The sequence below is a fragment of the Tolypothrix tenuis PCC 7101 genome (assembly GCF_963874875.1).
GTDB classification, from domain to species: Bacteria; Cyanobacteriota; Cyanobacteriia; order Cyanobacteriales; family Nostocaceae; genus Aulosira; species Aulosira tenue.
Map to the genome: position 1 here is coordinate 6,647,020 of NZ_CAWNJS010000001.1, position 57,671 is coordinate 6,704,690.

Annotated in this window: 37 protein-coding genes and 2 pseudogenes (2 of these 39 only partly in view); 22 read left to right on the forward strand and 17 right to left on the reverse strand. The window is 42.6% G+C overall.

Features of this window, described 5'->3' with window-relative positions; genetic code table 11:
- The 4 genes and pseudogenes from AACU25_RS26235 to rpsT form a co-directional block, all read right to left on the reverse strand.
- Window positions 1-1,002 (reverse strand): annotated as a pseudogene (locus tag AACU25_RS26235) (DNA-directed RNA polymerase subunit beta''); it reaches 4,950 nt to the left of the window's first position.
- Between the two features lie 134 nt (window positions 1,003-1,136).
- The gene (rpoB, locus tag AACU25_RS26240; RefSeq protein WP_096580696.1) at window positions 1,137-4,436 is read right to left on the reverse strand and encodes a DNA-directed RNA polymerase subunit beta; all 3,300 of its coding nucleotides are present in this window, start codon (window positions 4,434-4,436) and stop codon (window positions 1,137-1,139) included.
- A gap of 804 nt (window positions 4,437-5,240) precedes the next feature.
- On the reverse strand, window positions 5,241-6,026 hold the full coding sequence (locus AACU25_RS26245; RefSeq protein WP_096580698.1) for a TatD family hydrolase: 786 nt from the start codon (window positions 6,024-6,026) through the stop codon (window positions 5,241-5,243).
- A gap of 70 nt (window positions 6,027-6,096) precedes the next feature.
- Window positions 6,097-6,393: a 30S ribosomal protein S20 gene (rpsT, locus tag AACU25_RS26250; RefSeq protein WP_045868365.1), complete on the reverse strand. Its 297-nt coding sequence runs from the start codon at window positions 6,391-6,393 to the stop codon at window positions 6,097-6,099.
- Between the two features lie 782 nt (window positions 6,394-7,175).
- Between rpsT and hisD the strand changes: the two genes are divergently transcribed.
- The 4 genes from hisD to AACU25_RS26270 all read left to right on the forward strand — a co-directional run bounded on the left by hisD (window position 7,176) and on the right by AACU25_RS26270 (window position 11,513).
- Window positions 7,176-8,477, forward strand: coding sequence for a histidinol dehydrogenase (hisD, locus tag AACU25_RS26255; RefSeq protein ID WP_096580700.1), 1,302 nt, complete (start codon window positions 7,176-7,178; stop codon window positions 8,475-8,477).
- A gap of 177 nt (window positions 8,478-8,654) precedes the next feature.
- Window positions 8,655-9,080: a universal stress protein gene (locus tag AACU25_RS26260; protein WP_096580702.1), complete on the forward strand. Its 426-nt coding sequence runs from the start codon at window positions 8,655-8,657 to the stop codon at window positions 9,078-9,080.
- Window positions 9,081-9,108: 28 nt separating this feature from the next.
- Window positions 9,109-9,705, forward strand: a complete 597-nt coding sequence (locus AACU25_RS26265) for a Uma2 family endonuclease (RefSeq protein WP_096580704.1) — start codon at window positions 9,109-9,111, stop codon at window positions 9,703-9,705.
- Window positions 9,706-10,178: 473 nt separating this feature from the next.
- On the forward strand, window positions 10,179-11,513 hold the full coding sequence (locus AACU25_RS26270; protein WP_096580708.1) for an HlyD family secretion protein: 1,335 nt from the start codon (window positions 10,179-10,181) through the stop codon (window positions 11,511-11,513).
- A 77-nt stretch (window positions 11,514-11,590) separates the two neighbouring features.
- Here the strand turns inward: AACU25_RS26270 and AACU25_RS26275 are convergent, their stop codons facing one another.
- Complete coding sequence (locus tag AACU25_RS26275) at window positions 11,591-11,977, reverse strand: hypothetical protein (RefSeq protein WP_096580710.1); 387 nt, start codon at window positions 11,975-11,977, stop codon at window positions 11,591-11,593.
- A 339-nt stretch (window positions 11,978-12,316) separates the two neighbouring features.
- Between AACU25_RS26275 and hslO the strand changes: the two genes are divergently transcribed.
- Together hslO and AACU25_RS26285 are read left to right on the forward strand one after the other, a co-directional pair.
- A complete protein-coding gene (gene hslO / locus AACU25_RS26280; RefSeq protein WP_096580712.1) occupies window positions 12,317-13,222 on the forward strand; it encodes an Hsp33 family molecular chaperone HslO in 906 nt (301 codons plus the stop codon).
- Window positions 13,223-13,375: 153 nt separating this feature from the next.
- Window positions 13,376-15,436, forward strand: coding sequence for a chromosome segregation ATPase (locus AACU25_RS26285; RefSeq protein WP_096580714.1), 2,061 nt, complete (start codon window positions 13,376-13,378; stop codon window positions 15,434-15,436).
- Between the two features lie 180 nt (window positions 15,437-15,616).
- On the opposite strand, the gene crtD is transcribed toward AACU25_RS26285, so the two are convergent.
- Window positions 15,617-17,128, reverse strand: a complete 1,512-nt coding sequence (crtD, locus tag AACU25_RS26290; protein WP_096580716.1) for a C-3',4' desaturase CrtD — start codon at window positions 17,126-17,128, stop codon at window positions 15,617-15,619.
- 187 nt (window positions 17,129-17,315) lie between these two features.
- On the opposite strand from crtD, the pseudogene AACU25_RS26295 reads away from it, so the two are divergent.
- From AACU25_RS26295 to AACU25_RS26305, 3 genes and pseudogenes are all read left to right on the forward strand, one after another.
- Window positions 17,316-17,815: pseudogene (locus AACU25_RS26295) on the forward strand (hypothetical protein).
- A gap of 66 nt (window positions 17,816-17,881) precedes the next feature.
- Window positions 17,882-18,247: a hypothetical protein gene (locus AACU25_RS26300; protein ID WP_190445780.1), complete on the forward strand. Its 366-nt coding sequence runs from the start codon at window positions 17,882-17,884 to the stop codon at window positions 18,245-18,247.
- A gap of 414 nt (window positions 18,248-18,661) precedes the next feature.
- Window positions 18,662-21,604, forward strand: a complete 2,943-nt coding sequence (locus AACU25_RS26305; protein WP_096580720.1) for a pentapeptide repeat-containing protein — start codon at window positions 18,662-18,664, stop codon at window positions 21,602-21,604.
- Here AACU25_RS26305 and AACU25_RS26310 read toward each other — a convergent pair.
- Window positions 21,601-22,023: a hypothetical protein gene (locus AACU25_RS26310; RefSeq protein WP_096580722.1), complete on the reverse strand. Its 423-nt coding sequence runs from the start codon at window positions 22,021-22,023 to the stop codon at window positions 21,601-21,603. The genes AACU25_RS26305 and AACU25_RS26310 overlap by 4 nt on opposite strands.
- Before the next feature lie 300 nt (window positions 22,024-22,323).
- On the opposite strand from AACU25_RS26310, the gene AACU25_RS26315 reads away from it, so the two are divergent.
- Entirely contained in the window at window positions 22,324-23,607 is a 1,284-nt protein-coding gene (locus tag AACU25_RS26315) for a M16 family metallopeptidase (protein ID WP_096580724.1), read from the forward strand.
- A 140-nt stretch (window positions 23,608-23,747) separates the two neighbouring features.
- Window positions 23,748-24,611, forward strand: a complete 864-nt coding sequence (locus AACU25_RS26320; RefSeq protein ID WP_096580726.1) for a fructosamine kinase family protein — start codon at window positions 23,748-23,750, stop codon at window positions 24,609-24,611.
- Window positions 24,612-24,648: 37 nt separating this feature from the next.
- Here AACU25_RS26320 and AACU25_RS26325 read toward each other — a convergent pair whose 3' ends face one another.
- The 3 genes from AACU25_RS26325 to AACU25_RS26335 all read right to left on the reverse strand — a co-directional run bounded on the left by AACU25_RS26325 (window position 24,649) and on the right by AACU25_RS26335 (window position 28,426).
- A complete protein-coding gene (locus AACU25_RS26325; protein ID WP_096580728.1) occupies window positions 24,649-24,999 on the reverse strand; it encodes a tRNA-binding protein in 351 nt (116 codons plus the stop codon).
- Between the two features lie 176 nt (window positions 25,000-25,175).
- Window positions 25,176-26,012: a twin-arginine translocase subunit TatC gene (tatC, locus tag AACU25_RS26330; RefSeq protein WP_096580730.1), complete on the reverse strand. Its 837-nt coding sequence runs from the start codon at window positions 26,010-26,012 to the stop codon at window positions 25,176-25,178.
- Between the two features lie 218 nt (window positions 26,013-26,230).
- Window positions 26,231-28,426, reverse strand: coding sequence for a lytic transglycosylase domain-containing protein (locus AACU25_RS26335; protein WP_096580734.1), 2,196 nt, complete (start codon window positions 28,424-28,426; stop codon window positions 26,231-26,233).
- An 891-nt stretch (window positions 28,427-29,317) separates the two neighbouring features.
- Here AACU25_RS26335 and AACU25_RS26340 point away from each other — a divergent pair.
- Together AACU25_RS26340 and AACU25_RS26345 are read left to right on the forward strand one after the other, a co-directional pair.
- Complete coding sequence (locus tag AACU25_RS26340; protein WP_096580738.1) at window positions 29,318-29,506, forward strand: hypothetical protein; 189 nt, start codon at window positions 29,318-29,320, stop codon at window positions 29,504-29,506.
- A 33-nt stretch (window positions 29,507-29,539) separates the two neighbouring features.
- Window positions 29,540-34,090, forward strand: a complete 4,551-nt coding sequence (locus AACU25_RS26345) for a PAS domain S-box protein (RefSeq protein ID WP_096580740.1) — start codon at window positions 29,540-29,542, stop codon at window positions 34,088-34,090.
- A gap of 155 nt (window positions 34,091-34,245) precedes the next feature.
- Here the strand turns inward: AACU25_RS26345 and AACU25_RS26350 are convergent, their stop codons facing one another.
- The 3 genes from AACU25_RS26350 to AACU25_RS26360 form a co-directional block, all read right to left on the reverse strand.
- Window positions 34,246-35,490, reverse strand: coding sequence for an FAD-dependent hydroxylase (locus AACU25_RS26350; protein WP_096580742.1), 1,245 nt, complete (start codon window positions 35,488-35,490; stop codon window positions 34,246-34,248).
- 356 nt (window positions 35,491-35,846) lie between these two features.
- Window positions 35,847-36,056, reverse strand: a complete 210-nt coding sequence (locus AACU25_RS26355) for a hypothetical protein (RefSeq protein WP_096580744.1) — start codon at window positions 36,054-36,056, stop codon at window positions 35,847-35,849.
- A 1,253-nt stretch (window positions 36,057-37,309) separates the two neighbouring features.
- Entirely contained in the window at window positions 37,310-38,068 is a 759-nt protein-coding gene (locus tag AACU25_RS26360) for a YebC/PmpR family DNA-binding transcriptional regulator (protein ID WP_096580748.1), read from the reverse strand.
- A 405-nt stretch (window positions 38,069-38,473) separates the two neighbouring features.
- On the opposite strand from AACU25_RS26360, the gene AACU25_RS26365 reads away from it, so the two are divergent.
- From AACU25_RS26365 to AACU25_RS26375, 3 genes are all read left to right on the forward strand, one after another.
- The gene (locus tag AACU25_RS26365; protein ID WP_321206708.1) at window positions 38,474-39,736 is read left to right on the forward strand and encodes an ABC transporter substrate-binding protein; all 1,263 of its coding nucleotides are present in this window, start codon (window positions 38,474-38,476) and stop codon (window positions 39,734-39,736) included.
- Between the two features lie 485 nt (window positions 39,737-40,221).
- Window positions 40,222-41,682 carry a S8 family serine peptidase gene (locus tag AACU25_RS26370; protein ID WP_096580752.1) on the forward strand — a complete coding sequence of 487 codons (1,461 nt, stop codon included), beginning with the start codon at window positions 40,222-40,224 and terminating at the stop codon, window positions 41,680-41,682.
- Between the two features lie 934 nt (window positions 41,683-42,616).
- The gene (locus AACU25_RS26375) at window positions 42,617-45,538 is read left to right on the forward strand and encodes a pre-peptidase C-terminal domain-containing protein (RefSeq protein ID WP_096580753.1); all 2,922 of its coding nucleotides are present in this window, start codon (window positions 42,617-42,619) and stop codon (window positions 45,536-45,538) included.
- Between the two features lie 537 nt (window positions 45,539-46,075).
- On the opposite strand, the gene AACU25_RS26380 is transcribed toward AACU25_RS26375, so the two are convergent.
- The 3 genes from AACU25_RS26380 to AACU25_RS26390 form a co-directional block, all read right to left on the reverse strand.
- Window positions 46,076-47,572 (reverse strand): beta-barrel domain-containing protein, encoded by a 1,497-nt coding sequence (locus AACU25_RS26380; protein ID WP_096580755.1) that lies wholly within the window; start codon window positions 47,570-47,572, stop codon window positions 46,076-46,078.
- 146 nt (window positions 47,573-47,718) lie between these two features.
- Window positions 47,719-48,594: an SDR family oxidoreductase gene (locus AACU25_RS26385; RefSeq protein WP_096580757.1), complete on the reverse strand. Its 876-nt coding sequence runs from the start codon at window positions 48,592-48,594 to the stop codon at window positions 47,719-47,721.
- A gap of 289 nt (window positions 48,595-48,883) precedes the next feature.
- Window positions 48,884-49,942 (reverse strand): M20/M25/M40 family metallo-hydrolase, encoded by a 1,059-nt coding sequence (locus tag AACU25_RS26390; protein ID WP_096580759.1) that lies wholly within the window; start codon window positions 49,940-49,942, stop codon window positions 48,884-48,886.
- Between the two features lie 190 nt (window positions 49,943-50,132).
- On the opposite strand from AACU25_RS26390, the gene AACU25_RS26395 reads away from it, so the two are divergent.
- Window positions 50,133-51,359, forward strand: coding sequence for an urease accessory protein UreH domain-containing protein (locus AACU25_RS26395; protein WP_096580761.1), 1,227 nt, complete (start codon window positions 50,133-50,135; stop codon window positions 51,357-51,359).
- Window positions 51,334-51,945: a hypothetical protein gene (locus tag AACU25_RS26400; RefSeq protein ID WP_190445781.1), complete on the forward strand. Its 612-nt coding sequence runs from the start codon at window positions 51,334-51,336 to the stop codon at window positions 51,943-51,945. Before AACU25_RS26395 ends, AACU25_RS26400 begins: the two co-directional genes overlap by 26 nt.
- A 229-nt stretch (window positions 51,946-52,174) precedes the next feature.
- On the opposite strand, the gene galE is transcribed toward AACU25_RS26400, so the two are convergent.
- A complete protein-coding gene (galE, locus tag AACU25_RS26405; protein WP_096580765.1) occupies window positions 52,175-53,173 on the reverse strand; it encodes a UDP-glucose 4-epimerase GalE in 999 nt (332 codons plus the stop codon).
- A gap of 309 nt (window positions 53,174-53,482) precedes the next feature.
- Between galE and fraI the strand changes: the two genes are divergently transcribed.
- The 4 genes from fraI to AACU25_RS26425 form a co-directional block, all read left to right on the forward strand.
- Complete coding sequence (fraI, locus tag AACU25_RS26410) at window positions 53,483-54,220, forward strand: septal nanopore formation protein FraI (RefSeq protein ID WP_096580767.1); 738 nt, start codon at window positions 53,483-53,485, stop codon at window positions 54,218-54,220.
- Window positions 54,221-54,508: 288 nt separating this feature from the next.
- Window positions 54,509-56,260 carry an ABC transporter ATP-binding protein gene (locus AACU25_RS26415; protein ID WP_096580769.1) on the forward strand — a complete coding sequence of 584 codons (1,752 nt, stop codon included), beginning with the start codon at window positions 54,509-54,511 and terminating at the stop codon, window positions 56,258-56,260.
- A 351-nt stretch (window positions 56,261-56,611) separates the two neighbouring features.
- The gene (locus tag AACU25_RS26420) at window positions 56,612-56,899 is read left to right on the forward strand and encodes a WGxxGxxG family protein (RefSeq protein WP_096580771.1); all 288 of its coding nucleotides are present in this window, start codon (window positions 56,612-56,614) and stop codon (window positions 56,897-56,899) included.
- 679 nt (window positions 56,900-57,578) lie between these two features.
- Window positions 57,579-57,671, forward strand: partial view of a pentapeptide repeat-containing protein gene (locus AACU25_RS26425; RefSeq protein ID WP_096580772.1) — the start only. It continues 657 nt past the right edge of the window; only the first 93 of its 750 coding nucleotides appear in the window; the start codon lies at window positions 57,579-57,581; the stop codon falls past the right edge of the window.

A 57,671-nucleotide genomic window follows, 5' to 3' on the forward strand; every position in this document is an offset into this window, starting at 1 on the left:
TAAAGATTTCAACGGACGATTATTGGCACCAACTACAGTGCGTCCTCTCCGACCGTTGTCAATCAAAGCGTCTACTGCCTCTTGCAACATCCGCTTTTCGTTCCGCACAATAATTTCTGGTGCCAAAATTTCTTGTAGGCGTGCCAGACGATTATTCCGGTTAATGACTCGGCGATACAAATCATTCAAATCGCTGGTGGCAAATCGACCACCATCGAGTTGCACCATTGGGCGTAAGTCTGGAGGAATCACAGGGATAACTGCCATTACCATCCACTCTGGTTTGGAACCCGTAGCGATGAAGTTGTCAATTACCCGCAGGCGTTTAATTAACTTGGCTCGCTTTTGTCCTTTAGCATTGCCAATTTCTTCCCGGAGGCTTTCGGCTTCTTGTTCTAAATTAATATCAGCGAGTAAGTGTAACAGGGCCTCAGCACCAATACCTACCTCTACACCCTGTAGCTGGGAATCTTCACTATAAATTTGGTCTTCAATTTCCAGCCACTGGTCTTCACTGAGTAGCTGTTTGTAGGTTAAGGTTTCGGCATTACCAGGGCTAAGAACAACATAAGAGTTGAAATAGACAATTTGTTCTACATCCCGCAAGGGCATATCTAGCAAAATGGAAATATAGCTAGGAATCCCTTTGAGGTACCAAACGTGAGCAACTGGGGCAGCGAGTTTAATATATCCCATGCGGTGCCGCCGCACCCGTGACTCGGTAACTTCTACACCACAGCGTTCGCAAACAATGCCTCTATGACGAACTCTTTTATATTTACCGCAATGGCATTCCCAATCTTTTGCTGGGCCAAAGATGCGTTCGCAAAATAAGCCGTCCATCTCTGGCTTGAGAGTACGGTAATTGATTGTTTCTGGCTTGGTAACTTCACCCACAACCTGACCGTTAGGCAAAGTGCGTTCGCCCCACTGCCGAATGCGTTCTGGTGATGCCAAGCCGATTTTTACGTAGTCAAACTGATTGGTTTGGGCGTTTCTCATACTTAAGTGCTGAGTTCTGAGTTATGAGTATATTTAGTTTTTTGTTGAAAACTGGGGATTAGACATGGGGCATTGGGCATTGGGCATTGAGATTAATTTCTCTGCCCTATTCCCTATGCCCTATTGCCTAATCTTTATTCGTCATCTTCCAGTGATTCACGGGATAGAGATTCATAGGTGGGTCGAGGTGGTGTGCGACGCGCTGATTGGTCGGCCATCAAATCAACTTCCACATCCAAGGAACTACCATCTGCTTGGGTTTCTACTTTGTGGACAGCAATATCTAAGCCCAAGGATTGCAGTTCTCGCATCAACACCTTAAAGGATTCTGGCGTACCTGGTCTGGGGATAGCCTTGCCTTTGACAATGGCGTTGAGGGCTTCATTTCTTCCCTGCATATCATCTGATTTCACCGTCAGCAATTCTTGCAAGGTGTAAGCAGCACCAAAGGCTTCCAATGCCCACACTTCCATTTCTCCGAAGCGCTGACCACCTTGTTGTGCTTTACCACCCAAGGGTTGCTGCGTAACCAGAGAGTAGGGGCCTGTAGACCGGGCGTGGATTTTATCATCCACCAAATGCACTAGCTTCAGCATATAAGCTACGCCCACGGTTACTGGTCGGTCAAAGGGTTCGCCAGTACGGCCATCGAAGACCATGATTTTGCCAGGATCATCGGGGTTGTATACCCAATTTCTACCTGTTTCATCCCGTGCTTCTTGCAATTTGCCATGCACAATTCGGCGAGATGATTCTTCCCCATACATTTCATCAAAGGGAGTAATCTTAAACCTGACACCTAAGTTTTGTCCTGCCCATCCCAATAGACATTCAAAGACCTGTCCGACATTCATCCGGCTGGGTACACCTAAGGGGTTGAGGACGATATCTACTGGTGAACCATCGGGTAAGTAAGGCATATCTTCTAAGGGCAAGATGCGGGAGATAATTCCCTTGTTGCCATGTCGTCCTGCCATTTTGTCGCCGACTTGGATTTTGCGTTTCTGGGCGACATACACCCGGACTACCATGTTGGCTCCTGGTGGTAGTTCGTCCCCTTGTTCACGGGTAAATAGACGCACGTCAACAACGCGTCCTTTTTCACCGTTGGGAACTCGCAGGGAGTTATCACGTACATCCCGGGCTTTTTCACCGAAAATTGCCCGCAAGAGTTTTTCTTCTGGGGGTTGGTCAGATTCACCTTTGGGTGTAACTTTTCCTACTAAGATATCCCCGGCTTCTACCCAAGCTCCAATGCGGATAATTCCTTGTTCATCTAGTTGGCGTAGGGCATCTTCCCCAACGTTAGGAATTTCTCGGGTAATTTCTTCTGGGCCCAGTTTGGTCTGTCTAGCCTCAATTTCATATTTCTCGATGTGAATTGAGGTGTAAACATCATCCTGAACTAATCTTTCGGAAATCAAAATCGCGTCTTCGTAGTTGTAGCCTTCCCAAGGCATATAAGCGACGACGATATTTTGACCCAGGGCTAGTTCTCCCCCTTCTGTGGAGGAGCCATCAGCTAATACCTGACCGGCAACAACACGCTCACCTATCCGCACTAGGGGTTTTTGGTTAAGGCAGGTGTCTTGGTTAGAACGCTGATACTTAGAAAGGGTGTACTTGATTTCTGAATTTGAGTTTTTGACGCGGACACGGATTGTTGTGGCATCCACATAAACCACATCACCATCAGTACGGGATACAATTACCATCCCGGAGTCCCGTGCGCCTTGGGCTTCTAAGCCTGTTCCCACTAACGGACGCTCTGGTTTCAGCAGGGGTACTGCTTGCCGTTGCATGTTAGAACCCATCAGTGCCCGGTTTGCGTCGTCATGCTCCAAGAAGGGAATCATGCTTGTAGCTACAGATACAATCTGTACGGGAGATACCGCTACGTAATCCACCTGCTCTGGGGTGGTAGTGGAGAATTCCTGACGATAGCGTACTGGCACTTGTGGGCCAATAATCATGCCATTGTCATCAACTGGGATGTCACCAGGAGCTACGCGTAAATCGTCTTCTTCGTCAGCAGTCATGTAAGCCGGCTGCAGATCAAACCTCACACGACCATTTTCCACCGGTCTAAAAGGAGTTTCCAAAAAGCCGTACTGGTTTACCCGCGCATGAGTTGCTAAGGAGCCAATCAAACCCGCGTTGGGTCCTTCTGGGGTTTCAATGGGGCAAATTCGTCCGTAGTGGCTGGGGTGGATATCTCGCACAGCAAACCCAGCTCTTTCTCTGGTTAAACCACCAGGGCCAAGAGCAGAGAGACGACGTTTGTGAGTCAGTTCTGCTAAGGGATTGGTTTGATCCATGAACTGACTTAATTGGCTGGAGCCAAAGAATTCTTTAATGGCGGCTACCAGTGGTTTGGGGTTGACTAGGGAGGCTGGGGTGAGAACTTCTGCGTCGGATACTGTCATCCGTTCCCGAATAATTCTCTCTAGGCGGTTTAAACCTACACGCACTTGGTTTTGCAGCAATTCACCCACACTTCGCACCCGGCGATTACCCAAGTGGTCAATGTCATCAATGCTACCGATGTCGTATTCCAGATTGATCAGGTAGTCTACTGCTGCCAAGATGTCGCCAGGGGTTAAGACGCGCATGGTGTCGGGAACCGACAGCCGTAATTTTTTGTTGAGCTTATAGCGTCCTACACGACCCAAATCGTAACGTTTGGGATCGAAGAATCGGGAGTCTAATAACTGTTGTCCACCCAGAACTGTGGGGGGTTCACCAGGACGCAATTTACGATATAACTCCATTAGGGCTTCTTCTTCCGAAAATTGCCCTTCTTTTTCAATGGTTTTTTGGAAATACTCAGGGTGTCGTAAAGCGTCAAAGATTTCGTTATCTGATAAACCTAAGGCTTTTAAGAGTACTTGGGCTGAGAGTTTGCGGGTTTTATCAATCCGTACCCACACCAAATCATTACGGTCTGTTTCAAATTTCAGCCAGGCCCCCCGGTTGGGAATTAAGCTAGCAGAATAGGTGCGGCGACCGTTTTTATCAATCTCTGATTTGTAATAAACTCCAGGCGATCGCACAATTTGGTTGACGATTACCCGCTCGGCACCGTTAATAATAAAAGTACCGCGATCGGTCATCAACGGCAGATCGCCAATAAAGACTTCTTGTTCTTTGATATCCCCGGTTTCTTTGTTGAGTAGCCTTGTGGGAACATACATTTGGACGGCGTATGTACTATCTCGCCGTTTGGCTTCTTCGACACTGTACTTTGGTTCTTTGAGTTTGTAGTTTTGACCTAAAAAGTGCAGTTCTAGTTTGCCAGTGTAATCTGTAATTGGACTAAAGGAGTTTAGTTCTTCTATTAGCCCTTCTTCTAAAAACCAACGGAAGCTGGAACGCTGGATTTCAATCAAGTCGGGCAACAGAAAGGCGGGTTCCATATATGTTTCGTTCGTCATGCCTCTACCTTTGTCAACCTGGTTAAACTTACCATTGGACACTGCTGTTTTACGGTTCCCACCGCTAGCCAGTGTCCGTAGCTGTTTGGGAACTTCTCCTTAACGCCACCTGCTAGAGCGCAGGTACGGGCAAACGCAGAAATTAAAGCTGGAAAGTGCTATCTTGACAAGAGGGAAAGTACTCCCTTAAAAGTGACCATTATAACTAATAACCAGCTACTAGGTTGATTGCTCAAAAGCAGATGGTTGAGATAGTCTGGAATTAAATTGGCTTTCGTCACTTCCCCTCCCACAAGCGCGTTAATTAGCCTCCGCAGCTTTGTTCTGTTGTGTCTTCAATACCCCTCTATATTTAGACTCACGGTGATATCCTAAAACTAAGGAACCGAGTGGCTGTTAACCAACTCTGGATTAGTATGTCTTTTTCTTGCTGGGTTATTCTCACAAGGCAATTACGTTTAACAGTTTTCTATAGGTGAAATACGGAAAAGGTATTTTTTGAAAGCGTCTAGCTCAACCTACTATATTTTCAGACTTGGCGATCGCGGCTCGTACATCCGCTTGTAGAGATAGGAGGATGATCGATCCCTGTAAATTAGCAGCTTAGTTACCCAAAGGGGAACTGCTCTGGGGGTGGCGATGGTCAAGTTGATAACAGGTTACTACCAATCCTAGAAGTATTAATTTCCTTCCTTTATCATTATGGCGCAAGCAAAATGTTTTGGAGGAAATAATTTTAGCATATTTCCGTCCTCCGAGGTGTTTATTTATTTTTACACAGCTAACTACACTTATAGGTACAGTCTATAGTACCAGACCAAATAAGTCACAGGCATTTTGGGTGGTTTGATGAGCTATCTCTTCTACTGTTTGCCCACGCAGTTGAGCTATGCTATCTGCTACATAACGGACGTAAGCAGGTTCATTCCTACCTGTACCTCGTTTGGGGACGGGAGCGAGAAAAGGACAGTCTGTTTCAATGAGCAAGCGATCGCTCGGTACCATTGTGGCGGTAGCTTGGATCTGCTTGGCGTTTTTGAAGGTAACTGTCCCGCTAAAGCTAATGTAAAACCCTAAGTCAATGAACCATTGAGCTTCTTCAGGTGTTCCACCCCAACAATGCATTACACCCCGTAATTTTTCTCCTTTTTGTTCTCGCCATTTTTGCAACACTTCTCTTACCTGTGCCGCGGCATCACGACAATGGATAATTATCGGTAAATTAAGTTCAGTGGCGATCGCTAATTGCGCTTCAAATACCATGCGCTGTTGCTCATAGTTATCTGCTTTACGCAAATCCAGCCCCATTTCCCCCATTGCTACTACTTTCGCGTCAGATTGAGCCAACGTTGAGATTTCATCGGCTGTCTGTTCAGTCCATTGTTTAGCATCTAAGGGATGTAAACCTACTGCAAAGCTGAGTTCGGGAAACTCATGTGCTATGGCTTGGATACTAGGGAATTCTGATGGTTCGACGCAGGAATGTATTAAATGCACTACACCTGCTTCTTGCCATCGCGATCGCACCGCTGCTAAATCTTGCTGAAAAACGTCAAAGTTAATGTGAACGTGGGTGTCAATTAGCTGCATTTTGGTTTAAGAGTCATTAGTCATTAGTCATTAGTCATTAGTACCAGACTAATGACTAAATGATTTGGGACTACTGTGCGGTTTGTGTAAGTGGTTTGAGTTTATGAGCCAATCTTGACTTTTTCCTGGCCCCATTGTTGGGATGAAGTACACCTCGCTTGACAGCTTTATCAATTTTGCTGTAAGCCTCAGCCAACCGCTCCTGTACTTGTTGATTTAATTCAGGAGTGGGATTAGCAGCATAAAGTTGTACTGCACTAAGGTACTTCTTCATCAGCGTCTTAACAGCTGATTTATATGCTTTATTACGCAAACGATTACGTTCTGCGATTTCGGCGCGCTTGAGAGCAGACTTTGTATTCGCCACAGTCAGTTCCAAAAAGACTATTAATATGTACACACACTACTAGATTTACTAATATAGCATCCAGATCGCCAATGTTAAGATTTCCGAAAAAATATCACTGTTGAGTTTTTTAGAAATATGGGGCATGGGGCATCGGGCATTGGATACTTTATTGAGTGGGAAATCCCTGCTCTATCTCATGGATTTGCAACTGTTGACGGGTACTGTCAATTTTGGCGCAGGTTTTAGATGTGCGTTCAACTCTGAGAAATGCGTTAAGATAAAATACTCCTATAAAGAATCATAGTTATCTTAGCTCCGTGGTGGATGCGTTAGGAGTCAGATTGCCGATGTACTATTTTTATATATCAGCGGCAAATAGCTATTACTAGTTGCAGTTCAAGGCGGAAATTTAGAGATTGAACACATTGTTTCGCAATCGCTGTTAGCTAGTAGAATTAAGAAAAGTCAGTAAAAATTATACTCAGTCCCTAACTAATTTCTCGATTCAGAGTGAGTTGATGTGCAAACACATGATATCTCTACTGGCGGGCAATTGAGTGATGGGATCAAAGGGTAGTGGAACTTGGCACGCCGACTCCCTGCTACAAGCCGCTAAAGCTTGTGGGAATGAGCAATGAATTCGCCTACTCAAGCAATACAGCAGTGATAACACTGGAAGTATCAAAAAAATCCAGGTTAAGCTAGAGAAGAGAATTAGCGTCAGCTTGGTACCTCTTGGGGGAAAAAGCAAAACTGATTCTCAGGCGGGAACATTCTAATTTTGGCATTGTCCTTACTCCATGCTGCGAATCATTACTCAGCAGGCAGACGTTATAGCAGAACTACAACGTATCTGCGATCGCACCCATGATGACCAGGTGCTTCACAAAGAGGCAACGGTGCGAGAAGTGTTACAAGCAGTGAAGCGCCAAGGCAACAAGGCTGTGTTACATTATACAGCCGAATTTGACAACCAAACTCTCAAGCCAGAGGAACTGCGCGTTACAGGTTCAGAACTAGATACAGCTTACCAACAAGTTTCTCAGGAGTTGCTGGCAGCGATTCGGCTGGCTTGCCAACAAATTGAAGCCTTTCACCGTAAGCGAGTACCAAAAAGTTGGGTAGAGTTTGGTGATGATGATGTAGTACTGGGCAAACGCTACAATCCTGTGGATTGTGCTGGTTTATATGTGCCTAGTGGTCGCTCTGGCTATCCTAGCACGGTACTAATGAATGCAATTCCGGCCAAGGTGGCTGGTGTACCGCGCTTAGTTATGGTAACTCCTCCAGGAGCAGGCAAAGCAATTAGCCCGGCTGTTTTAGTCGCAGCCCAAGAAGTAGGCATTCAAGAAATTTATCGCGTTGGGGGCGCACAAGCGATCGCGGCTTTAGCCTATGGTACAGAAACAATTCCTAAAGTTAATGTTATTGCTGGCCCAGGTAATATTTATGTGACACTGGCAAAAAAATTGGTCTATGGTACTGTTGGCATTGATTGTTTAGCTGGGCCAAGCGAAGTGCTAATTATTGCCGATGAAACCGCAAATCCCGTACATGTGGCTACTGATATGTTAGCACCAGCGGAACATGACCCGATGGCAGCAGCGATTTTGTTGACTACGGATGCGGCTTTGGCAAAAAACGTACAAGTTGCTGTGGAAAGACAATTGGTAGATCATCCCCGCAGAATAGATACAGAAAAAGCGATCGCTCATTATGGCTTAATTGTGATTGTAGAATCCCTCGATGCCGCAGCAGAACTGGCTAATGAGTTTGCCCCTGAACATTTAGAATTAGAAATTCAAGACCCTTGGGAATTACTACCAAAAATTCGCCATGCTGGGGCCATTTTCTTAGGAGACTCTACACCGGAAGCGATAGGGCATTATTTAGCTGGGCCAAATCATACTTTGCCTACTTCTGGTGCAGCTCGTTATGCTTCGGGGTTGGGTGTAGAAACTTTCATGAAACACTCCAATATTATTCAATACTCCCAATCTGCATTGCAGAAGGTGGCTGGTGCAATAGATATATTGGCAACAGCAGAGGGATTTCCATCTCACGCCGATTCAGTAAGAAGACGAATTCAGCGTGAAGAATGATTGAAAGTGCGGAATTTTTGCTTATACTTTTGGTAAAAGTCAATAGATGGCTGCAAACCAAGAGTTTGGCTAATCAGGTCATATACAAACTTGGCTTACAGCTAGTTGTTGGTATAGCTGCCAACAAACTTCAGTAAGTATGTGTTTAAGGGGTCTACTCTTGAGGAGACAAGGGCGGTGCTAAAAACTATTTTGGTAGCTCTGGATGGTTCGGAAATTGCAGAACGGGTAATTCAGACTTTAGATGAATTGGCGCTGTCAGAAGATAGCAAAGTGATTCTCTGCCATATTTTTCCCACACCAGAGTCGGAGATGGAGCTACCCGCCGATAAACCTCATTCAGATTCACCAACATTGTCTTTTTTTCATATTGAAAAGCAGCTGCAAGCTTACCAAGAGAGTTTGTCAGTTAAAAGTGCATTAGAACTTGTAAATGGCGATCCTGCGGAAGAGATTATTCGCCTGGCAAATATTTATAATGCTGATTTGATCGTTATTGGTAGTCGTGGTTTAACAGGAATAAAGCGAATTGTCTTGGGTTCTGTGAGTATTCAAGTTGTAGAAGAAGCTAGTTGTTCGGTGTTGGTGGTAAAGCCCAATTAGAATGAAGTAAAGGCAATACAATAATGCCATGACAACAACTCCTGCAGTCACTAAAAGACTAACTTTTAAGGAATATTTAGCTTATGACGATGGCACCGATACCCGCTATGAATTGGTCAATGGAGAACTAATTCCAATGAGTTTGGGAAGTGCGGAACATGGTGCAGTTGCAGAATTTTTAAATGTTTGTTTCCGCAGTGAAATTAACCGTTTAAAGTTAGATTGGACTTCTAAACAAATGGTTATTGGTATTCGTTCCCCACGTGCTGGGCGATGGGATACCTCCAGAATTCCAGATGTAGTGGTGATTCCCATGTCTCAGTGGCGTGAGTTAAGAAACCGCGAAGCAGTAATTGAACTCAATAAACCACCACCGTTGTTAGTTGTAGAAATCGTCAGTGAATCAACAAAGATTGTTGATTATCGAGCTAAACGAGTTGAGTATAACGTCCTCAATATTCCAGAGTATTGGATTGTTTCTCCTTTACTCAAGAAAGTAACTGTATTCATATTAATTGAAGACTTATACGAACCTGTAGAGTTCGTTGATGGTGATTACATAAAATCTCAAACTTTTCCAGAGTTGCAATTAACTGTAGAGCAAGTTTTAACTGCTGAAGGTTAAATTTAATACCAATTCAAATAATGTTTGCGACAGATAAATTCTTTGTAAGGGCACGGCATCCTCAATCTTTTGGCATATCAAATATCTTACTGGTGCCGTGCCCCTACCTATCTGTCGCGTTCTTTTTTCAAAATGGTATAAATTTTGGATTTTGGATTCTTTTTGGTGCAAGCACAGCCGTGGGTGGAACAAATCTTAAATGCCAATCTAAAATTTCCAAGCCGCATCCCTTGATGGGTGTAGTCAATTTAAAATCTAAAATCCGTCTTGAAAAGTTTGCTCAACGGGGGAAACCCCGCACGCAACTTTTGTCTTCTCTACGAGAGGCTGCGCCCGACGCGAAGCGATGCCGCAGGCTTTACGACACGCTACGCGAACGCAAAATCTAAAATTGGTTGACTCAGTGAAATTTTCATTGCTACTATTGGTTGCTTGTGCATGAATTGAGATACGGCCTACACTTCATTGTATTTATGCATAATGACCCCAGTCCAGACTTGTTTCGCCCTATCAGCAGCGATCAGTTTCTCCCAGCAATTAGTCTCTGGACAACTCTAGGGGGTTTATTTCTCGTTGGTACTGTAGGTATAGCCTTGGTTTTGGCTGCGGTAACTCACTACAACGTCACTGTTACAGCACCCGCTACAGTTCGCCCTGCAGGAGATGTACGTTTAGTGCAAGCAGGTAGCGAAGGAGTTGTGAAAAAGATTGTGGTGAAAGAAAATCAGGTAGTGAAATCAGGGGATGCGATCGCCTATATTGATTCTTCGCAACTAGAAACTAAAAAAAGCCAGCTTTTAGGTACAATTCACCAGAATAATTTACAGTTATCACAAATTGCTGCCCAAGTCAAGACGCTACAAACTCAAATCGCTGCAGAATCTAATTCTATGCAACGAGCGATCGCGGCGGCGGCAGCTGACTTGAGGCGCAATCAACGAGATTATCAAGACCAAAAAATCACCACTTTCACACAAGTGCAAGAAGCTGAAGCCGCGCTGGAATTAGCTAAGGAGGAAATGAAGCGATATCAACAACTAGGAAATACAGGTGCGATCGCTATTCTGCAAATTAAAGAGAAAGAACAGGCTTATAAAGCGGCATTAGCTAAACTTGAACGTGCTAAAGCTGGGCTTAACCCCAGTAATGCAACGGTGACCATCGCTAATGAACGTATAGCCCAAGAAAAAGCTAAAGGGGAATCGACACTGGCGACTTTGAAGAAAGAACAAGCAGAACTAATTCGCCGTCAAGTTGAAATCCAAAACCAGATAAATAGTGACCAAAAAGAATTAACACAGGTTTCTACAGAACTGCAAAAAACCGTCATTCGTACCTCAGAGGCGGGTACGATTTTGAAGCTAGAAATTAGAAATACTGGGCAGGTGGTACGTGCGGGAGATGCGATCGCGCAAATTTCCCCTAATCAAGCGCCTTTGGTTGTGAAAGCCCGTGTAGCGGCGGCTGATATTAGTAAAGTGCGCTTATGTAAAACTACTCAGGTAACGCAATGTACCCAGGGTAAAGTCATTATGCGGGTTTCTGCCTATCCTTACCCGGATTATGGCACGCTCAATGGTGCGGTTCGAGGCATTACGGCTGATGCAATTACACCCCAAACTAATAGCAATGTTGCAGCTGTACCTTACTATGAGGTAACAATCGAACCAGATAAACTGGAGCTAATTAAAGGTAATCAATCCTATACCATTCAACCAGGTATGGAAGTAACGGCCGATATTATTGCCCAGGAAGAGACGGTATTGACATTTATGTTAAGAAAAGCCAGGTTACTCACAGATTTGTAGGCTGTAGTAAGCAATTTCGGATTTAAATTATCAATAATAAAATACTTACTACAACCCCACCGAAGTTATCAAAAATTTTATGATTTTTGGCTTGCTAAAAATTGCCGCAAACTCAATAAACTGAAAGTTTGTCCCAAATTTAACGGTAACAATGAGACTCCTTCTAAGCGGGACTGCACCCAACCTTCTCCCCAATACCATTCATGAAAACCATCAATTCCGCCACTCAGTAACAAGCGTAGACAATTAGGTTTCACCACACTTACTTGATGATGAATTTGTATAGGCCCTGTCCAGGTAGTAAACTGAAACCCGGACTGTAGTTCTTCTGGCATTCCAGAAGCAAAGCGTTGCCCTAAAAGCCATTTTTGTAATTGCGCTGGACGCAGCAGACTGTCATGGATAGAATTTGCTGATGCTTCGATTTCTATCCGCAGTTGACTTTTTTGAAAAGTACCTAGCATTTTTTAGGATGACACTGAGCCAAAATTAATTACTATTTTAGTAGTATGACAAATATAGAATCAAAAATCAGAAAAGAATTAGGATTTCTGCATTTAAATATCAAGCTGGGCAATCAATTATTTATTTTTCTCTAGCAGTTAAATTTGATTTTTGAAACCTGCTGCAGATAGGCAGAGTTTATATATTGATGTACTGTCGGGAAATCACTACCTACAGAACTTAGTATGAGAAAGATGTTTAAGTTTAGTTTAGATATACTAAGTTATACTAAATAAGAATTTAGTGTCCCAGCCTCATAGCAGAGGCGTTTAGTAACATACTATTTGGTAAGGTTTTTCATGGCGGATCAATTAATTCGCGCCACGGCCGCCGACGGTGGGATTAGAGCCGTAGGTGTGATCACTACGCGCCTCACAGAAGAAGCAAGACAACGTCACAAGCTATCTTATGTGGCAACAGCAGCACTGGGGCGGACTATGGCAGCAGGTTTGTTAATGGCTTCTAGTATGAAGCGGCCAGGCTCTAGAGTAAACGTCCGGGTGAAAGGTGACGGCCCCTTGAGTGGCATTTTGGTAGATGCTGGGTTAGATGGCACAGTGCGTGGCTACGTAGGTAACCCATCTATAGAGTTACCACCTAACGCTAAGGGTAAATTAGATGTTGGTGGTGCAGTAGGTAAGGGTTTTCTCTATGTTGTCCGGGATATCGGTTATGGCTACCCTTACTCGAGTACAGTAGAACTGGTTTCTGGTGAAATTGGCGATGATGTCGCCCATTACCTGGTAAGTTCCGAACAAACACCTTCAGCACTGGTTTTAGGTGTATTTGTGGGCGCAAATGGCGTAACGGCGGCGGGTGGATTGTTGGTGCAAGTGCTACCCAAAGCTGCTAGAGATGAAGCTTTAGTGGCAACCTTGGAATCACGAGTAGCTGCTTTATCAGGATTTACACCATTATTGCAAGCAGGCAAGACCTTGCCAGAAATCTTCACAGATTTGCTGGGAGATATGGATCTGAAAATATTTCCCGAAAGCCAAATTCTACGCTTCCACTGTGGTTGCTCCTTTGACCGGATGTTAGGAGCATTAAAAATCTTGGGAGAAGCTGAACTACAAGATATGATCGTGAAAGATGATGGCGCTGAAGCCACTTGCGACTTTTGCGGCCGAGTCTACCAGGCCAGCAGCGATCAGTTGGCTCAGTTAATTGTCGATTTGCAGACGGAATCTTCGGTCTCTGGTTAGGGTGTAAAACCACACTGATTTTTCCAATTGTTGATGGTATCTGTGGCGAAAGATAATAAAAAATGTAGCTTTTTAATTATGAGAAAGTTACTATGGCAACAATGGAATTATCGATCTACAACAGATCGCTATTCAATTATTTTGGTGTGAGAGATGACAGAGCGGGATATTACAGACAGTTGGTCCCGAGGCAGAGCCAGAGATCAGGATGAAATGGCGAGATTATCCGAAACACAACAATTCGGAGAACCTCATTTATTTAATATTCCAGCTACTGGTTCTAACTCTAAGTCAGTGAAGCGGCAAACAGATAATCATTCCGAAGAATTACCTTTTAATAATCAGTCAGAGAAAACTATTTCACCCAATTATGTATTCAGTAAATTGCCCCGCTGGATGCAAAATTGGGTGGTGTGGTTAGTATTATTAACTTTGATTCCTGGGGGGATAGGATTCCTGGCAATGGCAATGCTGTTAAAGTTGCCAACAGCCCCTAACTGCCCCAAAATCTTCTGGCCTTTGGCTAGTGAGTCGGTACGGCTACACTGCGCGCAGTTAGCGGCTTCTAAACAAACAGTCACCGACTTACTGCAAGCGATCAATTTAGTGAAGCAATTGCCCAAAAACCACCCCTTGCGGGGAGAAGCCGATCGCTTTATTGAGAGGTGGTCTAAGGATATTTTGCAACTAGCCGATCAAAGTTTTCAAGCGGGAAAATTAGATGAAGCGATCGCCACTGCCACAAAAGTACCTAACGATTTGCCTGCTTATAGCACTGTAGAAGAGCAAGTAGAGAAATGGCAGTCGATTTGGTCAAAGGCAGAGGGCATTTATCAAGAAGCGGAAGGCGAACTGCGGCAAAGAAATTGGCAATCCGCTTTTATGCTGTCTGCTAAATTGCTGCGTGTCGATAATAAATACTGGGCAACTACTAAATACGACGAATTAAATCGCATTATTGCCACAGCTAGGGAAGATGGCGAAAAATTAGCAAAAGCCGATAGTTTAGCTAAAAGTGGGGTAGCCGATCAGATACTCGAAGCCATTAAGCTAGCGGAGTCAATTAGTCCCACTAGTTACATTTATCAAAAAGCGCAAGAGTTAATTCCCCAATACGGGCGCAAGATGCTGGATTTAGCTCAGGCTAAGTTAGATAAGCGGGATGCAGATACAGCGCTAGATATCGTCCGCCAAATTCCAGAAAATACGGGATTGCAAACGGAAGTTGAAGATTTTATCAGCTTGGCTGAAGCCCAAAGAAGTGCTTGGCTAGGAACCATTGATGGTTTACAGACAGCAATTTCCCAAGCGCAACAAATCGATGCTTCTCGGGCTGTGTATGATAAAGCACAACAATTAATTGCCCGCTGGCAGTTGGAAATTGAAGATGTCGCCCGTTTAGATAAGGCGCGGACATTAGCTAGCCAAGGCACAATCAGCGATTTAAGTGCAGCGATCGCCCAAGCTCAACTCATTCCCACCGGTAACCCCCGTGCTAGCGAAGCCAGACAAGCAGCCGGACGTTGGCAAGCTGAAGTAGAGACGATCCAAGATAGACCTTTCTTGGATCGTGCGGATCAGATTGCATTAATGGATGATGTCAACTCCTTGCAAGCTGCGATCGCAGAAGCTAGCCAAATCCGTAATGGTCGGGCATTATACTCGGAAGCACGCAGAAAAATCCGTAATTGGACAGCAAAAATTCAGCGAATTGAAGACCGACCTTATTTAGATCAAGCAAAAGACTTAGCGCAACGAGGCGATTTAAATGGGGCGATTAATGCCGCTCAATCCATAGCATCATCCGGACGCGCACTTTCTGGCGAAGCCCAAGAAGCCATAGACGATTGGCGAGTGCAAATCCGCGCCAAAGAAAATTGGCAAAAAGCGCGGGATGCAGCTTTACCAGGTACAGCAGAAGCCTTGGTAAACGCTATACAACTGGCACAACAGGTTCCCCGACGCAGTATCTTACGCTTGGATGCCAATGTTGCCATTGACCAATGGAGTCAGCAGTTGTTAGATATCGCCCGTTCTCAGGGACAATCTGATATGTATCAAGGCATTGAGACGGCGAAGTTAATTCCTAGAGGGACTTCTGCTTATAGTGCCGCACAAGAGCAAATCAAGACTTGGCGGAACTTTCTCAATCCTGAACCTGCGCCAGCAGTGCCGGAAATTTTGTCACCTTCTCCAACTACGACAGGTCAGTAGGGATTGGGGATTGGGGACTGGGGACAAATCAATTCAAAATTCAAAATTCAAAATTCAAAATTAAGGAATTTTAGGGATTGGGGACAAGGGGAAGAAGGAGAAGTCATGACTTTTGACCCTTAACCCTTAACCCTTAACCCTTAACCCTTGACCCTTGTCCCTTGACCCTTGACATTGGACTCAGCTATTTAATATTTGCCGCACGACAGTTAGCGCTGAGTAACTTACTCCGGCTGTTCCTTCCCCGGGGTGGGTGGAGTCACCGACTAACCAGAGATGCTTAATTGGTGTGCGATTGGCAAAACCAAAGGGGCCGAAGGTGGGGATACGTTGACCGATACCGCCCACGATACCGCGATCGCGTGCTGTGAAATGAGCAAAGGTGCGGGGTGTGGCGGCTTCTTGGTGAATGATGGTTTCTGGTTTGAGGTAGAAGAACTTTGCTAGGCGGGCGATCGCTTCTTCTGTATACTGCTGTTTGAGTTCTTCGTAATTCTCTGTCTGCCACCACCTACGTGTATCTACAAAGGATGAAGCAATAATTGTGGCTTTACCTTCCGGGGCGCGACCATCTCCGGGATGGCTAACGGAGACAAATAAAGAATTGTTTTCGCCAATTGGGCCATCAGCATTGTATAAAAATTGCAGGTGCGGCGGGCATTCAGGAGGAATGGCGCTAGCATCTACACCTAAATAGACGACAAACGCCCCTGATGATGGGGGTAATTTTTCGACTCGCTGCTTATAACCTGATGGTGCTGCGTCGCCTAAAAGCTGGACGAGGTTTTGCACAGTGACATTAGTAATTATATGGTCGGCTGTTTCTGTCCAGACTTCGCCGCTTTGCTGATTGCGAATAGTGACGGCGTTGGCTTGACCATTTTCTACGGTAATTTTTTCGACAGTGTGGCGCAGCAATAATTTACCGCCATCTCTTTCCAAGGATTCTACCAGGCGATCGCTTAGAACTTGCATACTACCCTGGAGGTGAAATAATCCTTGGGGGAGTTGGGAGACACTCAACGCCGTGGCTGCATAAAGTAAGGCTGTTTCTTCTGCATTGACTTGGGAATACAGCTTCAGTTGTAAATCTAAGAAAGTCCGTAAGCGTTGATCGTTACCTAATCCATATAGCCGTAAAGCATCGCCCACAGTAAATAAAGTGAAGGGCACAGTAATTAATGTACTGGGACGTACCGCCTGAGTTAGCTGCCACAAATCCCATAAACTGCGTGGTGGTAGAACTGGATCGCGTCCTTGAAATTCCCAGCTAGCTTGAAATAAAGTTGCTAACAATTGCCAGAATGGTTCGCTACCTGGAAATTGTCGTTGTCGCTCTTCTCGCCATTTTTCGAGATCGCGCCAAACGTTGATTGGTGTTGATTCCCCAGGAAGATAAACTGCACAAGCCGGATCGCAAGGTGTGGCTTGTGGTAAATCTATTCCCAATTCTGAGAAAATCCGGTGATGAATCCCCCCAGGTTCTAAACCAGCAACTTGGGTTGCGCCGACATCAAAAGTAAATCCTCGGCGTTTAAACGTAGAAGCACAACCCCCAGGTACAAGGGCTTGGTCTAAGATGAAAACGCTGTAACCTTTATGGGCTAATAATGCGCCAGCAGTTAGCCCACCTATTCCTGCACCGACGACAATGACACGAGATGCTTTTTTGTCAAGCGATAGACTGGGCATTGAGACTTTAGTTTATATTTCTTAATATTATTCTTAATTTTAACAAAAGTGGTTCTTTCGCCAAGCTATAACCCAAGGTTGTATCAGCTGCAATTTGCTAAGGAACAGTGATTGTGAGCTTAAATCAGCTAATTGCCTGTTTTACTTTGGGAATACTGAGAAGAGTTATCCCAGAGGAGTGATAAAAATGGCTGATAATCGTCTCAGTGCTAACTTTTCCCCTGCTGATCGGGAAGCGGTAATGCAGGCGATGTCTACGACAAGCCGCTTCGCGTCTACGCAACAATTCGCGAAAAGTTACCGTTTTTGGTAGATTTGACAACGGATGACCGACGCAAAATTTTAAAGATGGGTGATAAAAGTCGCGCCTTTGTTAGCAAAGCGTTGGAAGTTGCGACACAAAACCCAAATTTTTTACCTCGTTCCTTTGATGTAGAGGAGATGCGCCGGGATGTAGCGCTGTATGAGGCTTTGTATCCAGTACTTTTATCCCTGACGCAACTGCAAGAACTCGTGGATGATACCTGTATCACTGCGGGTAGTGAAGCATATACAGCAGCTTTAGCAGTTTACAATTACGCTAAAACTAGCAGTGATGTTGCTGGTTTAGATGCAGTCATCGATGAGATGGGACGTAGGTTTACTCGCAGTTCTAAGAAGAAGAAAAGCGCAACAACTATCAACTAAAACAAGGGCGAATCGGTGTAGGGTGCGTTATGGACTTTAGTCCTAACGCACCACCAGAGATTTACGGTGCGTTACGCTAACGCGATAACACACCCTACCAAACTTGAGGCTTTGAGGCTGAAGCTTGAGGTTCTAAGGCTGAAGCTTGAGGTTCTGAGGCTGACAGTTGAGGTTCTGAAGCTGAAGTTTGAGGTTCTGAGGCTGACAGTTGAGGTTCTGAGGCTGACGCTTGAGGCTTTGTGGCTGACAGTTGAGGTTTTGAGGCTGACAGCTAAGGTTCTGAGGCTGACGCTTGAGGCTTTGAGGCTGACGTTTGAGATTCTGAAGCTGACAGTTGAGGTTCTGAGGCTGAAACTTGAGGCTTTGAGGCTGACGTTTGAGGTTTTGAGGCTGACGTTTGAGGTTTTGAGGCTGAAACTTGAAGCTTTTTAGTATCAATAACACTATTTAAGAGTGAATTTGCGTACAATTACTAGCAAATATCGTCTAAATATCTCATACCGTTTCACTTTAATCATGATTTCTATACATAGGTGAGGGTTTAGCTGTGCTCATACGTGTCAACTTAACGTGAAACCCTCATCAGGACTTGATTTTGCTTCAAATCGCCTACCATCAAGATCCCCGTTACCCCACCCCAGTTTTGTCTAAAGCCAAAACTTCCCCTCCCCTTGGCAAGGGGAGGGGTTAGGGGGAGGGGTAAAAGGCTTGTGGGATAAGCGTTTGAACTTAAGTTGACACCAATGAGCAGTGCTAAACCCCTACGAAGAATCTATATGTATCAGGATTTTGGGGAATTGGTATGAGCTACCCATATCTATCAACACAATACAACATACAACAGCTATGAGCAGCAAACCTGGAATTCTCATCAAGCAGCCTGTTTCCGTCTTTAGCAAGCGTCTTAATGTTAACTTCGGGAGTGGTTTTACAGCGCTAACCAAAGCTGTAGTAAATGGGTTGACTGGTAATGTTAGCAACGTACCCGAAAATTTGGTAGAGATGGGTGCTGCTGTTGGCTTGGCTAAAGAACCGGGAGAAATAGCTTGGTTGTTAATTTTTCGTTCTTTAATTCAAGCAATGGCTAGTTTAGTAGATGATAATCAGGATTTACTCAAAAAAGTTGATAATGATGATATTGAGACTATAGTTAAACACCGTTTAGAAAATTGTCTCCAAAATTTAGAAGCCACAGAATTAACAATTGACAGCAACTTTTTTGCTCATCCTGAAGAACTAGCTATTGTTTTAGCCATCAAAGAACCTTTTCGCCAGTGGTTAACAGAATTTGTCTCTACACCAGCACAAGCAGAAGCAATTAGTAATCGTCTTCCTACAGAGTTTGTCTATTCACTCATTGAAGAATGGAAGAAAAATAGCGATAAATATACAGTTTTACAAACTGAACTAAATACCCCGTTTATTAAAGCAAGCGAAAGAGAACAAGCTTGGCAACGTTACTCTATATGGTTACAAAAACAAGTTAATGAACGGATGTTTTCTGAAGCTTTTAGTCTAGAACAAGTTTATGTTCCCCTCCGCACTTACTATGAACGCAAAGTTGAAATTAAATATGATGATGATTTTATCAGTGGACTAAGAGAAAGTTATAAACAAGATAAAAGAAATGAGAGAATTGTAGTTGATTTACAAGCAGAACTCCAAACTTGGTTAGACGAAGCTGATAAAAATGATGCTATCCGGGTAATTAGTGGTGGCCCAGGAAGCGGTAAATCTTCCTTTTGTAAAATTTTTGCAGCTATACAGGCAAAGATAGGTAAAATTTCAGTTTTATTTATTCCCTTACATCTGTTTGATCCAGAAGATGATTTAGTTAATGGCATTGGTAAGTTTATTAATGACTTGCGTGATATTCCTTTACCTCCCAATCCTTTGGTTAAAGACAATACAGTAGAAAAATTACTAATTATTTTTGACGGTTTAGATGAATTAGCTATGCAGGGCAAGATGGGTGAGGAAGTTGCCCAGAAGTTTATAAGTGAAGTACAAAGACAAGTCAATGCATTTAATCATGTTCAAACTCGCTTGCAGGTTTTAATTAGTGGGCGGGAATTGGTTATACAGAAGAATCAAAGCGATTTTCGTAAACCTAAGCAAATCCTTAATGTTCTTCCCTATTTTTTAGATGAAGAGGAAATAAAAGATAATAATTACATTGACAACCAAAATTTATTAAAACAAGACCAACGCCAAATTTGGTGGTGTAAATATAGTCAAGCAAGCGGCCGAGGATATGACAGCTTACCTGAAGAATTAGACGAGGGACATTTTAGAGAAATCACATCCCAGCCTTTGTTAAATTACTTGATCGCTTTGAGTTTGGTTCGTGGTGCAGTTAAATTTTTCGATAATAGTAACCTCAATGAAATTTATGCAGATTTGCTCACAGCAGTTTATCAGCGAATTTGGGCTAATGATAACCCAGTAATTAAGGGAGTGGCAGAAAAAGATTTTGTTCGCATTCTAGAAAGTATTGCGGTTGCTGCTTGGCATGGAGGAGATGTCAGGATAACAACAGTTACAGAAATTGAAAAGTATTGTGACCGCAACATTCTAGAACGAATATTAAATATATTTAAACAAGATAAAAAAGCTAGTTTAGCTCGTCTATTAACAGCCTTCTATTTTCGTCAACGTGGACTAAAAGGTCGTGATGATACTTTTGAGTTTACTCACAAAAGCTTTGGTGAATATTTAACAGCAAGGCGTATTGTTCAGGAAATAAAAATTATCAATAACCAGCTAAAAGCTAACGAAGAAGACTCAGATTATGGATGGAATAAGCTACAAGCTTTAGAACGCTGGGCCAAGTTATGCGGTTCAACAGCTATGGATGATTATATTTTTAAATTTATTATCAATGAAATTCAATTGCAGCAAGATAAATATCAGGTTGATATTGCTGAATGGCAACTGACAATATGTGACTTGATAAGTTATATGTTAAAAAATGGAATGCCGATGGAGAAGTTGCAGTTATCCACTTTTCAGGAAGCAAATTGGCAAGCACGTAATGCTGAGGAGGCATTGTTAGGTGTTTTGAATGCTTGTGCTAGAGCGACACGCAATGTTTCTCAGATTAAATGGCCTTCTCCTGAAGCTTTTGGTAATTGTGTTTCTCGCCTACGTGGGCAAAGAGTTGATAGTCATATTCATAGTGAGATTTTTTGCTTAAATTGCTTAAGCTTTTTAGATTTGCAAAATAGTATTCTACAGTACCAAGATTTGTACGAAGCGAATTTTAAAGAGGCGAATCTTAAAGAAGCGAATCTGGTAGGGGCAATTCTTGAAGGGGCGAATCTTGAACGGGCTTTTCTTAAAGGGGCGAATCTTAAAGAGGCGAATCTTTTACGGGCAAATTTTGTACGAGCGAATCTAGAAGGGGCAATTCTTGTGCGAGCGAATCTGGTAGGGGCAATTCTTAAAGGGGCTTTTCTTAAAGGGACAATTCTTATACAGGCGAATCTTGAACGGGCTTTTCTTAAAGGAGCGAATCTTTTACAGGCAAATCTGGAAGAGGCGATTCTTGAACGGGCAATTCTTGGAGAGGCGAATCTTGAACGAGCTTTTCTTGCACGGGCATTTCTTGGAGAGGCGAATCTTGGAGAAGCGAATCTTGAACGAGCAAATCTGGAAGGGGCGTTTCTTGAAGGGGCGAATCTTGAACGAGCAAATCTGGAAGGGGCGAATCTTGAACGGGCTTTTCTTAAAGGGGCAAATTTTGAAGGGGCAAATCTTCGCGGTACCATTCTAGAGGGCAAAATCTAAATCCACTCGATACCCTGTGCAGCTAAATATTTCCTCGCACCTTCTAAAGCCTCTTTCCTCAAAATAATCTTCACATCTGGCTTAGTGAGATACAAACGAAACCGCTGCACAAATAATTGATTAGCCGGCTCAATTCTCCTAATCACACCCCAAGGAATCAACAACGCCGGAAGCCCAAACCTAAACAAAGCAACAATACTCACATACAGCCCTTGGGGAGTAACACCAACATTTAAAGTTCCTTTGTAATACACCAAACCCACATGACCATGTTCAAACCGTGAGATATTTGCTGGTGGTGGTTCCTCAGTGCGGTAAAGTTTCGCCAAATCATTCCAGTCAACGCGGAACATAAAATTCAAAATCACCATGAAGAGAACATATAAAGCGATAAATGTAAGATTCCAGTGATGTGACATTTGTTCGGGAAGGATAAAGGATGAAGTATAAAATTAACCCACTAATAAAAAAAATGGATGATGAATAAGGAAAAATTTTATTTTTCGCCCATTAAAGGCGTAAATGTAACGAGAAGTACCCTTATGGGGAAGCAAGCTAGGCGGTAGCGTCTTGTAAAAAAGTTCAGTTTGTAGAGATTCTTACTTCAGACTTCATCCTTTATCCTTCTCCTGCGGAGACGCTACGCGAACTTCCTTCCTAGATAAGATAGAGAAGTAAGAAAGCTTTCTCTCTGTCCTCTTCACCACTCACTACTAGCAATGACCTCAACCCTGGTAAAATTTCCTCGTCTCAATGCTCCAACACTACACCAGCTACCCAACGGTTTAACAATAGTAGTGGAGCAAATGCCGATTGAAGCCGTTAACTTAAGTTTGTGGATTAAGGTAGGCTCGGCGGTAGAATCGGATACCATTAATGGCATGGCTCACTTCTTAGAGCACATGATTTTTAAAGGCACAGAACGCCTAGCTAGTGGCGAGTTTGAACGTCGCATTGAAGAACGGGGAGCCGTTACTAATGCTGCGACTAGCCAAGATTACACTCATTACTACATCACCACTGCGCCCAAAGATTTTGCCGAACTTGCGCCACTACAAATAGATGTAGTATTAAATCCCAGTATTGATGATGACGCTTTTGAACGGGAACGCTTGGTAGTGCTAGAAGAAATTCGGCGTTCGGAAGATAATCCCCAGAGGCGGACTTTTCGGCGGTCGATGGAAATGGCGTTTGAACGGTTACCTTATCGCCGTCCAGTATTGGGGCCAGAATCGGTAATTTCCCATCTACAACCTCAGCAAATGCGGAATTTCCACGGGAGTATGTATCAACCCCAGTCAATTACCGCTGTGGCTGTCGGAAATTTACCGACAGCAGAATTAATTGATATTGTTGCCCAAGGAATTGCTGAAGCTACTAGTAACAAAAATGCACCACTTCCTGCTTACCACACACCACATCTGCCCGAACCTGCGTTTACAGAAATAGTCCGTCAAGAATTTATTGATGAAAGTCTCCAGCAAGCCAGGCTAGTAATGGTATGGCGAGTTCCAGGGTTGCAATATATTGATGAAACTTACGCACTCGATGTTTTGGCGGGAGTTTTAGCCCACGGACGCACATCAAGGCTGGTACAGGATTTGCGAGAAGAACGGCATTTAGTGTCTTCGATTTCTGTAAGTAATATGAGTAATCAACTGCAAGGCACATTTTATATTTCCGCCAAGTGTGCAGTAGAAAACTTACAAGCAGTAGAAGAAGCGATCGCACAACATATTCGCATTTTACATACAGAACTAGTCAAAGAATCAGAAATTGCCCGTGTACGCCGACGTGTAGCCAACCGATTTATTTTTGGTAATGAAACACCAAGCGATCGCGCTGGCTTGTATGGTTATTATCAATCCATGCTAGGAAATTTAGAACCAGCCTTTAACTACCCCGCAAACATTCAAGCCCAAGAAGCCACCGACTTAATGCAAGCCGCCCAACAATACCTTTCTCCCGATGCTTATGGTGTAGTTGTCATCAAGCCAGCATAGGGCATAGGGGATGAGGGGAAAAGGGGAAAGGGAAAAGGGAGAAAAGGGGAAATAACAAACATCAATTACCCATTACCCATTACCCATTACCAAACCCCAAACCCCAAATACCAAACACCAAATAAAAAATGACAAACACAATGTGGACAGAAATTGATGCCCATATTAGCAGGGTGACTGGTGAAAAATTTCAGAGTCAGCAAAAGCGTTCTGTGAGTGGTGGGTGTATTAACCAAGGCTATGCTGTCTCTGATGATGAACGCACTTACTTTGTGAAGCTAAATCAAGCATCTCAAGTTGCCATGTTTGAAGCTGAGGCGCTGGGGTTGGAGGAAATGCTGAATACAGCTAGTATTCGCGTTCCCAAACCCTTGTGCTGGGGTACAGCTGGCAATTCTGGCTACATTGTGTTGGAGTGGCTGGAAATGGGCGGAGGTAATACCAATTCTTGGCAAGAAATGGGGCGGAAGCTAGCAGCAATGCATAAAGCAACTAGCAGTCAAGGTTTTGGTTGGAAAATCAACAATACTATTGGTTCTACGCCCCAAATCAATACTTGGACAGCAGATTGGGCAGAATTTTATGGGAAACATCGCTTGGGTTATCAATTTCAATTAGCTAGGCGACGAGGAGGGAGTTTTCCCAAACAAGAGAAGTTATTAGCCGCTATTGCAGAATTATTGGCAGATCATCAGGTGGAACCCGCCTTAGTACATGGCGATTTATGGGGAGGGAACGCTGGGTGTACAGTTTCGGGAGAACCAGTGATATTCGATCCAGCAACTTATTTTGGCGATCGCGAAGTTGATATTGCCATGACAGAATTATTTGGTGGTTTCCCATCTGCTTTTTATCAAGGTTATAACGAAGTCTTTCCTTTAGATGCAGGTTATGAGCAGAGAAAAACTCTTTATAATCTCTATCACATTATTAATCACTTCAATTTATTTGGCGGCGGTTATGCTTCCCAAGCGAATCGCATGATTGACCAAATTTTGGGTTAGAGTTGCATAATTTGTAAAAATGTAGGGGCGTAACAGCTTATAGAATTCTTTGACCTAAAGTTACATCTCTATCTGGCTGAATTAAAACGACTTCGCCATCATCGAGAACTACGCCTAATACCAAAACTTCAGACATAAAATCTGCGATTTGGCGAGGTGGAAAGTTAGTTACAGCTAATATTAATTTGTTGAGTAAATTCTCTGGTTGGTAAAGTTTAGTAATCTGGGCACTAGATTTTTTAATGCCCAAATCACCAAAGTCTATCCAAAGTTTATAAGCAGGTTTTCGTGCTGCAGGAAAATCTTCTACTTGAATAACTTTACCAACACGAATTTCAACTTTTTCAAAATCTTCATAGGTGATTTGTTTAGGTTTGTCATTTGTCATTGGTCATTTGTTGTTTGGGGTTTGGTAATGGGTAATTGGTAATGGGTAATTGGTGTTTGTGATTTCCCCTTTTCCCTTCATCCCCCACACTGCGGGAAGCCGCAAAGCGTCTACATCTCCCTCATCTGCCTCATCCCCAATGCCCCATGCCCTATGCCCTATGCGCCATTCCCCAATCACTTCCCTATCACCTTCACTAAACCAATCCCACCAAAATAAAGGCCTAGAACTGCACCAGCTAGCAAACTTTGGGTGAGGGGGTCAGTAGAAGGTGTGAGGACAGCGCCTAAAACTACCGCACCCATAATGACGTAACGCCAACCAGAAAACATTTGTTTAGAAGAAACAATTCCTAAAGCGCCAAGTAATAGTTGAATGACAGGAATTTGAAATGCTAAACCAGTACTAAATAATAGCAACAAGACAAATTCAAAATACTTTTCTATTGACCAAAGTTGTTCTACTACATCTGCACCGTAGCTGATGAAAAACTTTAAAGCAGCAGGAATAAGTAGAAAATAGGCAAATACTAACCCTGCCACAAATAGCACGCTGGAACCTAAAACTACAGGCCCTAATAAGCGGCGTTCGCGACGAGTTAAACCAGGTAAAACGAATTGGATAATTTGGTAAAGAATGAAAGGAGTAGAAAGTACTAAACCGCTATAGGCTGCGACTTTCAAAGAAACAAAGAAATATTCCCCAGGCGCAAGTTGAAGAAATTTTACTCCCTGTGCTGGGACTTCTAATAGCTGAACAATCGGCCTGACGTATAAGAAACAGCCAACAATACCTACTGCAACAGCAATAAGCGCGTAGAAAATCCGCTGGCGTAACTCCTCTAGGTGGTCGAAAAAGGACATCTCGACTTCACCAGGTAAATCATCAAGCGGATCAGCCTCAGAATCGCTATCTACTTCCACGTCAATTTCGGCTGGAGTAGCAGTAGATACATCTGGGTATTGTTCCTGTGAATCGGACTGAGTTTCTGTGTCTAAATTTTGTGGCGACATGGTTCAGCAATTAGGCAACATTTGCTAACTATTTTACTGGGGGTTGGGGCATGGGGCATTGGGCATTGGGAATGGGTAATTGGTAATTGGTAATTGGTAATTGGTAGGTAATAGATATTTCTTCACTGCTTCCTCATCCCCCTCATCTCCCTTTTCCCTTTTTTCCTTTTTACCTTTTCCCCAGTCCCCAGTCCCCAGTCCCCAATCCCCAATCCCCATCACTTGCTGGGCAATTTGGGGTGTTCACTGGAATATTGCGCGACTAGAGCGGAAATTTCTGGGTTGTATAGTCGTAAATAATTCCAGTAGTTACCTAATACTTGACGGACGTAATTTCGGGTTTCGTCGAAGGGGATTTTTTCGACAAATTCATCTGGATCTTGTGTGGGGAGGGTTTGCAGCCATTTGGCTACGTTACCAGGGCCAGCATTGTAACTAGCGATCGCTAACAAGGAGTTATTACTATATTGCTGATGGGTATGATCCAAATACCAAGTGCCCAACATGATATTGTCGTTGGGATCTTCTAGTTTTAAGGTTTTGCTATCAACTTTGATTTGTGGGGCGATCCATTGGGCGGTGGAGGGTAATACCTGCATTAAGCCCATAGCGTTGGCGACAGATTTGGCGTTGGCTTCAAAGCGTGACTCTTGGCGAATCAAAGCAGTTACTAGCAAGGGGTTGATTTGGCGTTCTTTTGACCACTTTTCAATCTCTTGGACATAGGGGAAGGGATAACGGGCTTGCCAGTAAGTGATCTGTTGGCTAAGAGTTTGATATTCGGCTTTTTCTTCGGGAATTTCGCGGTCTTCTAATTTAGAAATGGTGTCAATTCCTAATTTATTTTCGCCTCTGGCCAGTTGCATTAAGCCTTCGGTGAATTGTTCGGCTACTGTGGGTTGGTCTTTATTGACAAATTCGGTTTCCCATTGCAACCAAGCATCTCTATCTTGTCCTAGCAAATACAATTCTTTGAAGGTTTCAGAACCGGCTGGGGGGACGGGACGCTGGGGTGGGACAACTTCAGGCTGCATTTGCCGCAGGTTATTAAAGTTACCGACATTTAGCCCTAAGACTGCTGCCGATCGCCAAGCATAATAAGAGTAAGGAAACTGGCTAATGACGTATTCATAAGCAGTTTTCGCTTCTTGTTGTTTCCCTAACTGAGTTGCCCATTTACCAACCCAAAAACCTGCTCTGGGAGCCAAAATACTGGTAGGGTTTTGAGTAGGAATTGGTTCTGCCCATTGCCACGCACCGATATAATCTTTGGCGTTGGCTTTTTCTTGGGCAATTTTCCAGCGATATTCGGCGGCTTCATCGGAATTTGCGTATTTGCCAATCAGTAATTGCCAGGCTTGGGCTGCTGATTTATTATCTTTGAGGTTTTGATAGATTTTGGCTTTTTCTACTACTGCTTGACTGGCGACATTAGGAAATTTCGCGATCGCTTGGTCAAGATAAGGTAATGCATCTTTACGGGTTTTCGCCATTTCTGCTAACCGCAGTATGGCTGTGCCACTTTCTGGGGCTTCGGGAAATTGTTGTACTAATTGTTTATAAGTTGCGATCGCTTTATCTCTTTCTTTACCTGCTACTTGCAAGCCACGTCCAGCACGGTAAAGGCTACGGGGTGTTTTGGGTGCTTTGGCGTAAGCTTTTGCGGCTTTTTCAAATTGATTGTTTGTCCAGTAGGCTGTACCAATAATTTCCCAATCTTCAGGTTTAAGAGTTGACTCCTTAGCTAAATCATCCAACACTCCTACGGTTCCAGGTTGGTCAGCTGCGTATTGGGCTAACTTTAACTGCAATTGTGGCTGTTTGGGATTTTCGTCTAAGCGCTTGCGAATAATTTCCCAGGTTAAGGGATGGGTGGGAAATTGTGCGATCGCGATATCCTGTTGTTTTGGTTGAGCAATTAAATAGATGGCTTTAACTGCGGCTGCTGTTTTGGGATATTGTTTCAACACTTTCTGCCGCAAATCTGAAGCTTTGCCATCTTCACCCAGCAAATCTTGAGCTTGTGCCTGTTTCAGTAATATATAAGGGGCGAGAATAGGATATTCTTTTTCTAACCCTTGGAGTAAAACTAGGGCTTTTTTCCCTTGGGTTCTTTCAATGTAATCACTCGCCAATAAATAACGCGCCCGTTCTCGGTCTAGGGAACGCGAATTTTCGGCGATTTCTGCTAATTTTGCCGCCCGTTCTGGTAGAGATTTGGATACCAGGGGATAAACGGCTGATTTCGCTTTGCTAGTCTCCGATATTTGTTCAGTTTTATCGTTGCCGTACTTTAGCCATTGCCCTAGGGATTTTCCAAGCTGAGGTGCTGAAACCATTGCCCCGGCTAAGAAAGCGCAGAGTCCAGCACCGACAATTACAGGAATTGGATTTTTTTTAAGCTGCTTCAGCATGAATACCCGCTGAAATTTTCAGATGAAGTCTTTGAAACTTTAACATTAGTAGCGGTCAGTGTTGTCACTTTTCCATTTTTGCTTTTAATCTGATGCACAAAGCTGTAAAGCCTGTTAATGATAGGTTGATCCCGGATTGTCATGAGTTTTAGCCCATCAGCGATCCCATCAAATCTATCTTTCAGTATAGGATAGGCTAATTTAATCGAAAATTTCGCAATTAAATACACTTAATAAAAGTTAAGTTTTATTCTTTGTTCGCTCTCAATTTGCTGGTAGTGGGCGATTCTTTTTGCCTGGAGCCTATTTGATAAATTAAATCTCCAACTTTTGATTAATGTTGTATTCACCCTAGAGTAGACACAACAGACGCAATCATCAATTTCAGCCAATTTCATAGATAATAGCTACTGAACATATTTTGATTTAGAAAAATTCCCCTTGCTGGAAAGCAAATCTTGAGTAAAATTGCTAGGTTAATATTTAGAAATAAATTGTTATTTTTTTTAATAAAAATAATTTCAAATTTTGGTAAATTATTTGGTTTAACAATTTTTATAGTAATCAATTAATGCAGATTTAATCAATTTTATCTCAGTAATTTTAGGAATAATTATCTATAAAATACTGGTAAATTTATAGCTATACAATCTTTATTGGATTATTAAACAATAGTTAAGATTAAAGCTAAAGCGAATCTTAATAATTATCAAAACAATTGCCAAAAATGCTCATAGCTTTGACTCAGCAATAAGCCTCTAGTCTCTTCTGTCAACAGGAATATACATAAGTAAGAATGATATTAATCATTAAAATATTTCTTAGGTAAGAGACCAAGAACACAAGATTTGTTTTAATCTTCAATCTATATATAAACATAAAAAACATAAGATGCCTGTAATAAAACATCTGAATTTTTCAGATTTAGGTTGTGTTCTGCGGCAGCAAATTTATCTGTCCACAGAACAGTTAACTACCCAATTAAGAGGTGCTCTCGAAACAGGAAACTGTCGGCAGAAGAGATGGAAACAACCATTACAGTTGCCTTTGAAGCAGATTGAGGAGTTACTGCACTCCTAGTCCAGGTACTTTTAATAATTAGGAGCTGAGACTGTGACTTGGGAAGCAAAGGTAAATACCCCTGCCGCCAAAATTTTCTTGGCTGACAATGGTACAGAAATGCGCGATCGCTTGCAGCAGCTGTTAAGCCAACGGTATGAGGTGCAGGTAGGAGAGGGAATAGATACCTTAAGTACAATCCAACAACAACAGCCGCTTCCTGACTTAGTCATCGCGGATGTGATGTTAGCAGGAAGCAATGAATGGGAGTGGATGCGATCGCTACGTTCCCATCCCCAAACGCAAGATTTAACTGTCTTTTTGCTGTCAGCACAGGCTGAGGAAGAGATTTGTACAGATGCATTGGCGGCTGGTGCTGATGATTATCTCAGCCAACCATTTTCTGATTCTCAATTATTGGCCAGAATTGAAGTCAATTTGAAGATGCGTCAAGTGCGCCAGGCTACCTTACTGCGCCAACAAGAATTAATAGATGAGCTAGCAGCCACCAAACAGGAAGTTACCAACATTTTAGAAAGCATGACCGATGCTTTCTATGCCTTAGATAGTAATTGGTGTATTACCTACATTAACCGAGGCGGAGAGTCCGTCATAGGTAAGCCTCGGCAGGAATTATTGGGTAAAAATCTCTGGCAGTTGTGCCCAGTATTAGTTAATACAGAAGTTTACCAGCAATATCATCGATGTCTCGTCGCCAGAGAGCCGATTCACTTTGAATTTTATTATCAACCTTGTGACTGCTGGTACGATATCCATGTTTATCCCTCTGAGCAGGGAATAACGTCATATTTTCACAATATTAGCGATAAGCAAGTAGCGCTACGCGATCGCCAGCAAGCAGAATGGGCAAAGCAAAAAAGTGAAACTGTACTCAATGCCTTTTTAACTAGTTCCCCTACCGCTTTGGCTTTTTTGGATCGCGATTGGCGTTATGTTCATGCCAATGAAGCCTTAGCAGCGATGCATGGCATTTCTGTCAGCGAACATCTCGGACGCACATTATCAGAAGTGCTACCGGAGAAAGCATCCCAAATCATCCCGATTTTGGAACAGGTGATTCAGAGTCAAGAACCTGTACTAAATCAAGAAATTCGTCAGGAAAGCAATTTATCCGGCTGCTGGCAACACACTTTAGTGAATTACTACCCAGTTTGTTTAGCGGATGGCTATGTTTTGGGAGTTGGGATTACCGCTATTGATATCACTCGCATCAAGCAAGTTGAGCAAGCTTTGCGAGAAAGTGAAGTCAGTTTGAGACAGGCGAATGAGCGTTTTGAGTTAGCAGCTAAGGCTGTTAATTGTCTAATTTATGACTGGGATGTGCCAAATGATACTGTAGAGCGAACTGAGGGCTTAACCCGGATTTTGGGCTATCAGCTAGGAGATACTCAACCCACCGGTGAATGGTGGCGGGAACTAGTGCACCCAGAAGATTTAGCCTCTGTACAAACAGAAGCAGCAGCAGCTTGGGAAAATCATCAAGAACGCTTTGCTGTAGAGTATCGAGTTCGCAAGCAAGATAACGAATATATTAATGTACTCGATCAAGGAATCGTTGTAGAGTGGGGAGCTGATGGGCAACCAAAACGTGTAGTAGGTAGCACCACAGATATTAGTCTCCAGCAAACCGCATTACGCAAACGCCAGCAAGCTGAAGCTGCGCTCAAAATCCAAGAACGGAAATACCGTTACATTTTTGAAGCCGCAGGTGTAGCAATTTTTGAAGAAGATTTTTCCCTCATCAAAACAGCATTAGATACTTTGAAAGCCCAAGGTATTGAAGATTTTGCCACCTTCTTTGCTGAACACCCTGATTTTGTAGAACAGTTAATTGGCACAGTGAGAATTGTCAATGCCAATAACGCCGCCGTCAAAATGTTTGGCGCTGAAGACAAAAATCAACTGCTGGGTTTCTTGCACCGAATATTTGTCCCAGAAACAGTAGAAGTATTTGTCCAAGAACTTTTGGTATTAGTTGCTGGGCAAAACTATTTGGAATCAGAAACAATTCTCCAAACCCTGCAAGGAAAGCAATTAAATATTTTATTTACAATTACCTTTCCGCCACCAACTGCCGAATTTGACAGTGTTTTAGTGACGATGATGGATATCACTGCTCACAGACAAGCAGAAGCAGCGGTACGCGCTAGCGAAGAACGGCTGCGGAGTTTTTTTGAAGCGAATTTAGTGGGAATTATTTTTGGTGATGAAAACGGTAGTATCCGAGAAGCTAATGATGAGTTTTTAAGAATTATTGGTTATAGTCGCACCGATTTGCAAACTGGACAACTGCGGTGGGTTGATATTACACCACCAGAATACTTTGATTGTGATGAATTGGGAATTGCGGAAGCTCACGTTAAAGGAGCCTGTACTCCCTATGAAAAAGAATTTATTCGTAAAGATGGTTCCCGAGTGCCAGTGGTTGTAGGGTATTCCTTACTACGGGAATCACGTCAACAGTCAGTAGCATTTATTTTGGATATTAGTAGCCGTAAACAAACTGAAAGGGCACTACACCAAAGCGAAGCAAGATTTCAGGCGTTTATGGATAACAGTCCAGCTGCCGCTTGGATTACTGACAGCAAAGGCAGAATAGTTTACTTAAGCCCTACGTACAGTACTACATTCAAATTATTGACGAATGACGCAATTGGTAAAAGTATTTTCGACCTCTACCCGGTAGAAATTGCAGAAAAATTTCTGAAAAATATTCAAAAGGTATCCCAGACAAATCAAGTAGTAGAAGCAATTGAACTAGCCCCCATGCCAGATGATACGACTGGCGACTTTTTAGTATATAAATTTCCCATTGCCGATCCCTCTGGGCAACGTTTAGTGGGAGGAGTCGCAGTTGATATTACTGAACGCGAACGGGCGCTACGGGAACGCCAAAAAGCAGAACAAGCCCTACAAAAGCATAGCGATCGCTTAAAGCTACTCTCAGAAACAGCCAGCGATTTGCTCTCCACCGAACATCCTCTAGAGTTGATGAGCGATTTATTCGCCAAACTCTCAGCACAGATGGATTTACAGTTTTACTTCAGCTATTTAATTGATACCCAAGACAATCGGCAAAAACTGCGGTTGAAGTCTTGGAGTGGGATTGATGATGAAATAGCATCATCAATTGAATCGCTGGAATTTGGGGAAGCAGTTTGTGGATTAGCAGCCCACACGCGTCGGCAAATTATTGTTAACAATGTGCAGCATTCTACCCATCCTAATACTCAAATACTCTGCACATTGAAGATTACAGCTTATGCAGCCCAACCGTTAATTGCGCGCGGTAAGTTAATGGGTGTACTATCTTTTGGCAGCAGTACCCGCACTCAGTTTACCCCAGAAGAAATCGCACTCTTGCAAGCCACTTCCGACCAGATTGCGATCGCCCTGGAACGTGCCGAACTGATGGCTTCATTACAGCAGCAAACAGAGCAATTAATTCAAGCTAACCGTGTCAAGGACGAATTTTTAGCAGTCTTGTCACACGAACTACGTACACCACTCAACCCTATCTTGGGATGGTCGCAATTACTGCGGACTCAAAAGTATGATGAAGCAACTACAGTTCGTGCTTTAGAAACTATAGAGCGCAATGCCAAGCTGCAAACTGAACTGATAGAAGATTTACTAGATGTTTCCCGTATCCTCCAAGGCAAGCTGAGTTTGAATATTACTCAAGTTGATTTAGCAGCAACCATCAACGCCGCGATTGAAACTGTGCGACTAGCAGCCGAAGCCAAATGCATTCAGCTACAGGTGTCAGTGCAACCAAATATAGCTCCTGTGGTTGGTGATTCGGCTCGCTTACAACAAGTCGTCTGGAATTTAGTATCTAACGCAGTCAAGTTCACCCCAAAACACGGACAAATAGAAATAGCTGTAGAATACCAAGCTTCCCAAGTGCAATTACAGGTGCGAGATACAGGTAAAGGCATTAGCCCAGAATTTTTACCCTATGTGTTTGACTACTTCCGCCAAGCCGATGGCACCAGTACCCGGAAATTTGGCGGCTTAGGGTTAGGGTTAGCCATTGTCCGCCACTTAGTAGAGTTACATGGAGGGACAGTCAAAGCCGAAAGTGGTGGAGAAGGGCAAGGGGCTACATTTACCGTCACCCTGCCAATCATCCAGCTAAATTTAGCCAGCAATCACAGCGATCCAGCAATCAATTTCTCTCCTGATTTGGCTGGTGTCAAAGTTCTCGTGGTTGATGATGAAGTCGATACTCGAGAATTAATTAGCTTCATTCTGGAAGAATCGGGAGCAGAAGTCATGCAAGCGCGATCGGCTTTGGAAGCATTACAGGCGTTAACCCACTTCCAGCCCCATGTGTTATTAAGCGACATCGGAATGCCAGACATGGATGGTTATATGCTCATCCGGCAACTCAGATCCATGCCATCAGAACTAGGCAGACAAATTCCCGCGATCGCCCTGACTGCCTATGCAGGCGAAATTAACCAGCAACAAGCCCTTTCCGCCGGCTTTCAAACCCACATTACCAAGCCCATCAACCCGTCAGACTTGGCAGCCATAATTGCTCAAGCTGTAGGGCGGAATGACTGGAGGAGTTGTTGAGGGACTGGGGATTGGGGATTGGGGACTGGGGACTGGGGATTGGGGATTGGGATGAGGGAAAAGGGGGAAAGGGGAAAAGGAGATAAATACCATTACCAATTACCAATTACCAATTACCCATTACCATGCCCAATGCCCCATGCCCCATGCCCATTTCACCTTTTCGCCAATTCTGGAGTTCTTCCTTTTAACCCAATCATCAATTTGAGAACGTTGATTTTGAGGATTGGTACTCGGCGCATAATCCATAAACCTAGGCGACGTACTAATAATACGGGGAGGAAGTTGTTAGAAAACATCCGATCTAATAAATCGGTGAAACCTAAAATTGTCAGGTTTTCTCGTTGTCGCCAGCGTTCGTAGCGTTTGAGTACTTGAATTTTGCCAATATCTTCGCCAGAGGCGTTGGCTTTTTGGATGACTTGTGCTAAAGCTGCGACATCACGAACTCCGAGATTTAAACCTTGTCCGCCTACAGGATGGCAATTGTGGGCTGCGTCACCAACTAAAGCCAATCGGGGTAAGACATAGCGATCGCTTTGCATCAGTTGCACTGGAAAAATAAAGCGATCGCCTAATAGTTTCAATTTACCCATCTGATTGCCAAAGCGACGGCTAAGTTCTGCTAAAAATTGCTCGTCATCTAATTCACATAAGGCTTTGGCTTCGGCGTGGGGAGCTGTCCACACAATGCGGCAACGGTTTCCCGGTAAAGGTAAAATCGCAAATGGCCCGCTAGTCCAGAATTTCTCGTAAGCGGTATTATTGTGGGGTTTTTCTGGTTGAACAAAGGCGACGATACAAGATTGCCAATATTTCCAACCATGAGTTTTAATGTTCGCGGCTTGGCGAATCGGCGATCGCGATCCATCTGCGGCTACCACTAATTTACTGCGGACTGTGCGGACTTCTTCAGCTACTTTAATATCTATAGTTACTATGTCCTTTTGGTACTCTGTTCTTAGTACTTCTGCTGGACATATATAAGTTACATTCGCACAATCGCGCACAAATTCTTGCAACGGGTACAACAGTGCTTGGTGTTCTGCTACATAACCCAACTCTGGCTTGCCTAAATCTGCTGTTTCAAATTCCACTACTTCTGGGAAATCAGCATCAGATAGGCGTACACGCTGATATTTAGCGATTTGAGGCAACATCTTGTCCCAAATCCCAATTCCTTGGTAAATCAGCGCCGAAAGCATATGGATTGCATAGGCTTGTCCCTTAGCAACTGCGGCTGAGGCAACTTTCGCTTCCACCAGCAGTATACTCAAGCCAGAATCTTTTAAAGCAGAGGCTAGGGTTAATCCAATAATCCCGCCGCCGACAATTACCAAATCATAGTCGTATCCCCGTTTGTCTGTGGGTATTTGGGGAGGGGTGAGAGTTTGCGGCATTGTTAAGACAAGTTACAGCATCTTAACTATTATTCTTACGCGATCGCGTGGTCTAGAGCAAGTTATCCCATTTTAGATTTTGGATTTTAGATTTTAGATTTTGGATTAATACCATTTCTCTAAATCCCGGCTACAGATAATTCTCCCCCTGCTCCCTGCCCCCTTTAACTCTTCCCCTTCTTCATGAATCTGTTTAAACAAGAAAAAACCTCGCTAATGACGAACGCGGTAGCGAGGTTTAATATTCTGAATTTTGAGCGAAGATAAATAAAGAAAAAATTGCACACAAAGCAACTATAAATATTGGCACAATTATCCAATATTTCTGAAATAAACTCTTGAAAAAGAGTAATAATTTACTTTTTATTGGTCTTTAAGTTTGTATGTTTCTTTAGATGATGTCTTAGGTGTTTGTGTTTCAAAGATTTACCACTTTTAGTTTTAGAGCTTACTAGATGATGAGTGGTGTTTTGAGTAGCAGCTTCAGCTTGGAAACTTGGTGCAGCAATAGCTACGGGTGTAGCAATAACTAAAGCCAACAATACACCTTTAGCGAATTTATTCATGGTAGCTGGAGATTTCCTTGATTCAAATCTGAACAATTTAACTATCCCAAAGGTATATGACTTTGTCTTGTTATTCCTATGAATTTTTGATGTAATTTGTTTGATAAATAAAACTTATTTGCATTATACTTTTACCAGTTTCTCACAATTTGCTTATGGCGTAATTTCCTATGTTGTGTTGACTTTTACATAGACATAAAAAAATCTCATTAATTATGGTGAATTCTTGAAATAGACAACTCAGTAAGCTGTATCTTCATGTTTAATAACAGTTCACCACAACTCAGCAACATAAGAATTGCCTTCTGGTTGAGACTTCTGTAAATCTATCTGTCGCAATTATTTTTTAAATAGGTATCACAAAGTTGCAATCTGCTGTAATTGCTCAATCAAGAATACAAAAAAACCTGCTGCTAGAGGCACCAGGTCTAAATGGTATAGTGTGTAGTTACGGGAAAATCAAAAATTAATATATATCTGCTATCAAACTTCAAGATTAGCAGTAACTGTTTCTTGCTAAAGTCTGCTGCGTAGGAGCCTCAAATCACTTGCTCTTAAACAAGCTTGTGAGTAGCAGCTAAGGCTGAAGCGAGAAATTAAGTTCGAGCTAACGCCTATCTCAGAGATGTTAATCTCATTCAATAACAGACAATATTAGTATGACAAAATACTATGCCAATATCTTGTAATTTATATGAATTTTATATGTAGATTTCTATATTATTCTCTGAAGAAATTGTTTTTGTCGATAGCTATGTCACTACGTTTCCCGGAAATGGTATGTCTGGCTATGATTTTACTATGATTTTATTTATAGAAAAATTTTATACAATTCTACTTTCCTTTTTGCTCGACAATAAAAATTACAGTATTTGCAACTTTGAATGAGATTTGAGAAAAAGCTTGCAGGGTAAGGGTTAAATGTTTTTTCTGGGATTTCTCCTTTTTCCCCTTATCCTGGCACCAAGCATTGTGTGTTCTCGGTTCTCTTAGAGGTTGTTCATTACTCTGGTGACACTGTTCTAATAGCCATAGCAAATATTATCTACTAGATAATATTCTGAGCAAAAAAATGTTGACTAGGGCTGAAAGTGCGAAAACGGCTACAGGATGAAATAAATTTGGTGAGGATTCATATATATATGAACAATCAAAGCATCCCATAGCCTTATGTCAAAAGTTTGCAATTTCTATGAAATTTGTATGTCTATTTTTAGCAATGTGATTTAGACAACAAATTAATAAATATTTAACTAAACCATACTCAAAGCCATCAGGTTTTCTGCCATTTCAAAATTAGATGTGACATTTTGTACATCATCCAACCCTTCTAAAGTATCAATTAATTTCAGAAGCGATCGCGCCTGATCGGAATCTGTCACTTCTACAGTATTACTAGGAATCCAGCGCAATTCCGCATCAGTTACTTTAAAGCCTTTATCTTTGAGGGTTTTGTTGAGAGTCTCTAAATTTTCTACTTCACTAAAAACTTCCGCCATTTCATCTTCAGCCATTTCGTAAGACTCAGCCCCACCTTCTAAGGATGCTTCTAAAAGCTGTTCCTCATCAACTACGCCTTGGACTGTACAAACGCCTTTTTGGTCAAACATCCAGCTAACACAACCAGTTTCACCAAGATTGCCACCATTTTTACTAAAAGCCACACGTAAATCCGCAGCAGTACGATTACGATTATCTGTGAGGGCTTCAATCAAAATCGCTACACCACCAGGGCCGTACCCTTCATAGCGAATCGCCTCAAAATTAGAGTTATCACCGCCAAATGTCCCCGCACCCTTAGCGATCGCCCGTTCAATATTATCATTGGGAATACCAGCCGCCTTGGCCTTATCAATCGCAGTCCGCAGTTGAAAATTCCCTGCTGGATCTGGAATACCGCTTCTAACCGCCACAATAATCGCCCGTGACAGCTGAGTGAAGGTCTTTCCCCTTTTGGCATCCACAACCGCCTTCTGGCGCTTAATATTTGCCCATTTACTATGTCCTGCCATAACCTAAACTTACCTAGACTCTATCTCCAGATTAAGATATAGGTGGGCATTGGGCATTGGGCATTGGGCATTGGGCATTGGGCATTGGGGATGAGGGAGATGAGGGGGATGAGGAAGCAGGGGAGAAATTTCCATTACCCATTACCCATTACCCATTACCAATTACCAATTACCCATTACCCATTACTCATTACTCATTACTCATTACTCATTACTCATTCCCCATTCCCCATTCCCTAACTTAAGATGATTGTGCAATCTGAGAATAAGGTGTAAAAAGTTGAGGCGATCGCTTTTGATAATTGATGATTAATCAAGGCTATGTACAACTTTTTTTCGTCTCCTCACCATCCTCAGCGAAACAGTAAGAGATTTTCTCGCCACCTCAAACGCTGGTTGCTGTTGATGCTTGTAGGCGTATTAGTTGTCACGGGATGTCAAGTTATCCAAAGGCAAGTCGCAGATGCACAGGTGGTTCATATAACTTTATGGCAAGGGGTGAATCCACCGCCAAATAGGGATGTATTGCAAAAACTGGTAGATAAATTTAACCAAACTCACCCCAAAATTCAAGTAGAGTCGCTGTATGTGGGACAGCAGGATCAGCAAATGCCAAAAATTTTGGCAGCTGTAGTAGGTAATGCACCGCCTGATTTATTGTGGTACAACCCAACCATTGCTGGTCAATTAGTAGAACTTGATGCTTTAACTCCTTTGGATGAATTGCTAGAAAATTCCCCCATTAAAGACGAAATTGACCCCACATTATTTACATCAATGGAATATGAGGGCAAGATTTGGTCAGTTCCCTTTGCCACAAATAATGTTGGCGTTTTTTATCGTCCCAGTTTGTTCAAAGCTGCAGGAATTGAAAAATTACCCCGGACTTGGCAAGAGTTACGACAAGTAGCCAAGAAATTAACTCGCGATACCAATGGCGATGGGCAAATTGATAGTTATGGGATGCTGCTACCTTTGGGGAAAGGCGAATTTACTGTATTTACCTGGTTACCCTTTATGTGGAGTGGCGGTGGTGAATTAATTGGTGGGGAATCACAGCAAGCCGCAAGTGTAAATTTAAAAGATAATCAAGGTGCGATCGCAGCTTTGCAATTTTGGCACGATTTGATTGCCGATGGTGCCGCTATGCTATCCGAACCTGAACGAGGTTATGAAATTAACGCCTTAGTTAGCGGTAAGGTTGCTATGCAAGTTACAGGCCCCTGGAGTTTGGGAGAATTCCAACAAAGTGGTGTAGATTTTGGTGTCTTTCCTATTCCCATTCAACAAAATCCTGCCACTAGTATTGGTGGTGAAAATTTGTTCTTATTTAAAACCACACCAAAACAGCAACAAGCCGCCTTTAAGTTTGCTGAGTATGCTGTTAGTGAAGCATTTCAAACCGAACTAGCCTTGGGAACTGGCTATTTACCTGTAAATTTAAAATCCCGCAAAAGTGCTAAATATCAAACATTTACTGAAAAATTCCCGCAACTGAAGGTCTTTTTAGACCAAGCAAAATATGGGCGATCGCGTCCTATTTTTCCCAATTACACCAGGATTTCTGATAATTTAGGTAGGGCAATTGAATCTGTATTGTTGGGTAAAAATTCGCCAACCGAAGCCCTAAATATTACCCAGCAACGTTTAGATTTAATTTTTAAATGATACAAAACTGAGTGCAGTAATACAGATAAGATACATGGCTCTTATTTGATTGTTGAAATTATGCGCGTAATGCGTAGGATGCGTTAGCGATAGCGTAACGCATCTCTGGTCTAAATTTTCGTGCGTTCCTAGTAATTGATACCATTTTGAAACAAGAACGCCACAGATGGGTAGGGGCACGGCAACAGTAAGATATTGGATATACCAAAAGATTGTGGATGCCGTGCCCCTACAAAGAATTTATCTGTCGCCAACATTATTTAAATTGGTATGAGACTTTTTCATAACTCAAATCTTCTTCCTAGATAATTCCAAATTTTTTACAGTTTTTCATAACTTCTTTGTAATTAAAATATCTTTTTTTTCTTTATTTTCATAGTAATTATTGGCAATACCAATTGTTGTTATTTAAAGCCTCTTAATGACAGAGGTTTTAAAAGTTTTGGCTGTCAAAAAATTTTCTTATCTTTGAGGAAAAATTACTTATGCCCCTTGAGTATACTAATCAAAAATCATTAACTGATAACGGGCTAAATGTCACTCCTATCTCCTCAGTAGATACTTTTAATCCTCGAGATAACTACAGCTTAAACAACAGTAGCCGTAGTAGTTTTGACGCAACAATTAATAGTAACGATACTTTTAATACCCAAAGTTACGACTCTGCTACAGGCTATGGTCTGGTAAATGCGTCAGCAGCAGTTGCTAAAGCTATTGGTCAAAATACCTTTGCTGATGTTCCTAATGTTGGTGGCGAAAATTGGGGTGATGACTTTGTCAAAGCACCAGAAGCATGGGCGAGAGGATATACAGGTCAAGGCGTTGTAGTTGCTGTTCTAGATACTGGGGTTGACTACAACCATATAGATTTAAGAAATAATATTTGGACTAATACCAGAGAAATTGCTGGTAATGGCATAGATGATGATGGTGATGGCTACATTGATGATATTCACGGTTGGAACTTTATAGAAAGCACCAATGAAGTCATCGATAGAAATGGTCATGGTACTCATGTTTCTGGCACCATTGCTGGAGAAAATAATGGTGTTGGTGTGACTGGCGTTGCCTATAATGCCAAAATTATGCCTGTAAAAGTTCTTAATGATGCTGGTTCAGGTTCAGTCAGCTCGATCGCTAATGGTATTTACTATGCTGTCAATCAAGGAGCAAATGTAATTAATCTCAGCCTTGGAAGCAACTTTCCTAACAGCACTCTAGCATCAGCCATCGAATATGCGAGCAAAAAAGGCGTAGTTGTGGTGATGGCTGCTGGTAATAATGGTCTACCCGTCATATCTTACCCCGGCAGTTATGCTGATCAGTGGGGACTAGCGGTTGGAGCTGTAGATCAGAACAATAACATTGCTGACTTTTCTAACCGACCAGGAATCTCGCAACTCGCCTACGTCACAGCACCAGGAGTAAATATCTACTCATCATTACCTGGTGATCAGTATGGTTATTATAGTGGTACTTCAATGGCAACTCCCCACGTCGCTGGGGTAGTAGCTTTAATGCTGAGTGCTAATCCGCTGCTAACAGATGCTCAAGTACGTCAAATTATCACACAGACTGCTGGAAATAATGGCTCAGATCCAAACCTAGGTCTCAGTGCTGGTTCCTTGATTAGTCAGTTTATTGCAGATATAGCAGCTAATAGTACACAACTATCTACTTCTAGCTTTAATGTTAGCCCCCTCAATGATAATCATCTGGCTGATTTCAGCCTGGATCTTACCTCAGAGGCTGAAAGCAATTATAATTTTCAGGCTGCTAACTGGTCACAATTGCGATACTATGAGAGCGATTTCAATAGCAGCAGTTACAACAGCTTAAAAGATCAGCCAAAAAATGATGATGAACCAGCAACTGATATAGAAAAAATTCTGCGACAATTCCAAGAACAGGTGGATGAATTGCGGAAATGGTTCGTTAACATTTAGCCTAATGACGTAGCACCAACTTCAGCAAGCACTGCTGTCCAGATCCCTAACTTTTTGAAAAAGTCGGGGATCTAAATCTTGGCAAAGTGAGTGGTGTTGACCCCTACCCATCTCTCGCATTCTTGATTCAAATTAGTATAAGCACACCAGCCCTTCAAAGTGCAGTACTCAAAATCTTTACTATGCGATCGCTTACGTATCCATAAATGAAAGCCATCGACAGATAAATTTTCCCATTTTATTGGTTTTTGTATAAAAATTTACATTTAGAAATTTTATTTTGATAAATTTTATATTTAAGTATCAAAAATATTATATTTTTCAGCAATAATACGCAATAAAATCTTAATAATAATTTAAATTAATACATCAGCCTTTTTTGACGAATTTATCAGTGTTCTATTCATTGAAAGTGACGCGAAAGTCTATCCTCTTGTGGGTGGATATAGACTTTCGCGTCGCTTTGGGCATAGCGCATAGGGCATTGGTAAATTCTTAACTATGACAGCAGTTGCTTGAAACACCGCCCACGCAACTCTTCTTTGCAACGCACTGTCTCCCTACCCCCTTTTGGATGGAGTTTCTCATCAGCTTTATTGTTGCCTGAATATCTCATCCAATCTTGTCCATGAATGAATGTGATATTTACTGAATACTATTGTTAATTTAAGACATTAGGTATCAAGTATAAATATTGATTGCCGAATTTAAAAATAGAAATAGCGCCATATTTTGGCTGAATTATTATTGGCAAATAACGAAAATATACTGATAAATCATCATATTTTTATTGAAAAATGGGCAGGTATACCCAGGCTATTTCGCATTAATACAGCGCAGAATCAAATCAATTCTGTCTGTTTTTTTCCTTATGAAACCTTTAGCTAGCAAGGTCTTCAAGGGTGTAATTTAAGCCAATAATATAGGTATATTTATGCCTTCTGACAATGCAGGTAATACATTAAATACAGCTTTAGGTTTCAATCTTAATTCCGGCACCCAAAGCTTCACCGATTGGGTGGGAGTTGGAGATACTAACGACTACTATGGTTTGAATTTCACTAGTCGCAGTGCCTTAAGTGTTTGCCTCAATAATTTGAGTGCCGATGCGAATTTAGAACTACTCAACAGTAGTGGTGGATTGATTGCTAGCTCGGCCAATTCCAACAGTATATCTGAATCAATTAATAGTATTCTGGATGCTGGAAGTTATTACATTCGAGTTTACCAAGGTACTAATAATTCTGAGACTAATTACAGTCTTTCTGTATCAACTCAAAACCATCAAACAGACTTAGTGTGGCGTAACTCTGCTACAGGGCAAAACGCCTTGTGGTACATGAATAATGATACACTTCTCAACGGCGTGTTCTTTAATGGTGTTACCGATACTAGTTGGAAAATTGAGGGAAGTGGTGATTTCAATAATGATGGTCATTCAGATATCGTCTGGCGTAACTCTGCTAACGGGCAAAATGCCTTGTGGTATATGAATGGTGAACAACTCCTCAGCGGTGTGTTCTTTAATAGCGTTTCTGATACCAACTGGAAAATTGAGGGAACGGCTGATTTTAATAATGATGGTTACTCAGATATCGTCTGGCGCAATTCTGCTACAGGGCAAAATGCTTTGTGGTATGTAAAGGGCGATCAACTCCTCAGCGGTGTGTTCTTTAATAGCGTTTCTGATACCAACTGGAAAATTGCAGGAACGGGTGATTTCAATAAGGATGGCTACTCAGACATCGTGTGGCGCAATTCTGCTAACGGGCAAAATGCCTTGTGGTACATGAAAGGCGATCAACTCCTCAACGGTGTGTTCTTTAATAGCGTTGCTGATAGTAACTGGCAAATTCAGGGAACGTCTGATTTCAATAATGATGGTTACTCAGATATCGTCTGGCGCAACTCTGCTACAGGGCAAAATGCCTTGTGGTACATGAGTAGCGCTCAACTCCTCAACGGTGTGTTCTTTAATGGCGTTTCCGATGCTAACTGGCAAATTACTGGCGTTAGCACTAACTCGAGCGAACCAACTCCTATTGATGTTGCTGGAAATACCACTGCTAATGCTTTTAAGATGGGTACAGTGACTGGTAGTGGCAATTTCCGCGATCGCCTCAGTGCTGTTGACTTGAATGATTATTATGAGTTCAACTTATCAACTTATAGCGACTTTAACCTCTCACTGAACGAATTAACTGCAGATGCTAATGTGCAACTGCTGAACAGTAATGGAGCAGTGATTCAAACTAGTACCAATCCTGGCTCGACAGCAGAATCTATGAGTCTTAAATTAGGTGCGGGTAACTATTATATTCAAGTTTATCAATCGGGTAGTACTGCCACTAACTATAATTTGACTGTTTCTGCTACTCCCTCAACAGATCCAGGTAATTCTTTAGGTAATGCTGAAGTAGAAAACTCAGCCGTTTTCTCACGGAGTGAACAAGTCAGTGCTACAGATATTAATGATTTTTACCGTTTTAGTGTGAATCAGTCTGGTGTGTTTACAGCAAACTTGACTGGTTTAACTGGTGATGCTGATGTTCGCTTAATTAAAGATATTAATGGAAGTGGTGCGATTGATACTGCTCAACTCTACAACTCTACAACTGGAGTTTTAGATACTGGAGAGATTCTCGCTTGGCAATGGGAACGTGGTACTACTAGCGAATCTATTCGTCGGTTTTTGGATGCAGGTAATTATTATCTGCAAGTAATGAGCTATAACAATCAAACTGCTAACTATAATCTCAGCACGGACTTTACCCCTACTGCTAGCGATAATCTGAGTTTTTCTCTTAGTCCTTCCTTTGCTAGCAACATCAACGCCACTGCACAAGCTACGATTCAAAAGGCAATTAATTTCTGGAAAAATGCGATCGCTTATAGCAGTTTCAATTCTGCTCAAACTTTTGCATTAACAGTTGTTGAGGATACTTCCATCACTGGCAGTACTTTAGCTCAAGGTAATTATTTAACTACAGCAACAGATGCTAAAGGTCATATCATACCGACTTCTGGGCAATTAACACTCAGTAGTAGCTATCTCAATACCTTAAATACGGTTGCTAATTATACTCCAGATATCATTATTCACGAAATTGGTCACGCTTTAGGACTTGTGGGCTTACTCAACAGTTCCTCTGTTGATACAGCTACGGGAACTTATAAAGCTAATACCTATGCAGGCTGGGCTTATGGGGAATTAAGAGGAACATTTAGCCAAACAGCTATTCCCATGACAACGGGTATCGGCGAAGGTTCCGACTATATCCATTGGAAAGAGGAAGTCTTTGGTAGCGAAACCATGACTCATATCACTAAAGGCGCAGCCTCGTCCTTTAGCCAATTGTCTCTGGCGGCGCTGCGAGATATTGGTTGGAATGTTAACTTTGGTGCAGCCCAACCTTATAGTTTGCCTTTAGGTGGAACTCAAAGTTCCCTGGCTAACGTGGTTTATAACTATAACAATGGCAATGTCGTAGCCGCAGGGACTAGTTTTACAGGCGGATATTATTCCCATGTCGTCAATAGCGAATTTACTGACCGACTCCACCACATTCAACTAGGTGGTACAGGTACGATATCAGTAACTCTCAATAACTTGACTGCGAATGCAGATATGAGCTTAATTTACGATGCCAATAATAATGGCTTGATTGATACAGGAGAAGTCATCGCCACTTCTGCGAATACTGGTACTACATCAGAATCGTTTAATCTCTCTAATCTAGCTGCAGGTAATTACTATATCGATGTTTATGCCAGCAACTATCTAGATTCTCTGGGTAACAAGCTGTTAGTGGATAGTAGTTACAAGTTGAATTTTAACAAGGTGGCATCAGCATAGAGCTGCAAGACATTTGGTTAAGGGGAAAAGGGGAAAGGGGAACGGTTTGATTGCCCTTTTCCCTTTCCCCTTTTTACCAAATACAAGGAATATCAAAACTTATACCGTTTTGAAACAAGAACGCGACAGATGGGTGGGGGCACGGCACCTGTAAAATATTTGATATACCAAAAGATTGTGGATGCCGTGCCCCTACAAAAAATTTATCTGTCGCAAATATTATTTGAATTGGTATTAATACAAGGAATATCAAAACTTATACCGTTTTGAAACAAGAACGCGACAGATGGGTGGGGGCACGGCACCTGGAAGATATTTGATATACCAAAAGATTGTGGATGCCGTGCCCCTACAAAAAATTTATCTGTTACAAACATTATTGGAATTGGTATTAGCCAAAAGCTATTGAATTCTCATCCCAATACTACAAGGGATAGCGGTTTGAACTCAAAATTAGTTAAGGGAAAAAGGTTAAAGGTTTTTTTCCCTTTTCCCATTCCCCTTTTTACCCTTAACCGAAAATTATTGATTCTCATCCTATCTTACAGAAAAAGCCTCGCTAAAGCGTCGGGTTACTGGTTCCATAATGAATGTTAAAACCGACTTTTTACGAGTGACAATTTCACCATTAGCAGCCATCCCTGGAGTAAATGCAACTTCTTGACCCCGGACGGTAATTGAGTGTTTATTAAGCTTAATTCTGGTGGGGAATACTAAACCTAATTTTTCATCAGTAACTGCATTGGGGCTAACTTGCACAACTTCACCTTCAATCACACCAAATTCTTGAAAGGGAAAAGTTGCCATTTTTACCTTTGCCTTCATCCCCTCGCGGATAAATCCGATATCGCGGTTGAGGACTTTGACTTCTAGGAGCATTTCTTCCCCTTCTGGCAAAATCGAAAGTAACTCTTCACCAACTTGTACTGGCCCTTTTGTGGCTTTAATTTTGTAAATTGTGCCAGCAAAGGGGGCTTTAATTGTTTCATCGTCTTCTTGCTTTTTAGCTTGTTCTAATTGCCCAGCAACATTGGTAAGTTCTTCTTTGCGCTTGTTAATTTGGGAGAGAATTTCACTTTGGCGTTCTGAAGCTAAACGCTGTGCTTGATTGCGTGCAGCTTGATAAGCTTCTTCGGCTTGGCGAATTTCTTGGGCTTGGGCGGCGATATCTTTTTCTAAGGATGTAACTCTATCTTGCGCCTCGATAATTTTATTTTGAGCGTTAGTTACTTCATCTTTAGCCCTAGTAATTTCTGTAGTAGCCCGATTTAATCTTTCTTGCGCCTCTAGGTAATCAACTCTGGGTACAGCACCAGGAGTCATCAAAGTGCGTAGGCTTTGTTCTCGTTTTTGAGCGATCGCCAAATTATTTTCTGTTTTCAAACTGATAGTTTTTGCGTTAATCAAGTTAGTTTTGGCGTTAGCTAAACTAGTTTTGGCATTGACGAGGTTTTCTTGTAACCGATTGAGTCGCACTTTAGCCTGAGCCATAATTGCTTGCTGGCGATTGGCTTCCGCTTCCGCAGTTGCTTGACGCGCTTGGAAGTTTACCAACCGCGAGTTTAACAACTCATCTTGGATTTTTGTCCCAGTACTTTTAACTCCCACACGTTCAGCATCCAAACGCTGTAAGTCTTCTTGAATCAACTGAGTAGATTTAGCTAGGCGATTCACATCGCTTTGTTGTAAATCTGGATCGCGTTGAATTAAAACTTGATCCTTATTAACGCGATCGCCTTCTCTAACTTTAATTTTAATAATGGTGCCACCACCTAAAGAGGTGAGAGGCCGGACTTGTGTAGATGCAATTAATTCCCCTGAGGCGATCGCTACTTCATCAATTTCCGAGAAATGTGCCCATGCGATCGCGCCAAATACAATGAGGCTCACCGTTCCCGCCAACAATCTAGTGTATAACGGTGGCAATTCCTGTACTGCCTTACCCAATTCATAAGACAATTGTTCATCTGGTTTTGCAAATCGCTCTTTTGTCTGACGCGCTTGAGTAGCACTCGCAACTAGGGAATATTTCATAGAAGTTTTGTTATTTGTCATTGTCATTGGGAATGGGGCAAGGGGCATTGGGCATGGGGTAAATTGGTAATTGGTAATGGGATTTGTCGTTTATTGTTTCTCCCTCATCCCCAGTCCCCAGTCCCCAATCCCCAATCCCTTATTCCTCAAACAGCTAAATAGCGCCGCACAAAATTTTCTAAAGTCTCCAATTTAAAGTTAAAAATCTTTTCTAAATTGGTTATCTCCTCTTTTGTGCAGAAAAATTCATTGGCGAGTAAAGTCCGATAGGTTCCCAAAGCTTGTTGTGTTTGGGGATTAAATAAACCCAAAGCGCTGCGTAATCCATCAATAGCAAATAGGGGTGCATTAATTACTATTGGCTGTTTGTTGAAGATGCGACCAAAAATTTGCGGAATATCGCCACGGGTTAAAATCTCAGGCCCTCCTACTGCTAAAGTTTGGTTACGAGCGCCTTCAACTGTCAAAGAATCGACCGCTATTTTAGCTAAATCATCTGTACTGACAATCGAAGTCCGATTTTTGGGATCGCCAATTAGCAGATACAACCCTGTTTCACGAAACCGTTCTGCTAATGGTAGCAAGTTTGATGCTAATCCGGACGGACGTAAAATAGTGTAGTTCACGCCACTAGCTTCTAGATATTTCTCTACAGCGCGTTTAGCTTTGAACACAGGCGCATCTTCATAGCCTCTGTCAGCACCCAGTACGGAAATCAAAACAAAATGCTTTACTCCACTAGCTTTTGCTTGGTCAATTAGCTCAATATTGGCGCGGTAGTCTAAGGATAATGCATCACTACCGGAACCGTGAGTGCTGATAATATAATCAACACCTTTACAAGCTTGTTGAATATCCTTATCTTGCCGTAAATCACCAATGAAGATTTCGGCTCCTCGGTGTTCTAATTCGCTGTAACGGGAACTCAGACGCACAAATGCTCGCACTGATTTCTCTTGTTGGCGTAATAGTCGCACGACTCTGCGACCAATTCCCCCGGTGGCTCCAGTGACTAGAATCATAGAATGACCTTATATCAATATTTGCAGTTTTGATAGTTGTCGGAAAGCTTGGTAGGCGCTCGATCAATGCTGGAACATGAAATCAGCTATTCCACATGGCAATTGCATCAATTATTTGGGTAAAATGCCCATCTTCATAAGATTTTGACGGCATAGATATATGCAAATTAGATGTGTTTTAGCCCATGAGCATATTTATTTAGTTAATCATCATGCTCAAGATATCCTCACACTCACTATAGGAATAAGTCGCACTTTATCTATCTTAATAAATGTAGGTTGCAAAAATTTAAGATGCTTGAGTCGCTAAATTCTGTTCGCTCTCTAACAATGTATTAGTCGCATTCAGGACAATTTGCGCTGCACCTGTGAAAAACGATCGCTCGATATTCGCTGGTGTATCAGTAGGCTCATGGTAATGGGGAGTCCGCAGATTAGCTGTATCGGTTACCAATACAGCACCAATTCCTTGATACCAAAACGGCGCATGATCGCTGCGTAGGGTGTCTGGTGCAACCAAGCCTTTAAGAGGAATAGGCAATTTCAGCACTGCTGGGAGATTGGTATCTGCTTTATTTACAGCAGTTGGGGAGATTGTTTGCGAGTTTTGAAAGGCATTCAATAAAGGTAAATGTTCTGTATCACCAATTACTGCTAAAAAGTCGCCTTTATCGCTGGGTGGTGTAACTGGTAAACCTGTAGGATATTGCTGACATCCGGCAGTGTAGCAAGCATAACCCACCATATCCATAACGATGACACCGCGGAGGTTTTGCAACCGTTCTACTTTGCTCACAAAAGCTTTACTACCTAAAAGTCCGCCTTCTTCGCGATCAAAAAAAGCTAGTTGCAATGTTCTGGGTGTGGGACGTGAACCAAGAATTCTGGCAACTTCTAGTATTACAGCTACGCCACTAGCATTGTCATCAGCCCCAGGAGAGACAGCAACTGTATCATAATGCGCTCCCACTAAAATTGCGCCCGCGGCTTTTTTAGTTCCTGGGCGTTCAGCAAAAATATTTATCCCCTCAGAGAATTTTTCTAACTTAGGTGTCCAGCCTAATTTTCGTAGTTCAGTTGTAATATAAGTGCGAGTGCGCGATCGCGCTGCGATCGTGTGGCGTGGAAAATTCAAATTTTGAATATGGCGCAATAGCTTGTCAGCAGACACTTGCAAATCATTAGCTACTGGCAAATACTCCTGTGTCGGAGTCTTTTCGGCTGAGATGCGCTCAACAATTACCGATGATGAAGGTCTATCAAATAACTGATTTTTCGCAGTACCTTTGCTACTTACAATTACAACTACCACCAAAAGCAACAGCGCCAGCCAAATCCATTTTTTCATGTGGGTTGATCCTTGCTTCTCAGACTCTTAAGGTAGCGCAAACAGCAAGTTTGACAGCTCGTCTTTTGACAGAGTCAACCATTTCCCCTAAATTTCCGCATTAGGTAGTGCTGAGTTCTGAGTTGGAGAGACGCGATTAATCGCGTCTGTACAAGATTACTTCTTCCTCTTACCCAATCCCCAATCCCCAATGCTAGACTTATCACTCATCACAATCCTGGGTTTTTTGGGCAGTTTCGGACATTGTTTTGGGATGTGTGGCCCCTTAACAATGGCATTCTCTTTATCACATCAGCAAGAAAATTCTGATTGGCGACAGCAGTTAAAATTTCATCTTTTGCTCAATCTAGGGCGAATGTTGAGTTATACCCTAGTAGGCGCGGGGATTGGGGCGCTGGGTTCGGTGTTACTAGAGAGGGGACAGGTAGCTGGTGTTGGTAGCGATTTACGTCGCTGGATGGCAATTATCACTGGTTTGATGCTGATTTGGTTTGGTTTAGGGCAAATAAAGCCAGATTTGCTGCCAAAAATTCCAGTTTTACATCCTTTATTACAAGGAGGCTTACATAATTATCTGAGTAAAGGAATGTTCAACCTTTCCTTACAAAGCAAATGGTGGACACCTGCACTTTTAGGCATGACTTGGGGTTTAATGCCTTGTGGTTTTCTCTATGCTGCCCAAATCAAAGCTGCCGAAACTGGTAACTTATGGATAGGTGCAGCAACTATGCTGGCTTTTGGCTTGGGAACCCTACCGATGATGTTAGGCGCAGGGATTTCTGCGTCGTTGGTAAGTCAAGACAAGCGTAGTCAATTATTTCGCCTTGGCGGTTGGGTAACTCTGGCAATTGGAGCAATTACTTTGGTGCGAACCGGCGACACAATGGCCGATTACACCGGACACGCCGCATTATTTTGCTTGATTTTAGCCTTAATTGCTCGTCCCATTAGTGGAATTTGGGCATCACCCCTACGTTACCGTCGTGCTTTAGGAGTAGGAGCATTTGTGCTGTCTGTGGTTCACACTTTCCACATGATGGAACATTTACTGCAATGGAATTTTGCGGCTTTTTGGTTCTTGCAAGCAGATTTTCAGTGGAGCATAATTGCTGGTGCGGTAGCTTTGGTATTGATGACTCCAGCCGCCTTGACAAGTTTTGATTGGTTGCAAAAATCTTTAGGTAAGCGTTGGCGGCAAATTCATCTATTAAGCGTGCCAGCTTTGCTGTTAAGCGTAATTCATGCAGTTATAATTGGTTCCCATTATCTGGGTTCCTCACAATCAACTGGGGGAAATAAACTAGCAGTAGCTACAGTTGGGTTTATTACCCTTTGTGTGTTGCTGCTGCGTTCACGTTGTTTTTGGTCAAGGTTAACCTTAGCAAAATTTTATGTTCCCCCAACTAAGTCACGCTAAATCTTCTATTCCTTTAATTTTCTTATTACTGCTATCCCTAACTCCCCTTAACGCCGCTTCTGCTCATTCAGTGAAAATTTCCGCAGATATTGGTGGCACTCTACATATTGAACCGAATGATAATCCCCAAGCGGGACAACCCGCAAAAGCTTGGTTTGCACTAACTCGTAAAGGTGGAAAAGCGATCGCACTTAAAGATTGTGATTGTCGGTTGGCTGTTTATGCTGAACCCCATACACCACAAGAGCCACCTCTGTTAGAACCTCCTTTAAAACCTGTATCTGCAGAACGTTACAAAGATACGCCAGGTGCAGAAATTACCTTTCCCAAGCCAGGGGCTTATCAGCTGGCACTTACTGGTAAACCGACTTCTGGGGAAAGCTTCAAACCTTTTGAGTTAAAGTTTCAAGTTACCGTGGCATCAGGTTCGCAAAATATACCACAAACTCCCCAGAATGTCAATCAAACTATCAATAATCAAGCCGTAGAAACTCAATCTCCACCCTTACCCTTGTGGGCGATCGCCGCCGCTGTGTTTGCCACATTAGGTATTGTCCTGGCTGTCATGCAGAAGCGGCGGAGGTGATTGGGGGACTGGGAAAAGGCAGGGGGCAGGGGGCAGGGAGACAAGGGGCAAATTCCCATTACCCATTACCCATTACCCATTACCCATTACCCATTACCCATTACCCATTACCCATTACCCATTACCCATTACCCATTACCCATTACCCATTACCCATTACCCATTACCCATTACCCATCCATGCCCCATGCCCCATGCCCCATGCCCCATGCCCCATACCCCATGCCCATTATTTATGCCTCTTTTGATGCCATTGCCAGGCGTGGAGGACGATATCTTTGATGGCTGGATACTGGGGTTGCCAGCCGAGGATTTTGCGGGCTTTTTCGCTACTGCCGATTAAGGATGGTGGATCTCCGGGACGGCGATCGCATTCTTTGACTGGGATTGTTAATCCTGTTACATCTTCGGCTGCGGAAATTACTTCCTTTACTGAGAAGCCTAGACCATTACCTAAATTGAATACTTCGCTGTCACTGCCTTTTAATAAATATTCCAATCCTAAAACATGAGCGTCTGCTAAGTCGCTCACGTGAATGTAGTCTCTAATACAAGTACCATCGGGTGTGGGATAATCTGTACCGAAAATAGAAATCGATTCCCGCTTACCTAAAGCTGTCAGCAATACCAAGGGTATCAAATGGGTTTCGGGGTTGTGGTCTTCTCCTAGTAGTCCGGTAGGATCGGCACCAGCAGCGTTAAAGTAGCGGAAACGCACCGATTTTAAACCATAGGCAGTATCAAAGTCAGAGAGAATCCGCTCTACCATTAACTTGGTAGCGCCATAGGGATTAATTGGATTTTGGGGATGATTTTCGGGAATGGGTACAACTTCTGGCACTCCATAGGTTGCACAAGTAGAAGAAAATACAAATTTCTTAACAGAAGCCGCTAGCATTGCTTCTAGCAACACTAGGGTGCCTAAAACGTTGTTGCGATAGTATTTTGCTGGGTCTGTAACTGATTCTCCCACGTAGGCATAGGCAGAAAAATGCATCACTGCCGTAATATTGTGGGTTTGAAATAATTTATCAAGTAAAGGGCGATCGGCAGTATCACCAGCTACCAGCTCTACTTGCAACACCTGCTCTACTAAGTCACGATGTCCATACACGAGGTTATCAAGTATTACCACTTCATAACCTGCTCGCTTCAGGGCAAGCACGGTATGGGAACCGATATATCCTGCTCCTCCTGTCACTAAAATAGTGGGCTTTTCCGGTGACATAGTTTATCCTTTTGAGTTACAGTTACTCAACTAATCTAATGTACTGGTGCCTCATTACTCATTGGGAAAATTTTAAATAATAGACGCAGTGTCAAAAAATTGCACTAAAATCACTACGACGGTAGTCTTTGGGTGTGAGGTGTGAGGTATTTTAAGTCAGGTAACAGTGCGTTTACAATTTGACGAGAAAATAAATCCGCTGCCCGAAACCTTGAGGCTGTCTCTTAAGGGAATGCTATTTGCTATATGTCGGGAACCCCGTCTACCGCAATGGCTCACTGCATCGGAAAATTTGAGAGTTAATCTACTATGTTTCTACTGTTAAGCCGAGTACTACTTTGGCTATTAATTGGCACTGTTGTATACTCTTTGTTCCAAAGATTCTATCCTGCTGGGAATTTTGTGGGACGATTAGTCATAGTCATCCTGTTGATTGTTGTAGCCCTGGCGTTTCTGAACCCTAACGAACCAGCTGTAGCATCTTTGTGGCGGATGGTATCATTTCCATTAAAACCTCTAGGTGCATCGGTCTTGATGTTGATTTTCGCGGCACAGAGAATCAAGGGGGGTGGAATCGATAAACCAGGAGGATACTTACTAGGTTGGGCGCTGACAATTTTACTGTTAGCAAGTACACCAGCTATTGCTTACTTTTTAGTCAGGACACCTGTTGCAACGGTGGGTAATCCTCAGTTAGCAGCGCTCGAAAGAGTTGAGTATATGAGGTTAGCATCTGCGGCTTCCCAACTAACTCCTGATTCGCAAACTCTGGTAGCTTTAGGCCCAGCAAATACCATCAATAATGTCTCTGATGTTGCAGCGAATGGTATTCTACCTCCAGTTGATATGAGTCAGTCAACCATAGCTTTAAATCAATTCGGTGTAAAAGTCCCGCCTTATCTGTTGCAGAATCCTCAGGACATCAGAAACCGTGGTTTACGCATTGAAGACTTTGTACCAAGTGCCGAAACACTGCAAGTAACAACCCAAGTCTGGGAAAGTTATCTTAACCAGATTTATATTTTCTTGCGTGGTCGTCAAGGATAAGCCGAAAAGATCATTAATCGCAAGGCCAAAGCACTATGTCCTGGTGACTGGCCTTATTTAAATTGTTATTTCTGTCAGAATAGGAGGAGGGTGAGTAGTGTTGCTTGCAAGAGTCAAAAGGAGCCAGTCACTTGGGGATCTTACCTCTTTTGAGTGAAATAGCACTGAAGAGTCAAAAGTCAAAGGTGAATTTTAGTTGGTTATTCATCGTATTTAATTTCTCCTCTGCTCCTCTGCTTCTGCATCTCCCTTTCTGCTCCCCACTTCCCTGCTCTGTGCTAGTTCTGAATGTTACAATCTCGACGACTTGCTAAACTCAGTGCTTACCTGCGTCCCCATTGGCGGGAGGCAATTTTAGGCATCATAGCTTTGCTGACTGTCAATGGATTAGGTGTTTATATACCTTGGTTGATTCGCGGTTGCGTTGACAGACTTTCAACAAATTTCGACTGGTATGAAATTCTCAATTACGTAGTCGTCATTTTCTTGCTCAGTTCAGCAATGTGGTTAATTCGGATGTCTTCCCGCATTTGGCTGTTCGGAGTAGGAAGAGAGGTAGAATTTGATTTAAAACAACGTATTTTTGAACATTTACTCAAGTTAGAACCTTCTTACTTCGCCACACATACTATCGGTGATTTAATTAGTAGGGCTACTAGTGATGTAGAAAATATCAAGCGGCTGTTGGGTTTTGCCGTCCTGAGTTTAGCAAATACATTTTTTGCGTATGTTCTAACGCTGCCTGTAATGTTGGCAATTAGCGTCGATTTGACATTAGCCTCGCTGGCAGTATACCCCTTAATGTTCTTTTTGGTGCATTTGTTTAGCGATCGCCTACGTAAACAACAAACTGTAGTTCAAGAACAACTATCTGACATTAGTGAACTCATTCAAGAAGATATTAGTGGCATTGCCTTAATTAAAATTTACGCCCAAGAAGAAAACGAACGTCGCGCCTTCGCCGAGAAAAATCAGCAGCTATTGACGGCTAACTTGGAACTCGCAAAAAGCCGCAATACACTGTTTCCCTTGATTGGGGGTTTAGCCAATATCAGTTCGCTGGTAATTCTCTGGTTGGGAGCATCCCGCATTGCGGCGGGAAACCTAGCTGTTGGGGATTTTTTGGCGCTACTAATTTATGTAGAGCGTTTAGTTTTTCCCACCGCTTTGTTAGGGTTTACCATTACCGCCTATCAACGAGGTGAGGTGAGTATTGATCGCTTAGAATCAATTCTCAGCGTTACGCCCAAAATTCAAGATGCAGATGATGTCGTTCATCTACCAAAAACCCAAGTTAAAGGGAAACTGAGAGCAAAAAATTTCACTTATACATATCCAGGCGCTACCACCCCAGCTTTAGATAATATCAACTTCACTATTAATCCTGGGGAAACTGTGGCAATTGTTGGTGCTATTGGTTCTGGGAAATCAACCTTAGCAAACGCCTTACCACGCTTATTAGAAATTGAGCCAGGACAGTTATTTTTAGATGGAACGGACATTACAAAAATAGCCTTAGCCGATTTAAGAGCTGCGATCGCCTATGTCCCCCAAGATAGTTTTCTGTTCAGCACCACCATTAGAAATAACATCCGCTACGGCGACCCACTTAGCGAGCAAGAAAATGTAGAATATGTAGCTAAGATGGCGCAGATTGACTCAGAAATTAACAATTTCACCCAACAGTATGACACTATAGTCGGTGAACGAGGGATTACTCTTTCTGGTGGGCAAAGACAACGTACTGCTTTATCTAGGGCTATGTTAGTTGATGCCCCAGTGTTAATTTTGGATGATGCCCTTTCTAGCGTCGATAATCAAACAGCTACCCAAATCCTCAAAAATCTTTCGACTGGTACAGTCAAGAAAACCGTTGTTTTTATCACTCATCAACTATCGGCTGCGGCTGCTGCTGACCGAATTTTTGTGATGGATAAAGGGAAAATTGTTCAAATAGGCACTCACTTAACTCTTGTGCAAAAAGAAGGCCTTTACAGGACTTTGTGGAGTCAACATCAAATAGAAGAATTACTGCGTTAGGTGTTAGGTGTTTGGTGACGCTGTGCGTAGCTTGCTATATCAATACTTGTCGGTTAAGGGGAAAAAGGGGAATGGTTCAAGGGAAAGAAACAACCTTTAACCCTTAACCTTTAACCTTTTCCCCAAAACCAATTTTGGCTTGACAACGCTTAACCGAGTAGTATCGGCATTTATATATGTTGATTATTCTCGTGGCTGAAAAAATCTTCCCCTTGGATTTGGCTAGCAAAACTGCTAGCTAAATATGCGACTTCTAGACGATAACCATCTCCAGCTAACGAATGATTCTACTTTCTTGAGAACTTAATAAGCTGTAACTATTACTTACAGTAATTAAGTGGGGAATTAATCATGCAACGCTTTAATGTTTCTAAGATTTTAGGAAGTACAGTTCTAGCCTTAAGTTTAGCTACATTACCATCAGTTCTACCCGCTTCTGCTCAAACAACTACCAACCCTGATGGTACTACTACTACGACTACAGACCGCCCTCTGACAGATGGTAATTATGCGGATGGCGACTGGGGTTTACTAGGTTTGCTCGGTTTGTTTGGTTTATTTGGACGCAAGAGTCGCAGACATGATGACAGCGCTTACAGCAACCGTGATGTAGTTTCTTCTTCACGTTCTAACTATTAATCTCAAGATATCCTGCAATTTTCTGCCATTCCTTTCAAGAAGTTTAAGTTGCAGCCTGCAAAAGCAGGCTTTGTTTTTTTATTAGCAATTGCTAACTGTTAATTGCACCCCTGACCAAAATTACTGTACTTTCTACACCAGAGGCGTAGGCTATCGTAGACATCGCTTCGGGAATATTACCTTGAATTTATTGCTGTAATAATTCCAACTACTACGATAAGTAAAATTTCTGTACAAGTTGCTAGCTTTAGCGATCGCCAAACAGCACAAGCATTTGCCAAAGAAGTTGGTGAACCCCACTCCAAACAGCAGCAGTAGAATCGGCATTGATTTAAGGGACTTCCAAAGAATCAACTAAATTAAGCTGATAGCAAAACATAGATTTTAACCAAAGCCCATCAATTAATAATGATGAAATTAACAAGTATGAGGGCGGTTTTAAGAAAATGTGGTAAGAAACGGAATTTATTGACTTGCCCAAAAGCTTTGTTTATAAGGGTTATACAGAGGAGCGACCGCGAAACTTCCTTGCTCAGTTGAGGCTCTTGGAGCAGGGGTAGCTGGGGAGGCAGGGGGAGAAAATTGCGATCGCCTAGCCCATGTCGTTATTTGAGGGGAAGACGACACTGAGAGTAAGTTTGAAAAGGATAGTATTAATTGATTCAAGTGCGGGGTAGTTATGACGGCTGAAGAGTTGATCGAGCGATATACTGCTGGGGAGCGAGATTTCAGTAGGGTTGATTTGAGTGGAATTAATTTGAGTAGAGATTCC

Bases quoted from the DNA above. Each gene is read 5' to 3' on its own strand.
- rpoB (WP_096580696.1), bottom strand. From the start codon at position 4,436: ATGACGAACGAAACATATATGGAACCCGCCTTTCTGTTGCCCGACTTG.
- AACU25_RS26245 (WP_096580698.1), bottom strand. From the start codon at position 6,026: ATGCAGCTAATTGACACCCACGTTCACATTAACTTTGACGTTTTTCAG.
- hisD (WP_096580700.1), top strand. From the start codon at position 7,176: ATGCTGCGAATCATTACTCAGCAGGCAGACGTTATAGCAGAACTACAA.
- AACU25_RS26265 (WP_096580704.1), top strand. From the start codon at position 9,109: ATGACAACAACTCCTGCAGTCACTAAAAGACTAACTTTTAAGGAATAT.
- AACU25_RS26270 (WP_096580708.1), top strand. From the start codon at position 10,179: ATGCATAATGACCCCAGTCCAGACTTGTTTCGCCCTATCAGCAGCGAT.
- AACU25_RS26275 (WP_096580710.1), bottom strand. From the start codon at position 11,977: ATGCTAGGTACTTTTCAAAAAAGTCAACTGCGGATAGAAATCGAAGCA.
- hslO (WP_096580712.1), top strand. From the start codon at position 12,317: ATGGCGGATCAATTAATTCGCGCCACGGCCGCCGACGGTGGGATTAGA.
- AACU25_RS26285 (WP_096580714.1), top strand. From the start codon at position 13,376: ATGACAGAGCGGGATATTACAGACAGTTGGTCCCGAGGCAGAGCCAGA.
- crtD (WP_096580716.1), bottom strand. From the start codon at position 17,128: ATGCCCAGTCTATCGCTTGACAAAAAAGCATCTCGTGTCATTGTCGTC.
- AACU25_RS26305 (WP_096580720.1), top strand. From the start codon at position 18,662: ATGAGCAGCAAACCTGGAATTCTCATCAAGCAGCCTGTTTCCGTCTTT.
- AACU25_RS26310 (WP_096580722.1), bottom strand. From the start codon at position 22,023: ATGTCACATCACTGGAATCTTACATTTATCGCTTTATATGTTCTCTTC.
- AACU25_RS26315 (WP_096580724.1), top strand. From the start codon at position 22,324: ATGACCTCAACCCTGGTAAAATTTCCTCGTCTCAATGCTCCAACACTA.
- AACU25_RS26320 (WP_096580726.1), top strand. From the start codon at position 23,748: ATGTGGACAGAAATTGATGCCCATATTAGCAGGGTGACTGGTGAAAAA.
- AACU25_RS26325 (WP_096580728.1), bottom strand. From the start codon at position 24,999: ATGACAAATGACAAACCTAAACAAATCACCTATGAAGATTTTGAAAAA.
- tatC (WP_096580730.1), bottom strand. From the start codon at position 26,012: ATGTCGCCACAAAATTTAGACACAGAAACTCAGTCCGATTCACAGGAA.
- AACU25_RS26335 (WP_096580734.1), bottom strand. From the start codon at position 28,426: ATGCTGAAGCAGCTTAAAAAAAATCCAATTCCTGTAATTGTCGGTGCT.
- AACU25_RS26340 (WP_096580738.1), top strand. From the start codon at position 29,318: ATGCCTGTAATAAAACATCTGAATTTTTCAGATTTAGGTTGTGTTCTG.
- AACU25_RS26350 (WP_096580742.1), bottom strand. From the start codon at position 35,490: ATGCCGCAAACTCTCACCCCTCCCCAAATACCCACAGACAAACGGGGA.
- AACU25_RS26355 (WP_096580744.1), bottom strand. From the start codon at position 36,056: ATGAATAAATTCGCTAAAGGTGTATTGTTGGCTTTAGTTATTGCTACA.
- AACU25_RS26360 (WP_096580748.1), bottom strand. From the start codon at position 38,068: ATGGCAGGACATAGTAAATGGGCAAATATTAAGCGCCAGAAGGCGGTT.
- AACU25_RS26365 (WP_321206708.1), top strand. From the start codon at position 38,474: ATGCTTGTAGGCGTATTAGTTGTCACGGGATGTCAAGTTATCCAAAGG.
- AACU25_RS26370 (WP_096580752.1), top strand. From the start codon at position 40,222: ATGCCCCTTGAGTATACTAATCAAAAATCATTAACTGATAACGGGCTA.
- AACU25_RS26375 (WP_096580753.1), top strand. From the start codon at position 42,617: ATGCCTTCTGACAATGCAGGTAATACATTAAATACAGCTTTAGGTTTC.
- AACU25_RS26380 (WP_096580755.1), bottom strand. From the start codon at position 47,572: ATGAAATATTCCCTAGTTGCGAGTGCTACTCAAGCGCGTCAGACAAAA.
- AACU25_RS26385 (WP_096580757.1), bottom strand. From the start codon at position 48,594: ATGATTCTAGTCACTGGAGCCACCGGGGGAATTGGTCGCAGAGTCGTG.
- AACU25_RS26390 (WP_096580759.1), bottom strand. From the start codon at position 49,942: ATGAAAAAATGGATTTGGCTGGCGCTGTTGCTTTTGGTGGTAGTTGTA.
- AACU25_RS26395 (WP_096580761.1), top strand. From the start codon at position 50,133: ATGCTAGACTTATCACTCATCACAATCCTGGGTTTTTTGGGCAGTTTC.
- AACU25_RS26400 (WP_190445781.1), top strand. From the start codon at position 51,334: ATGTTCCCCCAACTAAGTCACGCTAAATCTTCTATTCCTTTAATTTTC.
- galE (WP_096580765.1), bottom strand. From the start codon at position 53,173: ATGTCACCGGAAAAGCCCACTATTTTAGTGACAGGAGGAGCAGGATAT.
- fraI (WP_096580767.1), top strand. From the start codon at position 53,483: ATGTTTCTACTGTTAAGCCGAGTACTACTTTGGCTATTAATTGGCACT.
- AACU25_RS26415 (WP_096580769.1), top strand. From the start codon at position 54,509: ATGTTACAATCTCGACGACTTGCTAAACTCAGTGCTTACCTGCGTCCC.
- AACU25_RS26420 (WP_096580771.1), top strand. From the start codon at position 56,612: ATGCAACGCTTTAATGTTTCTAAGATTTTAGGAAGTACAGTTCTAGCC.